Raw genomic sequence first — 56,243 nt, 5'->3', positions numbered from 1 at the left:
CAGCACCAGGGCCATCACCATGCCGACACCGGCCAGCACGGCGGCCTTATCGACCAAGCGCCACTGCAAATCGTAATAAAAGCTGCCCACAGCCAACAACAGCGCTGCCAGGGCCAGCCCTAGCAAGCGCCAGCGCCCTGTGCCAGCGGCAAATGTGGCCACCAAGGTGATGGTGCCGATCGAGGGCAGCCATGCACAGCCCACCAGCGCTGCGCCATACACCAGCCAGAGCAAGGGGTGGCGCTGCCAACGCGCTTGCAGCCACAGGGCACTGACTACCACTGCGATGGCAGCAGTGATCTGCGGGGGGGACAACGCCCACCACGACTGCGGGGACAGCCCCAGATCCGCCGCCTGCATCGGAAGCTGGCTTTGCACGAAATACTTGCCCGCCAAAGCGGCGACCAAGGCCAGCAGCAGGCCCACGGCGGCACTTTCCATGCCCTGGGCCAGTTTTTCGCCCCAGGGCTTGGTCAGAAAACGGCCTTCACAATGGGCCCATACCGCCCACAGCGCGGCCAGCCACAGGGTGTGGCGCGGCCAAGTCAGCACCCAGTGCATGGCACTGTCTATAGCAAAACTTGGCTCCACCGTGTGCAGCAACGGGGGCAGGAAGAACAGCGTCCAACTGGCCTGGAAGGCCACAATCCGCACCAGCCAGCCGGTGGGCAACCCAGCGGCCAGGGCCAGTTGAAACACCAGCAAGCTGGCCGCAATCCACCCCCAATGGGCGTTGGTAGGTGCTTGCAAAAATGCCCACAGCCACAGCATTTGCGCGGCAAACAGCAGGTTCAGCGCCATTTGTTCCACAAACAACGTGCGGCTGGACTTGGCCAGCCCGATCGCCCCGGCGGCAAACAGCACACTGCCCAGCAACGATCCGGTGACGGAATGCAGCAGGCTGTAAAACAGCGCTCCAAACAGGCCCAGCAAAGGCCACAGCACCAACTGCGCCCCAAAAAAGCCAAAGACCAGCACCACCCACGAAGGCGACGGCGCTGCGTGGGGGGGCCGGGCATCGGCGGGCACAATCCCTTGGCGCTGGGCTTGGTGCCACCAGGCGGGTGCATCTGGCTTCATACGGCCCCCTCTTTTTGCAAGCGGTACAGCCCATGGGCACTGGCCCCCACGCTGGCGGCGATGATGAGCGTCAGCAAAGAAAACGCCCCGGTCTCGGCCCAGTCCATGGTGCTAAACAGGTAATGCCCCACAGCGACCAGCCACAGCGCATTGGCCGCCATCAGCCCCAGGCCCAGCACCAGAATATTGCGTTTACGCCAGGCTGCGGCCACCACCGCCGCCACCAACACGCTGGCCAGCCCGAACACGGCCCAATCAGCATCGCGCTGCAGCACGGCCATGACCCCAAAACCGGCCCAGGCCCCCAGCGCCATGCCGGCCCCCACAGCGCGGCTGATGCGGGGCTGTGCAATGGCGCACACCTTGAGGTGGGGCAAACCGCCAGGCAGCAGCCACAGCGGCAGCCACAGCAGCAATTGCGGCCACAGCCCTGCCCAGCCGGGGGAAAAAATGCCAAACAGATTCAGCTGCACGCTCGACCAAAAACCCAGCCCTGTGGCGGCAATCACCAGCCACAGCGCCCACAGGCCATCTTTGGCAGCGACGACCGTCCAGGGCAGGGCCAGCACGGCCCAGACGGCAAACAGTTGCCAGGCATCGGCCCCGGTTTGGTAGGTTTGGCCAATAAAAGCCAGCAAAGCCCCCAAGGCCAAGGTCGCCAATAACAAGCCCGCCGTGCGCAGCCTTGGCCGCCACATGGCCACGACCAAGGGAGTGAGTACGCTGGCTTGCAACACCTGCAATTTAAAACTGCGGGTTTGTTCCGGCCATTGCGCTGCTATCCAAAAAATAAGGCCACAGCCCAGCAGCAAGGCCGCTACCACCGCCAAGCTGCGCCAAAGCCTGTGCGGCCAGTCCGCATGCGGCGGGGTGTGGGCACAAGCGGCCAGTGCCTGCGCTTGGGATGGCGACAGCGCAAAGTGCTGCGCCAGGGTGTAGAGATTGGGGGAGGACATGCGCTTGCCCTTTCTGCAACAGTCAAGTGTGAAAAAAAGCCGATGAGGAAGGGTTTGCGGCGCTCAAGCCTGCGCCGGGCGCAACGCCACCGTGAAGGTGGCGCAGTGAGAAAGAATGTTTGCGTGCGCCATGGCGGCATTGTGCAATGCACCGTGCCGCCCTGCGTCCAGGCTTACCCGTTAAAACGTTTCCCAATCGTCCTCGTTGGTGCTGGAGGCCGCTGGTGGTTTGGTTGCCGGTGATTTGGCCGCAGGCAGTGTTGGCGTTGCGGCTGGCTTCATGGCGGGGGCCATGGGCTTGGGGGCGGCCGGTTTTGGGGCCGCCGATTTTGGGGACACCGGCTGGTGGGTGGCCAATTTTTTGCTGGGTGCCGGGCTGCTGGCCTTGGTGCCAGTGGGTGTTGCCGTTGGGCGGTGCGCAGCGGCGGGTGCAGGGCGCACCGCCTGGGTGCTGGCCCCGGTGCCCACATTAAAGGCAGCAACCACTTGCGCCAAGCGCCGTGCTTGTTCGCTCATAGCGCCAGCGGCGGCCGTGGCCTCTTCGACCAGGGCGGCGTTTTGCTGGGTCATTTGGTCTAGGTTGGCCACCGCTTGATTGACCTGGCCAATGCCATCGCGTTGCTCAGAGCTGGAGGCGGTGATCTCGCCAATCAAATCGCTGACGCGGCGCACGCTGGAGACGATGTCTTGCATCGACTGGCCCGCCTGGCTCACTTGGCTGCTGCCCGCTTCCACATTGGCCACGCTGGTGCTGATCAGGCCTTTGATCTCTTTGGCCGCTTCGGCGCTGCGCCCGGCCAGGCTGCGCACTTCACCAGCCACCACGGCAAAGCCGCGCCCTTGTTCGCCGGCGCGGGCCGCTTCGACGGCGGCATTCAGCGCCAAGATGTTGGTCTGGAAGGCGATGCCATCAATCACGCCAATGATGTCGTTAATTTTGCGGCTTGAGTCGGTGATGCTTTGCATGCTGTGCACCACCTGTTCGACCACGGCCCCGCCGTGCGCAGCGGCCTCGGCCGCCTGGGCGGCCAGCTGGTTGGCTTGGCGGGCCGTGTCCGCGCTTTGCGTGACGGTGGCGGTCAGCTCCTCCATGCTGGCGGCGGTTTCTTGTAAATTGGCCGCCGTTTGTTCGGTGCGGGCCGATAAATCGTGGTTGCCCGTGGCAATTTGGTGGGCCGCCGAAGAGACTGACTCCACCCCCGAGCGCACCTCACCCACCACTTCGCGCAGCTTTGCGCCCATGGCGTTCAGGCTGCGCAGCAAGTGGCCGAGTTCATCGCGGCGGTCATCTTGAATGTTTACTGTCAAATCCCCGGCGGCAATGGCATCGGCCAAGTCCACGGCCCGCTCCAGGGGCTGGGTAATCGAGCGCACCAGCCAGGCCGACAAAAACAAAACCAGCACAATCAGCAGCGCAACCACTGCCGAACCGACCAGCAGGGCTTGTTGGGTAATGGCCGCTGACTCTTGCTTTAAGGATGTCCTGAACAACTCGGATTCGTAAGTGCTACAAGGCCGATGTTTTCAGATGCCGCAATTGCAGCCGTTTTGCTCGCGTCTTCGCGCCATTTCTCACGCCATTTCTGGTCATTCGCGCCGCTTTTGCGGCCTCTGGCCTGTTTGCAGGCGCACTCATCCCTGCACCCCCAGCAATTGGTGGCGCACCATCCACAGGTTCGATAGCGCAAACAGCGTCTTGAGCTGCAGCGTGTTCTTCTTCAAACCTCGATAGCGCACCTTCGTGTATCCAAACTGCCGCTTAATCACCCGAAAGGGATGCTCCACCTTGGCCCGGATGCTGGCCTTGATCTTCTCCACCTGGTCTATGAGTGCGTCTATGGGGTTGTTTTCCTTGTCCAGCTCTTTGCGCTTGCCTGGGCGCATCGCCACATGCCAGGTGACATCCTTCCTGGCATCCGGGCGCTTGTGTGCGCCTTGGTAGCCAGCATCCCCAAAGGCATCCGTTTCCTCACCATGGAGCAAGCTGTTGCCTTCAGTGACGTCGGCCACGTTGCCCGAGGTGCCAATGACGGTGTGCACCAGGCCTGAGTCCGCGTCCACGCCAATGTGGGCCTTCATGCCAAAGTGCCACTCGTTGCCCTTTTGGCTCGAATGCATCTCTGGATCGCGCTTTCTGTCCTTGTTCTTGGTGGAGCTGGGCGCTGCAATCAAGGTGGCATCCACCGCAGTGCCTGCCTTGAGCAGCAAGCCCTGGGCTGCCAACAGTTCGTTGACGGTGGCCAGAATCTGATCGGCCAGCTTATGTTTCTCCAGCCGGTGGCGAAACCTCAGGATGGTGCTCTCGTCAGGCACCCTCCCATGTGCATCAAGCCCGGCAAACTCCCGGTAGATCGGGGTGTCAAAGAAGGCCTCTTCCATCGCCAGATCTGACAAAGTGAACCACTGCTGCATGCAGTGGATGCGCAGCATCGTCTCCAGTGCAAAGGGTGGGCGGCCGTTCTTGCCTTCGGGGTAATACGGGGTGATGAGCTCGACCAACGCAGCCCAGGGAACCACCAGATCCATCTGGGCAAGCAGTTCCTGCTTGCGGGTCTTCTTGGTACTCAGGTTCAGATCAAGGCTGCTTTGCTTCATGGCCTGTGAGGATGCCATTGCATGCTGACATGTACCAAACATTGCGGAGGGTTTTGCAGGATTTCCTTAACTGATCGCGGTGTTTTTCTTGCAGTGCAGCGAAGTTTTGAATCTCTTGCACATAGGCATCAATTTGCGGGCGCAGGGTGGTTTTAACTATTGCACTGGCGCTTTCAATATCTTGTTGCTGACGAAAAGCGGCCGCTTTGGCCACGGTGCCCAGGGCCTGTTGCCGTGCTATAGCAATTTTTTCAAGCAATGCCCTGCCTTCGGGCGTATTGACCAAGGCCACAACCTGCTTTTGCACTTCAGTGATGGCAGCGGTGCCCATTTCTTGGTCCATCAGCTGGGACATGGCCTCGTCGGAGGTGCCCATTTGCACCACCAAGCGGGTGGCATCCAAGGACACCATGCCATGCCACTGTGTGGACAAGGTGGCACGTTTTTGCATTAGCTCCAGCTCTTGGCTGACGCTGGCGTTGAGGTTTTGTAAATAGACCAGCAAGCCGCCCAATACCACCACCAGGGCAATAATCAGCCCCAGTATCAAGGCCCACAATTTGCGCCTTACGTATCGGCATTCACACGCTTTGATTCAAAAAATAATTGTTAAATTGTGTCAAATAAAACAACTCCCGCAGCCACCCTGCCGCGTTATGGGCGTGCCGATTTGCACTGCCATTCGGTGTATTCGGATGGCGTTTTAACCCCCAGCGCTTTGGCGCAATACGCCGCAGCCCAGGGCGTGGATTTATGGGCGCTGACCGACCATGACAGCGTGGCTGGGCAACAAGAAGCACGCGAAAGCGCCCAGGCGCTGGGTCTGGCCTGGGTCAGTGGGGTGGAGGTGTCGGTGGATTTTTTGGGGCAGACGATTCACATCGTGGGCTTGGGGGTGGATAGTGAGCACCCAGGGCTGCGGGCACTGCTGCAGCACCACCGTAACAGCCGCATTCCCCGTGCCCAAGCCATGGCCGCGGGCCTGGCGGCGGTGGGCATTGCCGATGCCTACGCGGGGGCGTTGCAGTACGCAGGCCAGCCTGAGCAGCTGTCACGCACCCACTTTGCGCGGCATTTGGTGGCAATCGGGCGCTGCGCCACGGTGGCCGAGGTGTTTCGCCACTATTTGGTGCCGGGCAAACCGGGCTATGCGCCCCATGGCTGGGCCGCGTTGCACGACGGCATTGCGCAGATTGTGGCGGCCGGTGGTGTGGCCGTGCTGGCGCACCCGGGGCGCTACAAGTTAGAGCGCTTGCCGATGCAAATTTTGCTCGACCGTTTTGCCCAATCGGGTGGGCAAGCCATTGAGGTGACCACCAGCGCCCACACCCCGGCACAAACCCACAGCTACGCGGCCTTGGCCCGTGCGCGCGGCTGGGCCGCCTCGTGCGGCAGTGACTTTCACAGCCCGGCCGAATCGCGCTGTGCTTTGGGCAGTTTGCCGCCGCTGCCCAGTGGTTTAACGCCGGTGTGGCAGCTGCTGGGGCCGCGCATTGTGGCGTGAGTTGCTTGCAATGGCTGCAAGCGTGCGCCAAGTCCACGACAATTGCCGGTTTGGCACGCTCTTGGCCGTTGTGCAAAGAGGCGGTGCCGCAAGGACAGCACCATGGCCCAATATTTTGAAATTCACCCGGACAACCCCCAGCCGCGCTTGCTCAAGCAGGCGGCCGCTTTGCTGCAAAAAGGCGGCGTGCTCGCCATTCCCACCGATTCCAGCTACGCCTTGGTGTGCCAACTCGATGACCGCGATGCGGTCGAGCGCCTGCGCCGCATTCGCGGGGTAAACGACAAGCACCACCTGACGCTGCTGTGCCGCGACCTGTCGGAGCTGGCCAGCTACGCCACTGTGGACAACCGCCAGTTTCGCCTGATGAAGCTGGCCACCCCTGGCCCCTACACCTTTATCTTGGATGCCACGCGCGAAGTGCCCCGGCGCGTGAGCCACCCTTCGCGCAAAACGATTGGTTTGCGTGTGCCCGGACACAAATGCACGCAGCTGCTGCTGGAGTTGCTGGGCGCACCGCTGCTGGCCACCACCTTGATCCTGCCCGACGAGACCGAGCCGCTGAATGACCCCGACGACATCCGCGAGCAATTGCAGCACCTGGTCGATGGCATCGTCGATGCCGGAGCCTGCCCGCTGCAGCCCACCACGGTGCTGGATCTAACCGCCATGGCCAACAATGGGGCCCCGGTGGTGGTGCGTGAGGGGCAGGGCAGTTTGGCCGCCATTGGCTTGTAGCATGCATGAATCATGAAAATAGGTGCTGCCCCCGCTGGTTTGATCAGCATTTCTCTGAGCTTTCGCCTTGAAACGACCGTAAACAAAGCGGATCAAGCTCTTTTATTTATTTAATTACTTCTCTGTACCGCCTGTGGATATCGCACAAACGCTTCAAACCATTTTGATTTACGCCTTGCCGGTGCTGTTTTCCATCACCATCCACGAGGCCGCCCACGGCTATGCCGCCCGCCACTTTGGCGACCACACGGCCAGCATGCTGGGGCGCATCACGCTCAATCCGCTCAAACACATCGACCCGGTGGGCACCATCTTGGTGCCGGCGCTGCTGTATTTTTCGACCAGCGGGGCATTTTTGTTTGGTTACGCCAAGCCGGTGCCGGTCAATTTCAACAACCTGCGCAACCCCAAGCGCGACATGATCTGGGTGGCGCTGGCCGGGCCAGCCTCCAACCTGGTGCAGGCCTTGCTGTGGCTGGCGCTGTTCATCGTGCTGATCGGTGTGGGGGTGGAAGAGCGCTTTTTCCTGCAAATGGCCAAGGGCGGGGTGCTGGTCAATCTGGTCATGTGGGCGTTCAACCTGTTTCCGCTGCCCCCGCTGGATGGTGGGCGCATTCTGGTCGGGCTGTTGCCCTACCGCAGCGCAGCCACGCTGTCGCGGGTGGAGCCGTATGGCTTTTTTATCGTTCTGGCGCTGGTGCTTTCGGGCATTGTTGGCACCTACTGGCTGCGCCCGTTGATGGATGCCAGCAACCAAGTGCTGGTTTGGCTGCTGCAGCCCTTGATTCTTTTCTTTAGCTAGTTTTTTTGATCTGTTATGAGCGCACAACCCACACGTTTTCTCACCGGCATCACCCCTTCGGGGACACCCCACCTGGGCAATTACGCGGGCATGATGCGTCCGGCCATTGCCGCCACCCGCACGGCCGGGTGTGAAAATTTTTATTTTCTGGCCGACTACCACGCGCTGATCAAGACGCAAGACCCAGCCCGCATTCACCGCTGCACACTGGAGATTGCCGCCAGCTGGTTGGCCTGCGGCCTGGACCCAGAGAAAGTCACGTTCTACCGCCAATCGGACATTCCCGAGATCACCGAGCTGACCTGGTTTCTCACCTGCGTGACCGGCAAAGGCCTGCTCAACCGCGCCCACGCTTACAAAGCGGCGCAAGATAAAAACCAAGAAGCCGGGCGCGATCTGGACGATGGGGTGAACGCCGGGCTGTTCATGTACCCGGTGCTGATGGCGGCCGACATTTTGATTTTCAACGCGCACAAAGTGCCCGTGGGCCGCGACCAGATCCAGCACATCGAGATGGCGCGGGACATTGCCGCAAGCTTCAACCACCTGTACGGCGAGCACTTCACCCTGCCCGAAGCGCTGGTCGAAGAGCAGGTGGCCACCTTGGCCGGTTTGGATGGCCGCAAGATGAGCAAGAGCTATGACAACACCATCCCGCTGTTTGCCCCGCCGGCGCAACTCAAAAAGCTGATTGGCTCCATCGTTACCGACTCGCGTGCGCCGGGCGAGGCCAAAGCGGTGGAGGGCTCGGCCCTGTTCCAGCTCTACCAAGCCTTTGCCACGCCCGAGGAAGTGGCCGCCATGGCCCAAGCCTATGCCGATGGCATCGCCTGGGGCGAAGCCAAAGAGCGCTTGTTTGCCTGCATCGACCGCGAGATTGCCCCCATGCGTGCGCGTTACGAAGACTTGATGGCGCACCCGGAAAAGGTCGAGGCCATCTTGCAAGCCGGGGCGGAAAAAGCCCGCGCCTTGGCAGTGCCCTTGGTGCAGCGCCTGCGCCATGCGGTGGGCCTGCGCAGCCTGACCGAGCAAGCCGTCAGCACCGATAAAAGCAAAAGCGCCAAACTGGCCTTGCCCAGCTTTAAGCAGTACCGCGAAAAAGACGGCAAGTTTTATTTCAAGCTGGTCGATGCCCAGGGCAAACTGCTGCTGCAAAGCCTGGGCCTGGACTCCCCGCGCGATGCCGGCCACGCCATTGCCCAATTGCAGCAGCAAGGCGCTGCGGCCTTGGCAGCGTTGGCGCCCCAAATTGAAGCCTTGTCTGATGCGGCACGCGCTGAAGCGCTGCAGGCTTTGGCGCAATTACAAGCCTACGCGGCCAGCGAATAAGCGGTCATTGCTACAAAAAACATATCTATCACCTTCAGGAGAACGGCCCCATGCGCATCGCCATTTTGGAAGATGACCCCCAACAGCTGCACATGATGGAGCAAATGGTGCACAGCATGGGCCACACCTGTGTGGGCTACCCCACCGGGGCGCAGCTGACCAAAGACCTGCGCCGCGAAAGTTTTGATTTGTTGATTCTGGATTGGGAGCTGCCCGACACCAGCGGCCCTGAAGTGGCCACCTGGACGCGCCAAGAGCTGGGCCCCGATCTGCCCATCCTCATCGTCACCCTGCGCAGCGAAGAGACCGATATCGTCCACGGCCTGCACAGCGGGGCCGATGATTTCATGAGCAAACCCCTGCGCGTTGCAGAATTCAAAGCCCGTGTAGCGGCCCTGCTGCGCCGCGCCTACCCCGCCAGCACCGAAGAGGTGCAGCAATTTGGCCCTTACCGCTTGGACCGCACGACTTTGACGGTGCATTTTGGGGAGGAAGCCATCGCCCTGACCCACCGGGAGTTTTCCCTGGCGCTGCTGCTGTTCCAAAACCCAGGGCGGCTGATGTCACGCGACTACCTGCGCGAAGCCATCTGGGGGCAAAACGCCGAAGTGCTCTCGCGCACACTGGACACCCACATCTCGCGTCTGCGCCAGCAACTGCAACTGCGCCCCGGGGCGCAATACGCCATCACGGCCGTGTACGGCCTGGGCTACCGCCTGGATAGCCAAACCGAAGGAGTCACCGTTTGATGCATCTGCCCCGCCTGGCCGCGCTGCCCGTTCTTGCCTTGGCCCTGTGCAGCGCCAGCAGCTTTGCCCAAACCACCCGCCTGCCCGTTGTGCAGCACCGCGTGCAAGCGGGCGATACGCTGGAGCAATTGGCCCGCCGCTACCTGGGCGATAGCACCCAATGGCCAGCCTTGCAGCAGCACAACGGCGGCATTGACCCCTATCGTTTGCCGCCGGGGCAGCTCTTGGAAATTCCCCTGAACCTGTTGCGCGCGGCCACTGCCAGCGTGGATTACCTCCAAGGCAGCGCCAGTCTGCACCGCGAAGGCAGCACGGCACAGCCCGTGCAACGTGGCCAGCCGCTGCAAGAAGGCGATGCGCTGACCCTCGACCCCGATGCCTTTGTGACGGTGCGTTTGGCCGATGGATCGACCGTGCGCGTGCAGGCCAACAGCCAAGTCACCCTGCAACAACTGCGCCGCCGCGGCCGTGCGGGCAGCCTGCAAACCGTTTTGGAGCTAGAGCAAGGCGGCATGGACATCGCCGTGCCGGGCCGCCCGGATGCCACGCGCCAGCTTGAAATTCGCACCCCCGTGGCCGCCACCAGCGTGCGCGGCACCCGCTTTAACGTGCAGGTCACCGAGCAAGGCAGCAGCAGCGCCGTGGACCAAGGCCGTGTCGCCCTGCAGGGGAGCACCGATCGCGCCAGCACCGTCTTGCCACCTGGGTTTGGCGCCGCTGTAGATGCCAGCGGCCAGGCCAGCCCCCCTGTGCCACGCCTGCCCGCCATCGCCACCGACCGCCTGCCCAGCACGGTGACCGATGCGCAGTGGTTGGCCCTGGCACTGCCGGCCGTGGCCCAGGCCAGCGCTTACCAAGTGCAGGTCAGCCGCGACAGCGCCGCCGAGCAGGTGCTGCGCAATGGCCGTTTTGCCACGCCCCAGGTGCGCTTTGCCAGCCTGCCCGATGGCGATTACTGGTTGCACGTGCAGGCGCAAGATGCCCTGGGCATCAGCGGCCACCGCGCCCACGCCCCGCTGCGCGTCAAAGCCCACCCGGTGGCCCCCTTGGCCGCCAGCCCCGCCCCGGCCGCCGTGGTGCCCCTTGGGGCAGCCGCGTTGGCCTGCACCCCGGTCAGCCAGGCGCAGGCCTACGTTCTGCAAGTTGCCGCCTTGGATGCGGGCCAAGAAGCGACGAACGCTGCCTTTGAGCACTTGGCGGCCCAAGCCCACGACAGCGCTGAATGCGCCCTGGACATCGCCGCCCTGCCCACGGGGCACTATGCCTGGCGCACCGCCAGCGTGCGCTGGGTGGACGGCCAGCGCGACCAGGGGCCGTTTGGCGCGGTGCAAGCCTTTAGCGTGCAAGCGCCACCGGCGCAGCCTGCCGGCATCGAAACCGAAATCCGCCAAGGCCACACCACCCTTTACTGGGCGGGCAGCCCGGGCCAGCGCTACCGCGTGCAAGCCCTGGCCAGCCCTGACGCGAACGAACCGGCCCTGGACATTTGGCTCGACACCGCGCAATGGACGGTAGCGGGCCTGCCAGCGGGCACCTGGCACATTCGCCTGCAAGCGCAAGATGCCAACGGCCTGCTCAGCAGCTTTGCCCCCACGCGCCTGATTGAGGTGCTGCCCCTGGTCATGGACGGCTCCGGCCAGACCGTGGGCACGGGCAGCGGCCTGGGTTTGCGCAATTAAAAGGAGCTTTAGCCGCTTAATTTATCAATGTTTCAGGCTTTTTTAGCCTTTAAATATTGAATTTAAAAGCGCAAGCAGCTCCTTTTTTTATAATGAAATACGCCCCCCACCAAGCGCTGTGGCTGCAATGGTTGCTGCTGGCCGTGGCCCTGCTGGCCTTGGTGGGCGGCTTGAGCCAACCGGGTCAATTGCAACAAAGCAATGCCTGGCTGCAAGACCGCATCACCCGCAGCCAAGCCCGCCCCGCCGCCCCCGAGGTGGTGTTGGTGCTGGCCGACGATCGCAGCATCGCCAGCATTGGCCGCTGGCCCTGGCGGCGGGCGCTGCATGCCCAGGTGCTGCGCCACATCAGCGCCGGGCAGCCGCAATCGATTGGTTTGGATTTTTTGCTGACCGAAGAGGATCTGGACTACCCCGAGGACGACCTGCTGCTGGCCCACACCATGGCCGCCAGTGGCCGGGTGGTGTTGCCCGTGGTGCCCATCGGTGGCGCTGGGCAAGAGGCCCTGCTGCCGCTGCCCTTGCTGGCGCAAGCCGCAGCCGCCTTGGGGCACACCGCCATCGAGCCAGACAGCGATGGCAGCGTGCGCCGTTTTCATCCCTGGCAGCAAGCCACCACGGCGGCGGGCGGCATGCTTTGGCCCCATTTCACCATCGCCATGCAGTGCGTGGAGCACCCGCAGCAGGCCCCATGCCAGCGTCTGCAGCGCCACCAGCGCCCGCCCGAGGCCCAAGCCCTGCCACTGGCCTCATCGCTGATTGGCTTTGCCAGCCGCCACCCGCCGTTTACTCGCTACGCCTACATTGATGTGCTGCAAGGCCGCATCCCCTCGGGTGCGTTTCGCAACAAGCATGTGCTGATTGGCAGCAACGCCACCGGCGTGGCCACCACCGCCGCCACGCCTGGGGCACCCGAGCAGGCCATGATGAGCAATGTCGAGCTGCTTGCCCACACCCTGCATAGCCAGCTGCAGCCCCATGCTTTGCACCCGGCCAGCACCAGCAGCAATGTGGCGCTGAATCTGGCCCTGGTTGGTGCTGGCCTGCTGGCGGTGCTGCTGCTCAGTCCCTCCAGCGCCCTGGTCGCGTGCGCGGCGTTGGCCGTGCTGGCGCTGGGCATCACCTGGGCCAGCGCCAGCCTGTGGGGCAGTGTTTTGCAGCCCATGGCCGCCTTGCTGGGCTTGGCCATGGCCTACCCGCTGTGGAGTTGGCGGCGGCAAACAGCGGCGCTGGGGTTTTTTCAAGCCGAATTGCGTGCCTTGCAACAGCAAAGCAGCACCTTGCTGCCTAGCATCCCCCGGCGGCGGGGCGATTTCTTGCAACAGCACATCGTGCAAGTTCAGCACGCCCTGCAGCACCTGCAGCACTTGCAAGCCCAGCGCGAGCAGGCCATGCGCTTTATCTCGCACGACATTCGGGCACCGATCAGCACCTTGCTGACAGAAATCGATTTAGAGCGCCATGGCCTGCTGCCTGCTGATGGCCCGCCGCTAATCGATCGCATTGAGCGCCATGCCCACAGCGCCCTGCGTTTGGCCGATGATTTTGTGCACTTGGCGCGCACGCTGGAGCAGCCCTCCACCCGCCGCGAGCGGGTGGAGCTGGGCCTGCTGATGGACCAGGCCCAGGACGATATGTGGGCCAGCGCCACCCGGCGCAACATCCAACTGGTGTGGCTGGCGCAAGAGCAAGAGGCGTTGGTGCGTGGCGACCCCAGCCAACTGCGCCGGGTGCTGGTGAATGTGCTCTCCAACGCCATCAAATACAGCCCGCAGGGCAGCAGCATTGATCTTCAACTGAGCTACTGCGAGGGCCATTGGTGCATCGCCATTCTTGACCAAGGCCCCGGCATGGATGCCCAGGCCCTGCCACACCTGTTCACCCCGTTTGTTCGGCAAAAACGCCACGAAGGCGAGGGCGGGCATGATGCCGTGGCCGGCATTGGCCTGGGGCTGGCGTATGTGCAGGCGGTTGTGGCGCAGCATGGTGGCCAGGTGCAGGCGGCCAACCGCCCGGAAGGGGGCGCGGTATTTACCATCACCTTGCCAGCAGCCTAGAGACAGGAGAGGCAGGCAGAAAGAGCAAAAACAATAGAAAAAGCCCTAGAGCGTTTGCTCTAGGGCTTTGATCTGGCGCGGCTGGCAGGAATCGAACCCACGACCCCTTGGTTCGTAGCCAAGTACTCTATCCAGCTGAGCTACAGCCGCGAAGCCTGCGATTATAGGCTGAAAATTACGAGGTATTTCAAAAAATTGGTTTTTATTAGCGCACGGGCTGCACCACCACGCCGGCATCACTGGGCGGAGCCGTTTGTAGATTCGTGTCCGTGTGCACGGGGGCGGTGGTTGTCGGGGTGGCCTGGGACTGGGCGGGGGTTTGGTAGCCAGCCAGTTCTTCCTCGGTAATCACCTCAAAGACGCGCACCACTTTGTGCACGTCGTTCACGCCACGGGCAATTTCAGCGGCGCGTTGTGCTTCGCGGGCGGTCAGCAGGCCCATCAGGTACACCACCTGCTGTTCAGTGATGACCTTGATGGTGTTGGCCTGCAAATCCTTGGCATCAATCAGGCTGGCTTTGACTTTGCTGGTGATAAAGGCATCTTTGGTGCGTTGGCTCAAGGCAGAGACCATGCTCACGATTTGCAGTTCATTGACCACGCTGCGCACATGTTCCACGCTTTGCAGCAGGGCTTGGGCTTGGGCTTTGTCGGCGGCGTTGCGCACCTCGCCGGTGAGCAACACGATGCGGTTAAAGCTGGTGGCAATCAAGCGCCCCGCCTGGGGCATTTGTTCGCGCACCAAGGCGCTAAATTTTTGTTCGATGCGCTCGTCTTCCAGCTGCATGCCCGAAGTGCGCCGATCGGCCGCAACCAGCACAGCCCCGGTCGCCCCCCCGCCAATCAAGAGCGGGACGCAGCCGCTGGCCCCCAAAGTACCCACGGCCAGCACCGTGCCCAGCAGCGCCCGGCGGGTGGTTGGTGTTGCTTTCATCACAGCTCTTGCTCCCCTAGTAGTTGCACATCAATGCCATCGCACAGGCAATGAATCAATAGCGTATGCGCCTCGCGCACCCGGGCGGGCCGCTCGTGGGGTACGCACACCAGCACGTCCATCTCGCGCATTTTGGCGGCCACCGCGCCGCCGGTGTGGCCTGTCAGCGCCACGACGATCAAATCGCGCTCGTGGGCCGCTTCAATCGCGTCCAGCAAACTGGCCTCGTTGCCCGAGACCGTCATGAGCAACAGCACATCGCCCGCCTGGCCCAGGGCGTGTACTTGGCGGGCCAGGTAATGCACGCAAGCTTGCGGGGTGCTCCCAAAATAGCCAGCATCGGCCGACAGTGCGACGGCGGCCAGCTCGGGGCGATCACGCTCAAAACCGGCCACGCACAGCGCGGCAAACATTTGTGCATGTGCTTGCGAGATGCCGCTGCCATAGGCCAGGATTTTTCCGCCGCCCACAATGCTGGCGGCCAAAGCATGCACGGCTGCGACCAAAGGGCCTTCCAAGCCTTGGGCGGATTGGTACTTTAAATCGGCACTGTCAATAAAGTGCTGCTGCATTCGTTGCTCAAGCATAGGGCGCAGATGATAGCAAGGCCTTTGCACGGCACGGGGTAAACGCCTGTTTCTTCTGGTGCCAAGGGGTTTCAGGCATCGGCATCAAATGCGGCGGGCAGCCACTGCACTTGCGGGCCCTGCACCGTCACCACATCAAACCGGCTGGGTCGGTTGCCACCGTGCAGCCGCCACCAATGGCGGGCGGCAAAAACAATGCGCCGGCGTTTGGTGGCGCTGATGCTGGCCGCAGCCCCGCCAAAGGCGCTGGAGGTGCGGCTGCGCACTTCGACAAACACCACGGTGCCGTCGGGGGTCTGGCAAATCAGGTCAATCTCGCCGCCGCCGCGCCCGGGGGTTCGATAATTGCGCTGCAACAAACGCAGGCCTTGCGCTTGCAGATACGCCCAGGCGTGGTCTTCGGCCTGGCGGCCACGCTCGGTACTGGCCGGGGGCGGCCTCTTTTTTTCAAGGAATTGCATTGAGCACCTTTTCCGTTACTTTCGCTGCGGCCCTGAGCGCTGCCCAGGCCGTTGCCGGGCCGCAAACCTATCCCACAGGGGCCTTGTACGTCATTGCCACCCCGATTGGCAACCTGGCCGACATCAGCCTGCGGGCGTTGCATGTGTTGCAGCTGGTGGATGCCATCGCCTGCGAGGACACGCGCCACACGCAAGGGCTGCTGCGCAGTTATGGCTTAGAGCGCCCCAGCGCCCAGCTGTTGGCCGTACACCAACACAACGAGGCCCAGGCGGCGCAAGGCATCATCGCGCGCTTGCAGCAGGGCCAGCGCATTGCCTATGTGAGCGATGCCGGCACTCCCGGTGTCAGCGACCCCGGTGCCCGCCTGTGCGCCCAAGTGGCAGCGGCGGGGCTGCGCAGCATTCCGCTGCCGGGGGCCAGCAGCATTACCAGCGCCCTGAGTGTGGCTGGCTGTGTGCCGCCGCACGGTGAGAGCAGCGGCTTTGTGTTTTATGGCTTTTTGCCCACCAAGGCCAGCGAGCGGCACACCGCCATCGCCGCCCTGGCCCACGAGCCGCGCACTGTGGTGCTGCTGGAAGCGCCGCACCGCATTCAAGATTTGGCTGCGCAACTAAAAATTTTAGGAGCGCGTTCCGTAAGCTTGGCAAGGGAAATAACCAAACAATTTGAGCAAATCGTTACTTTGCCTGCGCAAGAAGCTAGCGATTGGCTAGCGCAGGAGCCGCAGCGCAGCAAGGGGGAGTTTGTTGTCGTGCTCCACCCCTGTGCGCAAGAAGCCGGTGACAGTGGCGAGCACGATCGGGTGCTGCAATTATTGCTGGCCGAGCTGCCCACCAAAACCGCCGTCAAGTTGTGCGCCGAGATCACCGGCGGCAGCCGCAATGCCTTGTACGAGCGGGCGTTGGAATTAAAAAACGCGGGCTAAACCCGCGTTGGCACCACTGATGGGGGGGCGCTACTTAGCCCAAGCGTGCCCGGTGGCGCTGCAACTGGCTGCGCACCTGCGCCGGGGCGGTGCCGCCCAGGGTGTTGCGGGCGTTGAGCGAGCCTTCCAGGCTGAGCACGGCAAACACATCGTCGGCCACGCTGGGGTTGAAGGCTTGCAGTTCCGCCAGGGACAGCTCGCTTAAATCCACACCTTTTTGCGCGGCCAGCTTCACGGCATGGGCCACGGTTTCGTGGGCATCGCGAAAGGGCAGGCCTTTTTTCACCAGGTAGTCGGCCAGGTCGGTGGCGGTGGCGTAGCCTTTTTGCGCCGCCGCCCGCATGGCAGCGGCATTCACGGTGATGCCACCTTCTTTGCAGCCCGTGTGGGGGTTGATTTGCCCGCCAACCATTTCGGCAAAAATGCGCAGCGTGTCTTTGAGGGTATCGACAGTGTCAAACAGCGGCTCTTTGTCCTCTTGGTTGTCTTTGTTGTAGGCCAGGGGCTGGCCCTTCATCAGGGTGATCAGGCCCATCAAATGGCCCACCACGCGGCCCGTTTTGCCCCGGGCCAGTTCGGGCACGTCGGGGTTTTTCTTCTGCGGCATGATGCTGGAGCCGGTGGTGAAGCGGTCGGCAATTTTGATAAAGCCAAAGTTCTGGCTCATCCAGATGATCAACTCTTCGGACAGGCGCGAGATGTGCACCATCACCAGACTGGCGGCAGCAGAAAACTCAATGGCAAAGTCGCGGTCCGAGACCCCGTCCAGGCTGTTTTGGCACACGCCCTCCATGCCCAGGGTGCGGGCCACGCGCTCGCGGTCTAAGGGGTAGGTGGTGCCCGCCAGGGCGGCGCTGCCCAGGGGCAGTACGTTTACGCGCTTGCGCACATCGAGCATGCGCTGGGCATCGCGCTCAAACATTTCGACATAGGCCAGCAGGTGGTGGGCAAAGCTGACGGGCTGGGCCACTTGCAGGTGGGTAAAACCGGGCAGGATGACTTCGACATTGTTTTCGGCCACTTCCACCAGGGCCCGTTGCAGCGCCTGCAGCAGCTCGACGATGAGGTCGATCTCGCCACGCAGCCACAGGCGCACGTCGGTGGCCACCTGGTCGTTGCGGCTGCGGCCGGTGTGCAGGCGCTTGCCCGCGTCGCCCACCAAGGCGGTCAAGCGCGCTTCGATGTTCAAATGCACATCTTCCAGGTCGAGTTGCCAGTCGAACTGGCCCGCTTCGATCTCCTGCGTGATCTGCGCCATGCCTTTTTGGATGGCGGCGTAATCGGCGGGGGCAATGATGGCCTGGGCGGCCAGCATTTCGGCGTGGGCCAAGCTGCCTGCAATATCGGCCTGCCACAGGCGCTTGTCAAAAAACACGCTGGAGGTGTAGCGCTTGACCAGATCGCTCATGGGTTCAGAAAACAGGGCCGACCAAGCCTGGGCCTTGGTGGCCAGTTGGTTGGAAGAGGGTTCAGAGCGCGGCAGGTCAGACATGGGGCAATAATTTCTAGATCAAGAGACAGCACACAACATCGGCGTGACCCAATGCTTTATGCCAAAACCTGAAATTCTACCCAGAGCCCCCAGTGCTGCCCCGTTGTGGATTTTTGACACCTGCCAGCTCGGTGTGGTGCTGCGTGCCGTGCTGGCCGTGCAATTGCTGCTGTGCCTGGCCGCGGCCTACACCAGCCAGAGCGTGGAGCAGTGGCTGCTGCAGGCGGCGTGGCTGACCAGTGGCGGGCTGTTTGGCAGCCTGGCCTGGCTGCTGCTGACCTGCGCGGCCAAGCGCTGGCTGCAGCACCACGCGGTGGCCGTGCAACTGGGCCTGGGTATTGCCCTGGGGGCCGGGTGCAGCCTGGCGAGCAGCGCCATCTTGGCGTTCACCAGCGATCTGCCGCCACCGCACTGGTGGGCCAACATGCTCACGGGCGGCATTTTGGCCGCTGGCATCATGGGCTGGCTGCTATTGCGCAGTCATGCACGCATGCCTGCAGCAGCAACCGCACAGCTGGCGCTGCTTCAAGCCAAAATTCGGCCGCATTTCCTTTTTAATTCATTGAACAGTGCTATTGCTTTAGTGGCCACCGAGCCGCATAAAGCCGAGCAACTGCTGCACGACTTGAGTGACCTGTTTCGCGCCACCTTGGCTGAGCCGCGCAGCACCATCCCCTTGCGCGAGGAGGTCGAGCTGGCCAAGCGCTATCTGGACATTGAGCAGCTGCGCTTTGGCCCGCGCATGCAGGTGCGCTGGAATATCGACCCCGAGGTGCTCAGCCTGCCCGTGCCGCCCTTGGTGCTGCAGCCCTTGGTGGAAAACGCCGTGAAACATGGGGTGGAGCCCTCGGAAACGCCAGCGCACATTCGCATCAGCCTGCACCGCCACGGCAAAAATTACGCCATCCTCACCGTCACCAACACCCAGGCCGGCCCCAGCGCCCCAGGGTTGGGCATGGCCTTGGCCAATGTGCGCCACCGCCTGCAGTTGCTGTACGACATGGATTTTCAAATGGAGCAACGCCACAAAGCGCACGCCTTTCAGGTGCAACTGCGCCTGCCCTTCAACCGCACCCCCGCCGTACCCACTGCCCATGCACATCCTGATCATTGACGACGAACCCCTGGCCCGCAGCCGCCTGCGCCACCTGCTGGGCGATTGCACCCCCCACGGTGAGCACTGGACGATGAGCGAAGCGGCCAGCGCCAGCCAAGCGCTGCCCCTTTTGTCCGGCCCGCTGCCGGTGGACATTGTGTTGCTGGACATCCAAATGCCCGGTGCCAATGGCATGAGCTTTGCCTTTACTTTGCAGCAATTGCCAGCGCCACCAGCGATTATTTTTGTCACCGCCCACAGCCACTATGCGGCCCAAGCTTTTGACGTGCAGGCTTGCGATTACCTGACCAAACCCGTGCGGCTGGAGCGCTTGCAGCAGGCGCTGGCCAAGGCACAAAAACAGCGCCCCCCCAGCGACCCTGGCCCGCAGCTGGCCATTGCCCCCGGCGGCCCGCGCTGGCCTTGGGCGCAGGTGGTCTATATCAAGGCCGAGCTCAAAATGCTCACCGTCCACACCACGGCGGGCTGCCATGTGCTGGAAGGCAGCTTGGTCGATCTGGAGCAGCGTTACCCCGAACACGTGCTGCGCATTCACCGCAGTTGCTTGGTCAATCCGGCCTTTTTGCAACGCCTGGAATTTGCAGAGCCAGGGGGCTGGTATCTCCGACTGCACGGTATTACCCAACCCTTGCCAGTCTCACGGCGGCAGGTGGCGGTAGTGCGGAAAACCTTAACAATCTGTAAAAAATAAAAGGTGAAAGCCAGTGCCGCCCTTACTACAATCAGCGCGTTTTATTTGTCTGGTGCTCCTGCTATGAAAAAAATTTCCCAACCTTTGCATTCGCTGCGCCGCAGGGTGACCGCTACGGTGGCGACGGCATTGCTCGTGGGGGCCAGCACGGCCTACGCCAACAACGCCGATATCACCAGCTTGCTGCAAGGCAGCCAGCCCGAGCAGGCCTTGAAGTTGATTGACCAACGCCTCACCACCACGCCCAAAGACCCCCAGCTGCGCTTTTTGCAAGGGGTGGCTTTTGCCATGGCCAATAAAAACAAAGAAGCCATCGACACCTTCACCCAGCTGACCAAAGAATTCCCGGAGCTGCCCGAACCGTACAACAACCTGGCCGTGCTCTACGCCAACCAGAACCAGCTGGACAAATCGCGCCAAGCACTGGAGCAGGCCATTCGCACCAATCCCAGCTATTCCACCGCCCATGAAAACCTGGGCGACATCTACGCCAAGCTGGCCAGCCAGGCCTACAGCAAAGCCTTGCAGCTCGATGGCAGCCACGCCCAATCGGTGCAACCCAAGCTGGCCTTGATCCACGACCTGTTCAGCACCGGCCAAGCCCAGGCGCAGGCACTGGCCAAAGCACCCAGCGCACCTGCCCCTGTGACCGCCACGGCCACCCAAGCGGTCAGCAGCAGCACGACGGCCCCGGCGCAAGCCACGGAGGTAGCGGCTGCAGCCACGGCGCAGCCTGTGGCGAGCGCACAACCGGCGACGGCAACCCCGGTGACCGAAACCGCCAGCTCCCCCGCGACCGAGCCGAAAGCAGAGACAAAAACCATCGCCAAAGTTGAGCCCAAAGCAGAAACCAAGGCAGAAACCAAGGCAGAAACCAAAGCAGAAACCAAAGCAGAAACCAAAGCAGAAACCAAGGCGGTGGCGACAGCGGACGCTGGGCAGGCCGCCAAAGCAGACACGCCACCCGCAGCAAACGTGGCCGAGGTGGAAGCTGCCGTGCGCACCTGGGCCAAAGCCTGGGCGGCCAAAGACATGGCCAACTACCTGGCCGCCTACAGCCCCAACTTCCAAACCCCGGGCAAACAAAGCCGCAAAGCCTGGGAGGCAGAGCGCCGCGCCCGCATCGTCGGCAAGCGCAGCATCAGCGTAAACTTGGCCGACCTGACGATTACCACCCAGAACGACCGCGCCACGGCCCGGTTTCGCCAACACTACCGCGCAGACACTTTGAACGTGAGCAGCCGCAAAACCTTGCAACTGGAGCTGCGCAAAGGCCAATGGTTGATCGTGAGCGAAACCACTGGAAACTAACAAGTTTCGCCCCTCCCTTTCTCTGCCGCGTTCGCTTTGGGCGCGGTTCTTTTTTTGAGTTGATTTTGTTGCGTTTGCTTTCTTTATTGCGCCGTTGTTGCTGGAGCGCCGTCTTGGCCCTGAGCCTTGTTCCCCTTTGGAGCCACAGTGCGGCCACGCCATTGCGTGACGGCCAGGCCGAACAGCGCTTAATGCAAGTGCTGGCCCTGACCAGCGCCGGCTTGACCCAACAAGCCCTGCCACTGGCCGAAGAGCTGGTGCGTGACTACCCCAACTTTCAGCTGGCCCAACTGGCCTTGGGCGATTTGCTATTGGCGCAAACTGGGCAATTAGCCACCCTGGGCAGCACCACCGCCCCGACCAGCGAAGCACGTGACACCTTGAATGCCCTGCGGGTTGAATCCCTGCGCCGTTTGGCCGCCCAGAAGCAAGGCCTGGTTCCCCCGCCGGGCACAGTGCCGGCGCAATTGCTGCAACTGCCCAAAAGCTACCGCCACGCCATCGCCATTGATGCGGCGCTGTCGCGCTTGTACTTGCTGGAAAACGGCCCCCAAGGGCTGCGCATCGTGGCCGATTACTACGCCTCGGTCGGCAAAATGGGCATCGACAAAACCACCGAAGGCGACCAGCGCACCCCCTTGGGGGTGTACTTCATCACCAGCAATCTCGACCCCAAAACCCTGGACAAGTTTTACGGCGCTGGTGCCTTGCCTTTGAACTACCCCAATCCTCTGGACGTGCGCCGGGGCAAAACCGGCCACGGCATTTGGCTGCATGGCACGCCGCCAGAGCAATTTTCCCGCGCACCGCAAGCCACCGATGGCTGTGTGGCCCTGGCCAATCCCGACTTAGAGCGCCTGCTGCGCACCGTGCAAACACGCACGACCGCGGTGGTGATTGCCCCCTCGCTCACCTGGGTGCCCGCCGACGACCTGGCCCCTTTGCGCGACAGCTTTGTGGCCACCTTGGCCGCCTGGCAAGAGGCCAAAAGCGGCAATGATTTATCGGCCTTGCTCAGCTTTTATACGGACGATTTTCAAGGCCTGAAAAAAATCACCCGGCAGGCATGGAGCCAGCAACTGGCCGCAGACATGGCCAAACAAAAAGGCCGACCGCTGGTACTCAAAGAATTGTCCTTGATGCACTGGCAAGACGAGGAAGACACCATGGTCGTCACCTTTGGCGCAGTGCCGCAAGGCGAGCGCAGCGGCAGCACCTTGCGCCAGTACTGGCGTTTTGCCAAAGGCCAAGGCTGGAAAATATTTTTTGAAGGCAAGATTGGCTAATCACAAAAACCCTGGTGGGTCCACCAGGTTTTTTTATAGCTATTACCGCTTACTGCTCGTCATATTCGATAGATATTGCTCTAAAAAAAATGAAAAATAAGCGGAAAAAACTATCATTTAATTGTTAGGCATCTATCACATTCATGTATCACACCAGCACCTGTCGCCGTGCCCGGCTCTGGGGTGCTGCCGTGCCAATAGGCTGACCGGAGGCAGGCACTGCCCGCTCTCGCCCCCATGCACGGATGCTTTCGATCTGCTCAGGGGCAGTTTTTGACAACGGCACCACGTTGTTAAAGCTGCGGCGAAACAACTCAGCGGTCACTGCGGTATCACCGTTCAGGTAAGCCTCTTTCACCACTTCGCGCACGGCGGACTCCAGATCAGAGCCGGCAAAGCCGTCAGACAGTTCGACCAATTCCTGCAGCAACGCCTCAGGAACCCCTTGTTTCAGGCCACGATGGGCGTAAATGTCAATAATTTCGCGCCGCTCAGGGGCTGTGGGTAGATCAACAAAAAATAACTCATCAAAGCGTCCTCGGCGCAACAGCTCCGGCGGCAGGCGCGATACGTCATTGGCCGTAGCCACGACGAAGACACGCGAACGCGCCTCCTGCAGCCAGTAGAGAAACTGCCCAACCAGCCGTGTCGCCGTACCGCCATCGCTGCTGCTGCCGGCACCAGCCAGCCCTTTTTCGATCTCGTCGATCCACAGCACGCAGGGCGCAACGTGGTCGGCGGTGGACAGGGCATCCTTCAGCCGCGTCTCGCTCTGACCTAGGTACTGGCCATGGATGGTGGACAAATCCAGCCGGTACAACGGCAGCCCCCAGTTGGCGGCAATCGCCTTAGCCGAAAGCGATTTACCGCAACCCGGCACGCCCACCAGCAAAACGCCACGCGGTGGGCGGATGCCTCGTTCACGCAGGTCGGCAGTCAGCAGGGGCTGCTCCTTGTCCAGCCAGGCTTTCAGCCCGCCCAGGCCGCCCACATTCAGCTCCGTGCCGCGCACGTTCACCCGCTCGATACCGGAGATGTCGGCAAAGATGCGATCCTTAGCGTGCATGACTTCGATCATGTCAGCCTTGGAAATTCGGCCATTGGCCAGTAGCGTGGCGATGATGTTTTCTGCCTCGATGCGCGAAACGCCCGCCAGGGCAGCGGCGGCGCGCCGCTCGTCGGCCGCGTCCCACTCGATAGGGATGTGGCCCCGGTAAGCGGCCAGATTCTCCTGAACGATGGCCAGCATCTCGTCTTCGCTCGGGGCCGACAGCACCAGCGACATCCCCGCCCGTTGCAACTGGCCGAACACAGGCTTAGTAGTTATGACAACGACGCAGCCGCTGTTTTCCGCTGCCAACATCACCACGTCCAACAGATGCCGAGCTGCGGGGGTGTCGTCCTCAATGTCGGAGACTTCGGTTAGCACCACACTTAAGTTCTGGCGCTGGGGAAACTGTTGGCTGGCAAAATCCACCGCCCCGGTGACGGAACGGTCATCATTCACGGTGCGATTGGAGCCCAACTCACGTGTGCCCTGGGACAGTGTGTGGACGTAGATCGGCGCTTGCAGTTCGACACTGACTTCACGCAACAACTCCAGCACCCGGCTGCGTTCTGCGCTGCGGATAGAGATAAAGGGGATACGAGCCTTCAGGTAACGGCTGAGGGTGGCTTTGAATTCAACGGTATCGCTCATGGGCGGTGTCAGAGAAGGATGTTGCGTTTACGGGAGGACGGCACTGGCGTGCAAGCCGGGGCCGACGGTGCGGGTGCCGGCGGCTGAGCCTGCGGCACCAGTGCGTCATAGCGGGTCAGCGGGTTGTTGCGCAGCAGGGTGGCCAGTTGCCCGCTGCGGTCGGTACGGGCGCTTGCTTCCAAAGATTGTTGCGAGCGCTCGGCAAACTTGCGCACTTCGCCGGCCAACTGACTGCGGGTGTCCGGCGGCAGCGTTGGCAGCAAGCACAAGCGATGGACGAAGTAAAGCTGCACACGGGCCTGGACGATGGCCCGCACCACCAGCGATTCGTGCCCGCTGCCGTGCAGGTCGCGCTGCAAGCGATCGGCGCAGACGTTCAGCCGCCGCTGCACCTCGTCGGACAGGCGCTGGACGAACAGCGGCGCCACCCCAGCCGACCAGTGCAGCGAACCGGCGTACAGGGTTTGCAGGCAGTTTTCGTCATCGTCGCCACGGGCCAGCGCATCCAGGCACTGGCTCCACTGTGCGTAGCTGGCTGGGGCAGCCTGATGGTCAGTGGTATTGCCGCCGCGTCTAAACCACTTCCACATCAGCGGCGGCGCACAAAAGGCGCGGCAGGCAGCAAGTCCCAGGCGGGCAAGGCACCAGCCAGCACGTCCCGGCTGGCTGGTTGTTCGGACAAGTTCTGCGCTGGGGCCTGTACTGTGTCGTGCGAGGCCGACGGCTGCGGCGCTGGTGGGGTGCTGGACACGGCGGTTTCTGGCACAGCGGAAAGGATTTCTCTGGGCATGGGGGAAAACTCCTGGCGAAATGAGACCATCAGGCCGCTTGTGCGGCAGTTGCGGGCATGACGCGGCGGGTGGTGTTGTGCCCGGCCAGCAGGTGCTGTTCGGGGCTGATACTTTCGAGCAGGCTGCTCACTTCGGCGGCCACTGCATCGCGCATAGCCCAATCGCGCCGCCATTCCACGGTTTCGGCCAGACAGGCCCGCAGCGCCTGGGTCGATTGCTCTTGCAGCACGGCAAAATCGCGTTCGATTTGCTTGCGCCGCTGCTGCACCTGCCGGTAGCCGATAAACGCCCAGCCCAGTGCCGCCAATCCCATGACGAAGACGATTATGCCGTTGCCAAAACTCATCAGCAGCAGCACCACACCCAGGGCGATCAGCCCCCAGTCCTTCAGTCCCAGCTTGGCCTGTTCCAGCGCTTGCTGCTTACGCTGCTCGATGTGCTGGCGCAGGCTGTCTTGCAGTTCGGCTTCGTTGTCGCCTTGCGCCGTCTGGCCTTTCCAGTCCTCAATCTCCAGATGAATGGTTTGGGGTACCTGCTGGCGGATTTGCGCCGTAACGTCGCTGTGCGCATCCACGATCCAGTCGCGGGAATGGGCCACCGCCAGCCGCTGGGTGGCGCGGGTGACGTGCGACAGCTCCGGGTGCATGGCGGCGTTGGTCAGCAGTTGCGTGAAGTCCACGCGCTCTTCCTGGGCCTTGGATTGCAGGTCGAAGCGCTGCTGGGCGGCGCGTTTGTCGCCGGCTTCCTCGATGATGAGCTGGTTGAGCTGCTCGGTGCGACGCAGCGGCAGCTCCTCGTCGTCGAAGTGGGATACGAGGCTGGTCAGCAGGTTGTCCACGGCGATAAGCACGCTGCTGGCCACCTTGATTTCGCCCTGGAAAATGTCTTGGAAGTGCTCCAGGACGATGGACTGCATGCTGGCCGCGTTCAGCGCCCCATTCAAATCGTTCCACATTGGGCTGAACCGGCTCAGGTGCGTATAGCGCTGCGCATGGTTGAAATACGGCGTTTTGGAGCGCAGCGCATCGCCCCATTGCCCGCGCTGGGTCTGGGCAAAACCGGCCTGTTGCGACAGTTCCTCAATCCAGCCACTGATGCGCTTGGTGCACAGCAGCGCCGTGTCCGTGTTGAAAACGCCGTTGGCCAGGGCATCGACCATCACCACCGTCTGCCGATCCAGGCTGTATGGATTCTGCAAACCGAAATAGCGGTCGAGCCAGATGCGGCTGACCTCAGCCCGCCCGGCGCGACGGCCAATCAGGGAGAAGAACAGCGAGGTTTTCTCGTCGTCACGGCGTGTGGCCTCGGCCAGGGCACGTTCGGCCAATTGGCGTTTGTCCGTGAGCCAAGCAGCCAATGCCACCAGCGCCGGGGCCAGCCAGTAGCGCGGAGTGGAAAGCATCAGTTCTTCGGTAGCGTTACGGATGGTTTCTTGGCGTACCAGTTGAATGTCGGCGGCCTGCAGGATGCCCGTGGCCTGGCGGCGCACGATGGCATACTGGCCGAATTTGCTCTCGATTTCCTGGCGGATTTTGACTTGGCGTGTTTCAGCAAACCCCAGCTCCTTGGCCTTGAGATCCGCTTGCACAAAGTCGTTGAAGGCCTGCTCTAGGCGCGACAGCTCAGCCCGCGTTTGTGCCAAATTGCTGCCGACCATGTCCACCTGCCCAGAGACGGTGCCAATATCGCTTTGCAGGCTGCGCAGCGAACCCAGAATCAAACTGAGGTCGGCCACTTGAATGATGCGTTCTGTGCTCATACTTCCTCTCAAGGGATTTTTTAAAGATCGATAAAGGCGGTTTGCCCGGACTCGCTGACGGCGATCAGGCGGTTGGAATACACCTCGATGAAGGCATACCCCGGATGCAGGGCCACGCTGCGGGCACGCTCCAGCAGGCTGGGCAAGGATTCAAAGGTCTTGTAGTGCTGGATGATGCTGCCCGTGCAATCGAGCGTATGCACTTGGTAGGGAGCCCCCAGGTAACAGCGTGAGACGATGCCCAGTGGCAAGGCATCGATCTGCACATCCGGTAGCTCCTGGCGGATGGCTTCGATCAGCGCCTGCACGCTGGCTAAGGAATGCACGTGCCCGCCCGCATCCAGCTGGGTCACGGCCTGGATGTACGCCGCAGAACGTTTTTTGCGCAGCCGGGCTTCCAAAGGTACTTCTGCTAGTTTGGGAGAGCTGGCGCTCTGTGTCCGGGTGGGGAGGGCAGCAGCGGGTCTGATACCCAGTAAAGAACGGGCCATGGGGGGGTGTAAAGCTTGTATTTATAAGATTGCGGTCGCAATCTTAGCGAGAAAAATCAACCGTTTGAATCAAGCTGAAGGTTTAAAAACCCCTGGTGTACCCAGCAGGGGTTTTTATTTAATAGCTATTCCCGCTTACTATTCATCGTGTTTTATTAATATATTGCCGTGAAAACAATGAAAAATAAGCGTTAAAAGCTATCATTAAATTAGTAGGTGTAAACGCCCTGGCCCGTCTTGCGGCCCAGGCGGCCAGCGGCCACGTATTCTTTGAGCAGCGGGCAGGGGCGGTATTTGCTATCGCCAAACTGCTCCAGAAAGACGTTCATCACCGCCAGGCACACATCCAGGCCCACCATGTCGGCCAGCGCCAGCGGGCCGATGGGGTGGTTGCAGCCCAGCTTCATGCCCGCGTCGATGTCTTCGGCTGTGGCCAAGCCCTCAGCCAGCACAAAAAAGGCTTCGTTGATCATGGGGATGAGCACGCGATTGACGACAAAGCCGGGGCCATTTTTCACGGTGATGGGGGTTTTGCCCAACTGCTGGGCCAGCGCCTGCACCGCCGCATGGGTGGCATCCGAGGTTTGCAGGCCGCGAATCACTTCCACCAGCGCCATCATGGGCACGGGGTTGAAGAAGTGCATGCCGATGAATTTGTCGGCACGGCCTGTCACGGCCGCCAGTTTGGTGATCGAGATGGACGAGGTGTTGGAGGCAATCAGCACCTCGGGGCCGACCAGGGCATCGACTTCTTGCAGGATCTTGATTTTCAGGGCTTCGTTTTCCGTGGCCGCCTCAATCACCAATTGGGCTGCCTTCAGAGCGCTGTAATCGGTGCTGACGGTGATTTTTGCCAGGGCGGCTTCTTTATCGGCGGCGCTGATTTTTTCTTTTTTAATCAGCCGATCCAGGCTGCCTGCCACGGTGGCCAAGCCTTTTTGCACAGCGGCTTCAGAAATATCGACCATCACCACGTTGATGCCCGAAGTGGCACACGCTTGGGCAATACCGTTGCCCATGGTGCCCGCGCCAATAATGCCGACGGTTTGAATTTGCATAAGGAATTCCTGGAAGGTTGAAGTTTGTTGGTTGAGAAAAACAAACATCCTATTCAATTTTTTTGCTTTCCTCTATCCGCTAGGCGACTAAAACTTGAGTGCCTTGCTGGGGTTGTGCAAAAGGTTTGTCGAGACTAGGGTTTATCCTGAGAATGCGCTGTTCTGCTTCATTTTGTTAATGAAGTAACCTGCGCCCATTGATTTTTTAGACCTCTCTCTTTTTATCTGATCAAGGAATATTGATGACAAGCTCCGCTGCACCTCTTTTTAGTTTGGCTGGCAAGAAAGGCCTGATCCTGGGGGTCGCCAATGACCGTTCGATTGCCTGGGGCTGTACCAAGCTGTTTCGCGAGTTGGGGGCAGATGTTGTTGCTACGTGCCTGAATGAAAAGGCCCGCAAATATGTGCAGCCGCTCACTGACGCGGTGGGCGTGGATCTGCTCAATTGCGATGTGGAAGAGCCCGGCCAGCTCGAAGCGGCTGTGGCCCATGCCGTGGACAAGTTTGGGCAGATTGATTTTCTGATTCACTCCATCGCCTGGGCACCGCTGGCAGACCTGCATGGCCAGGTGGTCGATAGCTCGCGCGATGGTTTTGCCCGCGCCATGAGCGTCTCGTGCCACAGCTTTGCCGAAGTGGCCAAGCTGTGCGCCCCGCACATGCCCGCTGGTGGCAGCATGCTGTCGATGACCTACCTGGGCTCGGGTGAAGTGGTGCCCAACTACGGTGTCATGGGCCCGGTCAAAGCCGCGCTGGAGTCGCTGGTGCGCTACATGGCCATGGAGTTGGGCCCGCAAAACATCCGCGTGCACGCTGTCTCCCCCGGCCCCATCCTGACCCGCGCTGCTTCGGGCATTGCTGAGTTTGACCAGCTGCTGTCCATCAACCGCGACAAGGCCCCGCTCAAGCGCCTGGTCACCCTGGAAGAAATCGCCCAACTGAGCGCCTTTTTGTGCATGGATGCAGCCTGCGGCATGAGCGGCCAGACCATTTATGTGGACGGCGGTGTGCACGCCATGGATTAAGCCTGGTGCCTGAGCTCCACTCCTATTTCAGCGGGGCTGCGGTTGTGCGCCCCCTTTGTCCCCCTTAAGGAAGCTTTCTCATGACTATTGAAGCCACCACCACCGATGGCCTGTGGATGGAAAACATCACCTACGACGAACTGGCCGTTGGCCACAGTGCCCGTCTGGTGCGCACCGTGACCTTGCAGGACATCCAGGCGTTTGCTGCGGTCTCGGGCGATATCAACCCCGCCCACCTGAACCCAGAGTACGCCGATGCCACCATGTTCCACGGCGTGATTGCCCACGGCATGCTGGGTGCGGCGCTGATTTCGGCACTGTTTGGCACGCAATTTCCGGGCCCCGGCACGATTTATTTGGGCCAAGAGCTCAAATTCACCAAACCGGTGCGCATTGGTGACACTCTCACTGTGCTGGCCACCGTCTCGGAGAAAAACGACGAGAAAAAGCGCATCAAGATGGACTGCTTGGTGACCAACCAAAGCGGCGAGACGGTGCTCAAAGGCGAGGCTAACCTGATGCCGCCGACGAAAAAAGTGCGCGTGCAGCGCATTGATGCGCCGCAAATTCAGCTCTACGACCCTGAGGCCCGCTTCAACACCCTGCTGGACCAAGTTCAGGGGCTGGACATTGTGCGCTGCGCGGTGGTGCACCCTTGCGATGCCGGCTCGCTGTCTGGCGCGATGGATGCCGCCAACCACGGCTTGATCAAGCCGGTGCTGATTGGCCCAGAGGGCCGCATTCGCCACGTGGCCGAAGAAGCGGGCATCAGCTTGCAAGGGGTGGAAATTATCTCGGTGGAGCACAGCCACGCAGCTGCTGAAATGGCCGCTGAAATGGCTGCCAACAAAGAGGTCGAGATTTTGATGAAGGGCAGCTTGCACACCGATGAGCTGCTCAAGGCCGTGCTCTCGCACAAAGCGCTGCGCACGGGCCGTCGCCTCTCGCACGTGTTTCGCTTCGATGTGCCGCTGTACCCCAAGCCATTGATCATCACCGATGCGGCCATCAACATCGAGCCCACGCTGCAAGAGAAGGTCGATATCGTGCAAAACGCTATCGACTTTGCCCGCGTGATGGGCATTGAAACGCCCAAAGTGGCGATTTTGTCTGCGGTGGAAACCGTCACTGCCTCCATTCCCTCGACGCTGGATGCGGCCGCCCTGTGCAAAATGGCCGACCGGGGGCAGATCACCGGTGGCCTGCTCGATGGCCCGCTGGCGTTTGACAACGCCGTCTCGCCCGATGCGGTGCAGATCAAAGGCATCGTTTCTGAAGTGGCTGGGCAGGCTGACATTTTGGCCGTGCCCGATCTGGAAAGCGGCAACATGATTGCCAAGCAGCTTGAATACTTGGCCGGTGCCAGTGGCTCGGGCCTGGTGCTGGGAGCGCGTGTGCCCATCGCCCTGACCAGCCGTGCCGATGGCCCCATGGCCCGCGTCGCCTCGACCGTGCTGGCCGTACTGGCCGCGCACGACAACCGCCGTAAAAACCAGGCCAACGCCTGGAAGCAAGGTTAAGGAGCACAGCCATGGCCATTTTGGCGGTCAATGCAGGCTCGTCCTCGCTGAAGTTTTCCCTGCATCCCTACGAAGGCGGGCAGGTGCTGCCGCACACGGTGTCGGGCAATTTTGAAGGCCTAGAACCGGGCGGGCAGCCTATTCTGGGATGGAAGCATCAAGGTAAAAAACACAAGGAAACCATTGTGGTTCCTGCCAATGGCGCTCCATTTCAAGTAGCGCTGGCCCGTTTGCGCAGCCTGGTGCAGGAGCTGACGCAGGCACAGGGCCTGGATGCCGTGGCCCACCGGGTGGTGCATGGTGGCGGGGTTTTTAGTGCCAGTGTGCGTGTGACCGATGCGGTGCTGGAGCAGCTGGCGCGCTTTAATTCGCTGGCACCGCTGCACCAGCCGCACAACTTGGAGGGCATTCGCCAGTTTCGCCAAGCCTTTGCGCAGGTGCCGCAAATCGCTTGCTTTGATACGGCCTTCCACGCCCAAATGCCGGAAGTGGATTACGCCTTTGCCTTGCCCAAAGCGCTGCAGGCCCAGGGTGTGCGCCGCTACGGTTTTCACGGCCTGTCCTACCAGTACATCATGTCCGTGCTGGAGCAGGAGACCATCCGAGGCCGGGGCCGGGTGGTGATGGCTCACCTGGGCAACGGGGCCAGCCTGTGCGCCGCCGTTGGTGGTGTCAGTGTGGCCACCACCATGGGCTTTTCTGCCCTTGATGGCCTGATGATGGGTACGCGCAGCGGTAGCCTGGATGCAGGGGTGCTGCTCTATTTGCTGGAGCAGGGCTGGGATGCCAAGCGCATTGAAAAGCTGCTTTACAAAGAGTCGGGCCTGTTGGGGGTGTCGGGCATTTCGGCCGATATGCGCACCCTGCGCGGCGAGGCGGCGCAGGGCAATGCCGATGCCACGCGGGCCATTGACCAGTTTACCCACCGGGTGATTCGTGAAACTGGGGCGCTCACGGCCTGCTTGGGTGGGCTGGATTTGATCGCCTTTAGCGGCGGCATTGGTGAAAACGATGCCGTCTTGCGCGAGCAAGTGTGCGAGCGCTTGGCGTGGACGGGGCTGCGCATTGACCCGCAGCGCAACCGCCAGGCCGATGGCAAGCACGCTTGGGCGGTGCATGCGCCGGACAGCCGCATCGAAATTTGGGTGATTCCCACCGACGAAGGCCGAGTGGCCGCCCGTGAAGCGGCTGCCTTGCTGCGCGAGGACTGCGCTGTGGCCGCGTAAGCAGCAGCCTTGCTATCCAGCTTGCTGGGGTGCCTTGGTGGGCACCCTTTTTTTGTTCCTTGGCAATGGCATGGACGTATTGTTCTGACCGCCCGCCTTGGGCACTTAGATCATGAACACGTTCTTAGAACGTGTTCAAAGTCTCCTGAGCAGAAGGCCCAAGAATGCCAAGTGGACGAACTGCAGGCTGGTGTTGAGCCAGCGCTCGCAGTTCTTCCACAGCCGCCGATTCTTCTCCAGCCAGGCAAAGCTGCGCTCGACGATCCAGCGCTTGGGCATGACCTTGAAGGTGTGCAACTCGCTTCTCTTGGCAATCTGTACCGTGACGTGCCCACCCACAATCTCCTGCACACCCTGCGCAAAGGGCTTGCCTCTGTAGCCGCTGTCGCACAACAGGCTTTGCACCCTGCCCAAGGAGAGCTTGCAGCGCTTGAGTGCCTGCAGCGCGCCCTTGCGGTCCGTCACCTCGGCCGTGGTCACGGCTACTGCGTGCGGCAGCCCCTGGGTGTCCACCGCAATGTGACGCTTGATGCCCGAGACCTTCTTGCCCGCGTCATAGCCCTTCAGGCCCGCCGTGTCCGTGTTCTTCACGCTCTGCGCATCGATGATCAAGAACGCGCTGCAGGCGTTGCGCCCCCGTCTGGCGCGGGCCGCGCCAACCTGATTTTTTTAAAGCCTGCTCCAGCAGGCTGCCACCCTCGCGTGGCTCGCTCCAGATCGCAAAGTACGAGTGCACGGTGCGCCACTTGGGAAAGTCGCTGGGCAGTGCGCGCCACTGGCAGCCTGTGCGTAGCAGATACAGCACCGCACAGAACACCTCGTACAACTCCACCTTTCGGGGCGCCGTCTTTCTGCGCGCACTCTCCAGCAATGGACGGATCGCTTCGAACTGCTCGCGCTTGATATCGCTCGGGTAACCTTTTCTCATCTCGCAAGCTTCTCACATCAGACGAGACTTTGAACACGTTCTTAGAACGTGTTCATGATCTCCTCGCGGGTGTGCAGTCGCGGCCTCGGGCGGTCTGCGGCGTTGCAAATCCTCGCCATAGCTACGGCTATGGCTGTGGTTTGCGCCTTGCAGCCCATCCCGATCCGCATCCCGCACCCCTTCGCGCGCAGATCGTGAACACGTTCTTAGGCAAACAAGGGCTGTGTGCCCCAGCGGTGCCACCAGCTGGGCACTTGGTGGGCTGGCAAAGGCCGGGACAAGCCAAAGCCCTGCACCAGATCGCAGCCCAAATGGGTGAGCAGTGCCTGCTGCTCGGCGGTTTCCACCCCTTCGGCCAAGACTTTGAGCTGCAAGCTGCGCCCCATTTGAATAATGGCGGTGACGATGGCCACGTCGTCCACGCTGTGGGGGGTGTCGGTGATAAACGAGCGGTCGATTTTCAGCTTGTCGATCGGGTAGCGTTTTAAGTACGCCAGCGAGGAATAGCCGGTACCAAAGTCATCAATGGAAATGCCGACCCCCAAGGCTTGCAAGGCCCGCAAGATATTGTGCTGCGCTGGGTTGGATTGCTGCATCAGCACCGATTCGGTAATTTCCACTTCCAGGTACTGCGCTGCCAAGCCGGTGGTGGCGAGGGCTTTTTGAATATCGGCCAAAACATCGCGCTGGCGCAACTCAAGGGGCGAGAGATTGACGGCCACGGGCACTTTGGGCAAACCGGCATCGTGCCAGGCTTTGAGCTGGCGGCAGGCCTCAAACAAAACCCAGCGGCCAATGCTGGCGATCAGGCCACGCTTTTCTGCAAAAGGAATGAACTGCAGCGGCCCCAAGATGCCGCGCTGTGGGTGGTGCCAGCGCACCAGGGCCTCAAAGCCAGCCAAAGCCCCTGTTTTTAAACAAATTTGTGGCTGGTAGTGCAGCTGCAGTTGGTGGTTTTCCAAGGCCTCGCGCAGCTCCCGTTCCAGCAGCAGCTCTTCGTAGGGGGTGCTGCCCGTCATGAAGGGAGCATAAATTTGGTAATTGGCCCGGCCGTATTCTTTGGCAGCCGTCATGGCCTGGTTGGCGTGGCGCAGCAGCTCTTCGGCACGCAGGCCATGGTTGGGGTAAAGGCTGATACCGATGGAGGGCGATAAAGAGATCGGCATGCCCGCCAGCGTGTGGGGGGCGGCAATCGTCAGGAGCAGTTTTTCGGCCACGGCTTTGACTTGGTTTTCGTCCTGAACGCTGCTGAGCAAAATGACAAATTCATCGCCGCTTAAACGGGCGACGAAATCCTCGGGCCGCATGCTGGCCTTGAGCCGTTGGGCCATGGTTTGCAACACTTCATCGCCCATGAAGTGGCCCAGCGAGTCGTTAATGGTTTTGAAGTGGTCCAGATTGATAAAAAACAGTGCCGTGCTGATTTTTTGGCTGGCCAGTTGTTGCAGCATTTTTTCGGCGTAGTGCAGCAAATGCTGGCGGTTGGGCAACCCGGTGAGCAGGTCGTGCTGGGTCATGAAAACCGTTTGGGCTTGCGCTTGTTTGCGGCTGCTGATGTCACGGCCCACCACAATGCGTTGCACCGACCCATCGGGCTGGGGCAGGTTTTTGCCGGTGATTTCCAAATCAATGCAGCGCCCATCGCGGCGCAGAACCATGGCCTCGTAGGGCTCTTCATACAGTTGGCGTGACAGCCCGATGACCCGCACCCGATCCTGGGGGTGGACTAAATCAAAAATACTGCGCCCGCGCAAACTCTCAATGCTGTAGCCGGTAATGCGTTCGGTGGCCTGGTTGGCATCCAAAATCACGCCGCCTTGGTGAAAGATGATGAGCTCTTGCGAAGCGTCATTGAATTTGCGCAGGCGCTGGGCATGGTCTTGGGCCGCGTTTTCGGCGGCCCAGCGGTGCGTGGTGTCCAGTATCAGGGCCACCAGGCCCACCACGCTGCCCGCCACGCCGCTGGCTGGGGTGTCGGCGGCGGTAGGTTGCTCGCAATGGGGCACCAAGTGCACCTCCAGGTGGCGGGTGTCGCCGCGCAGGCCTTCGGCGGTGCAGGTGTAGTGCTGCGCCTGCCCGGCCAAACATGCCAGCACTTGCGTGCTGTGGGTTTGCCAGGTGCTAGGCGACACAATGTCTTGCAAAGGCTGCCCCAGGATGGACTGCAACGTGTGGCCGCAGGCTTGGGCGTAGCGTTGATTGGCAAACAGGCAGCGCAAATCAGGGGCCGAGAAATACGCGATTTGACCCGGTGTGGCCGTGCCCAGCGCCTGCAGCAGCGACGCTTGTGCAGGCGTGAGGCCGGGAGAAGATTCAGAAGAGGGGGCTTGCCAGTCAGCGGGCCGATTTTGCATGGGGCGTTTTATAGCGGAAATTATTTGTCCAAACTTGATATAAACCTAGTGTTTGCCTTACTTGTGGTTACGAAGGAGTTGGAAATTTATGTACGCCCTCTTGCAACGGGTGCGCAGCGCACGGGTTGAAGTGCATGGTGCCGTGGTTGGGCAGATTGCCCAAGGTCTTTTGGTTTTACTGTGTGCCGAGCAGGGGGATACCGAGCAGCAGGCCGATAAGTTGCTGGCTAAACTGCTAAAAATACGTATTTTTTCGGATGCTGAGGGCAAGATGAACCGCAGCGTGCAAGACGTGCAAGGGGGGCTGCTGCTGGTCAGTCAATTCACCTTGGCGGCTGATACCTCGGGCGGCAACCGGCCCAGCTTTACCCAGGCGGCCCCTGCCGCAGAAGGCCAGCGTTTGTACGACTATGTGGTTGAGCAGGCACAAAAAATGCATCCAAATGTTGCCACTGGGGTGTTTGCCGCGGATATGCAGGTGCACCTGATTAACGATGGGCCGGTGACCATTCCCCTGCGCATCGCACCCCCTGGCGCGGCCTCCAGTCCTTGAGCAGCGTCGGGGTTTTTGAGCGCTCGCATACAATTGCGGGCTTATCTTTTCGAGGAGCGTTGCAGCGCAGCCAAGCCAGGGTGCGTGAGGCTCGAAAAGACAACAGGGGCTGCTGGCCCGCTGCTTGTCTGGCAACGACGCTCACCCACGCTGCGGTGCGGTGAGGCCAGAACCCCATCTTTTGCCGTCAGTGTGGTTGTTATCCCAAACTTTGCTTGGAGCAACCATGAGCAACCATCCTGCCTTTAACGCCGCTGATAGCGCCATTGCCGATATTTCCCTGGCCGATTGGGGCCGCAAGGAAATCCGCATTGCCGAAACCGAAATGCCCGGTTTGATGGCGGTGCGCGAAGAATTTGCCGCGCAGCAGCCCCTGAAAGGTGCCCGCATCACCGGCAGCCTGCACATGACGATTCAGACGGCCGTGCTGATCGAAACCCTGCAAGCCCTGGGTGCCCAGGTGCGCTGGGCCTCGTGCAACATCTTCTCCACCCAAGACCATGCCGCCGCCGCGATTGCCGCCACGGGCACGCCGGTGTTTGCCATCAAGGGCGAGTCGCTGAAAGACTACTGGGACTACACGCACCAGATTTTTGAGTTTGGCCCCAAGGGCAGTGACGGCGAAGGTCCGAACATGATCCTGGACGATGGCGGCGATGCCACCATGCTGATGCACCTGGGAAAACGCGCTGAAAAAGACCTGTCCGTGCTGGCCAATCCGGGCAGCGAAGAAGAAAAAATCGTCTTCGCCGCCATCCGCGCCAAGCTGGCCGAGGATGCCACCTGGTACAGCCGCAAGAGCGCCCAGATTTTGGGTGTGACCGAAGAGACCACCACCGGCGTACACCGCCTGAACGAAATGTCGGCCAAGGGCACGCTGCTGTTCCGCGCCATTAACGTGAACGATTCCGTCACCAAATCCAAGTTCGACAACCTGTACGGCTGCCGCGAATCGCTGGTGGACGGCATCAAGCGTGCCACCGACGTGATGATTGCCGGCAAGGTGGCCTGCGTGGCCGGCTATGGCGATGTGGGCAAGGGCTCGGCCCAGGCGCTGCGCGCCCTGTCGGCCCAGGTGTGGGTGACCGAAATTGACCCGATCAACGCCCTGCAAGCCGCGATGGAAGGCTACCGTGTTGTCACCATGGAATACGCCGCCGACAAGGCCGACATCTTCGTGACCACCACCGGCAACCGCGACGTGATCACCTTTGAGCACATGCAGGCCATGAAAAACGAGGCCATCGTTTGCAATATTGGCCACTTTGACAACGAAATCCAGGTCGCTCAGCTGGAAGAGCGTTGCCAGTGGGAGGAGATCAAGCCCCAGGTTGATCACGTGATCTTCCCCGACGGCAAGCGCATCATCCTGCTGGCCAAGGGCCGTTTGGTGAACCTGGGCTGCGCCACGGGCCACCCCAGCTTTGTGATGAGCAACTCGTTTGCCAACCAGACGCTGGCGCAGATTGAGCTGTTCACCCGCCCGGATGCCTACGAGGTTGGCAAGGTCTATGTGCTGCCGAAAATCCTGGACGAAAAAGTCGCGCGCCTGCACCTGAAAAAAGTCGGGGCGCAACTGACCGAGCTGACCGATGCCCAGGCCGACTACATCGGCGTGGCCAAAACCGGCCCGTTCAAGCCGGATACTTACCGTTATTAAAAAATAGCTGTTTGCGCTCGTAAATAAACAAATATAGATATTTTTATATAAAATTGTATTTATTCACCTGCGCAAGCAGCTATCAAAAAAATAACAATTTTTCTTCTTTTTCCTTCCCCCTTTATGCGTGCAGATGTTTTTCTGGTCGATCACGGCCATGCCAGTACCCGTTCCCAAGCACAGCGGCTGATTGCCTCGGGCGTGCAATGGCGCAATTCGCCCTTGCTGCCCTGGAAAAAAGTGCAGAAAAACGGCGACGACATCCCCGTCGGGGCCGAGCTGCAACTGCTGAACCTGGACGAGGCCAAATACATCTCGCGCGGCGGCTTGAAGCTGGAGGGCGCATTGGCCGCCACTGGCCTGCAGGTCGCCGGCCTGCGCTGCTTGGATGTGGGCCAGAGCACCGGCGGTTTTACCGACTGCCTGCTGCAAGCCGGTGCGGCGCAAGTCATTGGCGTGGATGTGGGCCAGGGCCAGCTGCACGAACGCCTGCGCAGCGATGCGCGGGTGGTGTGTGTGGAGGGCCTGAACGCCCGCCACATGAGCGCCCAAGACCTGCAGGATGCGTGCGAAGAAGTGCTCTCTGAACGCTGGGAGGAAGAAGAGGACAACGACACCCAGCCCCAGGCCCCCTACGCCTGGATGCGCAATGGTGGCGCAATCGACGAAGATTACGACGACAGCAACGATGCCAAAGAGACGGACATCGAAGCCTTCAAGGCCGAACGCGCCGCCCGCGCCAAGGCCCTGCAGGCCGGGGTGCTGCCCACGCAACTGCGCCGCAAGGCCGAGTTTGCCGATGTGGACATCACGCCGCAGTTTGACTTTGTCACCGGCGACTTGTCGTTTATCTCGCTCACCTTGGTGCTGCCGGCCGTGGTGCGCCTCTTGAAGCCCCATGGCCACCTGCTCATGCTGGTCAAACCCCAGTTTGAGCTGCAGCCTGGCCAAGTGGGCAAAGGCGGCATCGTGCGCGAGCCGGCGCTGTACGCCGAGATCGAGCAGCGCATTCGCCGCTGTTTGGGCGATTTGGGCCTAGAGGTCAAAGCGTGGCTGGATTCACCCATCACCGGCGGCGACGGCAACCACGAGTTTTTTGTGCATGCCCAGCAAGGGGCGCAGGTGCAGCATCTGGATGTTGCACTGCCAGAGCAGGCCCCGGCCACCAAACCGGCCCGCGTCTCGCGCACCGTCTTGCGCGAGCAAAAGCGTGCCGATGTGATCAACGGCGACGAAGAGGGGTACTACAACGTCCCCGGCCCGGCCCGCCCCAAGCGCAAAAAGTAAGCTGCCTAAACCATCACCAATCACCATTACCACCCCGGTCACAGCGCTGGGGTGCCCAGGAGACGTTGCATGGCCCAGAACGCCAGTTTTCCCATCAGCTTTGAATTTTTCCCGACCAAAACCGCCGAAGGTGCGGCCAAGCATGTGCAGGTGCGCCAGGCGCTGTACGCACGCCAGCCCGAGTTTTGTTCGGTCACCTACGGCGCAGGCGGCTCGACCCAGTCGGGCACCTTTGCCATGGTGCAGGCCATCCAGCAAGAAGGCGTGGCCGCCGCCTCGCATTTTTCCTGCATTGGTGCCACGCGCCAATCCGTGCGCAGCCAGTTGCAGCAGCTTAAAGACATGGGCGTGCGCCGCCTGGTGGCCCTGCGTGGCGATCTGCCCAGCGGCTACGGCTTGGGTGGGGAGTTTCAGTACGCCAGCGATCTGGTGGCCTTTATCCGTGCTGAGTTTGGGGATTTTTTCCACATTGAAGTGGCCGCCTACCCCGAGGTGCATCCCCAGGCCCGCAGCCCCGAGGCCGACCTGCGCGCCCTTGCGGCCAAGGCCCAGGCCGGGGCCAACTCGGCCATCACCCAATACTTTTTTAATGCCGATGCCTACGCCCGCTTTGTGGACGATGCGCAACGGCTGGGGGTGGGTATTCCCGTGGTTCCGGGTATCATGCCGATCCTCAACGCAACCCAGCTCATGCGCTTTTCCGATGCGACCGGCGCAGAAATCCCCCGCTGGATACGCCTCAGGCTCCAGGCCTTTGGCGACGATACGGCCTCGATCCGCGCCTTCGGCCTGGATGTGGTCACTCGGTTGTGTGAACAGCTGCGCTCTTTAGGGGCCCCCGGTTTGCACTTCTACACGATGAACCAAAGTACAGCCACCTTGGCGCTGTGCGACCGCTTGGGCTTGTAAACAGCCCCTTTTTCCTCAGCGGTGGCCGCCAGGCTGTGCTGCCACCGTAAAGGAATCGTATGGATGGACACCAATCCACCCGCCCCATTGTGGGCGTGCCTGCAGTCCCCACCCGCCGCTGCATGCAGCGGTCACAACCCTGGCCATGGGCAGCCCTGGTCAGCGTGGCCACAGCGGTTGTGCTTGTTGGCTGCGCGCCAGCGCCCCTCACCCCCGTGGACAGGGGGGCGCATCTGCAAGCGCCCACGGCCCTGACCCCGCTGCAGCAGCTGCGCCGCATGGCCCCCGCGCCAGGCCTGCAGCTGCCCGACCCTTTGCGGGCCGCGCGCCAGGCGCTGCGCGATGAAATGGTCGATGAGCAGGGCATTGCCTCCTGGTACGGGCCCGGCCTGCACGGGCGGCGCACTGCCAGCGGCGAGCGCTTTAATACCCATGACTTCACGGCGGCCCATCCGCACTATGCGTTTGGAACGCGGCTGTGCGTCCTCAGCCGCGATGGCAAGGCCGTAGAGGTGCGGGTGAATGACCGTGGGCCGTATGCGAAAAACCGCATCATCGACCTCAGCCGCGCAGCGGCCGAGGCGCTGGACATGGTCGATAGCGGCGTGCGCCGCGTGCAATTGTGGAAACTCGATGCCGAGGAAACCTGCGACGACCGCCTGGATGTGCTGGCCGCAGCAGCCGAAGCGGGCTAATCAACAAGAGCTGCTAACAAAAAGAGCTGTTACCGCTGGTGTTTCAAGGGTTTTAGACGGCAATCTATCTAAAAGCCCATGAAATCAAGCGGTAGCAGCTCTTTTTTTAGAGGTGTGAGCGCGGTTTTAGCGCCCCGTGCTCTCCAGGGTAAAACCGGCATTTTTATCTTGCCCCATCAGCGCCACCATCTGCGGCAAAGCTGCTTCAAGTGCTGCATGCAAGGTAAACGGCGGGTTGATGATGCACATGCCGCTGGCCGGCAGCCCCGGGCGTTTGACGCTGCCATCGGCCAGGGTTTGCAGCTTGCCCGATTTGACGGTGAGCGTGGCGTGCAGCCAGTTTTTGCCCGCCTTGGCGGCCAAGGATTTCAGGCGCTTGGGCAGGTCGTGCGCCTCTTGGCGGCCAATGATGGGGTACCACACGGCATAGCAGCCGGTGGCAAAGCGGCGCAGGCTGTCGTCGATGAAGGTCGCCACCTTGGCGTAATCGGTCTTCATTTCATAGCTGGGATCGCACAGCAGCAGGCCCCGGCGGTCGGGTGGAGGCAGAAATTTTTTGGCATTGGCAAAGCCGTCTTCCATCAAGACCTGGGCTTGCCGGCCTTCCAGCAGCTGCTCGGCATTGCCCAGCAAGGCGCGGGCATCTTGCGGCATCAGCTCAAACAAGCGCAGCTTGTCTTGCGGGCGCAGCACCTGCAGCAGCAGCGCCGGTGAGCCGGGGTAGGTGCGCAGGTGTGCGCCGGGGTTAAAGCTTTGCACCATGGCCAAATACGTCTGCAGTGCCGGGGCCAAGGTGGCGGGGTCGGCGCTCAGCATGCGGGCAATGCCCTCCATGGCTTCGCCACTGGTTTGGGCAAAGTCGCCATCCAGGCGGTACAGCCCGGCCCCGGCGTGGGTGTCGATGACGGACAGCGGCGTGTCCTTTTGCACCAAATATTGGGCAATGGCGATCAAGGTGGTGTGTTTGAGCACATCGGCATGGTTGCCGGCGTGAAAGGCGTGGCGGTAGCTAAACATAGAACAATCGGTTATCTGTGCGGGTATCTGGCGCAAGCCAGTAGGTTTTTGTATAATTGCGGGCTTCGTAGCGATTTTATGAACCCCGCGACGAAGGCAGACCCCAAGGCGCGAATGCCCTTGGGTTTTGTTTTACTGCCTAAGAGGCTTCCACTACAGGACGTGCTTTGCGCAAGCCCTGTACCAGAAGAAGCACCGACCGCAGAAAAGGGTTCTTTTTCAACTTTTTTAAAAGAGAAAACCTCATGTCTACATTCAGCGCAAAACCCGCTGAGGTGCAACACGAGTGGTTTGTGATTGATGCCACCGATAAGGTGCTCGGCCGGGTCGCCAGCGAAGTGGCCCTGCGTCTGCGCGGCAAACACAAAGCCATTTACACGCCTCACGTCGATACCGGTGACTTCATTGTTGTGATCAACGCTGCCAAACTCAAGGTCACTGGCACCAAGAACACCGACAAGATTTACTACCGCCACTCGGGCTACCCTGGCGGCATCACAGCCACCAACTTCCGCGACCTGCAAGCCAAATTCCCTGGCCGCGCTTTGGAAAAAGCTGTCAAAGGCATGCTGCCCAAAGGCCCCCTGGGTTACGCCATGGTCAAAAAACTCAAGGTCTACGGCGGTGCTGAGCATCCCCATAGCGCCCAACAGCCCAAAGTGCTGGATATCTAAGGAGTCTTGAGATGATTGGTGAATGGAACAACGGCACAGGCCGTCGCAAGTCCAGCGTCGCTCGCGTCTTCCTGAAAAAAGGCAGCGGCAAAATTACCGTGAACGGCAAAGACATTCAAGAATACTTTGGCCGTGAAACTTCGATCATGATCGCCAAGCAGCCCCTGGTGCTGACGAACAATGCCGAAGCTTTCGACATTCAAATCAACGTGCACGGTGGTGGTGAATCGGGTCAAGCCGGTGCTGCCCGTCACGGCATCACCCGCGCCCTGATCGACTATGACGCAGGCCTCAAGCCCGTGCTGAGCCAAGCTGGCTTTGTCACCCGCGATGCCCGTGAAGTGGAGCGTAAAAAGGTCGGTCTGCGTTCTGCACGCCGCGCCAAGCAGTTCTCCAAGCGTTAATCCTGCGGACCTGGTTCCTGGATTTTTCGCGCAGTTTCTGCTGCCCAAAGACCGTCTCCTTGCGAGGCGGTTTTTTTATGCCCACCCCCTGCAAACGGGGGCTGCGCTACCATTTGCGCTTGTTTGCATTCTTTCTTTTTTGGGAGCATCCCGTATGAGCACCGAGGCCACTCTGCCCGAGCCGATTATTTTTACCGACAGCGCTGCCGCCAAAGTGGCCGATTTGATTACCGAGGAAGGCAACCCTGATTTGAAGCTGCGCGTGTTCGTCCAAGGGGGCGGCTGCTCGGGCTTTCAGTATGGGTTTACTTTTGAAGAAGAAACCAACGAGGACGACACCGTGATGACCAAAAATGGTGTCTCCCTGCTCATCGACGCCATGAGCTACCAGTACCTGGTGGGCGCGGAGATTGATTACAAGGAAGACCTGCAAGGGGCGCAGTTTGTGATTCGCAACCCCAATGCCGAAACTTCGTGCGGCTGCGGCTCAAGCTTCTCGGTGTAAGAACGTGTTCACGTTCTAAGCGGTAGGCTAGGCTTTCTTGACTTAAGGAGCTGTTTGCGCTGTATTGATAAGGTTTTTAGAGTGTTTTACACCTGAAAACCTTTGAAAATAAGCGCAAACAGCTCCTTTTTTATGCTTGGTAAATGGCCCCAAGAATGCGGGGCCCTTGGGCTCCGGTGACGGCAGGCAAATTGCCCGCCTGGCCCAGCCAGCACTGGCGGGCAAGCCAGGCAAAGGCTGCGGCCTCGACCTGCAGGGGGGGCAAACCACGCGCAGCCGTGGAGGTCACCTGCAGCTGCGGCAGGCGTTGCTGCAGCTGGGCCATCAAATACGCATTCAAGGCCCCGCCGCCGCACACCAGCAGGGTGTGCGCACCATCGCTGAACGGGCGCACGCTGTCGGCGCAGGCCTGGGCGGTAAAGGCGGTGAGGGTGGCTTGCACATCGGCAGCGGCCGCATCGCCAAAAGCACAGAGTTGCTGCTCCAGCCACGCCCAATGAAACAGATCGCGCCCCGTGCTTTTGGGTGGCGCTTGCTGCAAAAATGGCTCGCGCAGCAATTGCGCCAGCAGCGCGGGCAGAACGTGGCCGCTGGCGGCCCAGCGCCCATCTTGGTCAAAGGGCTGGCCTGTATGGCGCTGGCACCAGGCATCCATCAAGGCATTGCCGGGGCCGCAATCCCAGCCGCGTACCGGCGCTGGCTGGTCGGGCGGGGGCAGCACACTGACATTGGCAATGCCGCCGATATTGAGCACTAGGCCCCAATCCCCCGCAGGTGGGGCAAAGACCTGCTGGTGAAAGGCCGGCACCAAGGGAGCCCCTTGCCCGCCGGCGGCCACATCGCGACTGCGCAGGTCGGCCACCACCGTGATGCCGGTGCGCTCTGCCAGCAGGGCCGGATTGAGCAATTGCAGGGTGTAACCCACGCCGTCATGCGCCCCCGGCTGGTGGCGCACCGTTTGGCCATGGGCCCCGATGGCGGTGATGGCGTGCGGCGCCAATCCTGTGGCCTGCAACAGTTGCTGCACCACCTGGGCATACAGCAGTGCCATGGCATTGCCCGCCAAAGCGGCGCGGTGCAGTTCGTCTTGGCCTTGGCGGCTGTTCAGGCGCAGCAGTTCATCGCGCACGTTGGGGGGCATGGGGCTGCTGGCGTGGGCCAGGACCTGCAGCGCCCCGTCCTGGGAGAACTGCACCACCACCCCATCCACCCCGTCCAGGGAGGTGCCCGACATCAGGCCGATCAACAAAGCAGGGGCAGGGCGGGCAGTCAAAAGCACGTTTTAGAAGGCAGCACGAGCCTCCAAAGAGGCTCGTGCGCAGGCAGGTGAAGGAGGAGAAAGGGTTTATTGCGCCGTGGTGTTGTAAATCAGGTCGGCAGAGGCCAGTTGATCGCGCATCTGGTCTGCTTGCACCTTGAAGGCGGCTTTGACTTTTTCTGAAATCGGATTGTTCACGTTCTCCGCCACGATGCTTTGCGGGTCTTGGTGCGCACCATTCACGCGAAATTCAAAGTGCAGATGCGGCCCGGTGGACCAGCCGGTGGAGCCGACGGCGCCAATGCCATCACCTTGCTCAACGCGTTGGCCTTTTTGCACGTCGATGCGGCTCAAGTGGCCATAGACGGTGACGTGGCTGGCATTGGTGTGCTTGACGTACACCACATTGCCAAAGCCGTTTTGCCACCCGGCAAACTCCACCACGCCATCGCCCACGGTGCGCACCTTGGTGCCGGTGGGGGCTGCGTAGTCGGTGCCCAGGTGCTTGCGCCAGGTTTTAAGGATGGGGTGAAAGCGGTTGCTGAAGTTGCTGCTGATGCGGGTGAACTCCAGCGGGGCATTCAAATACGCGCGGCGCAGGCTGGAGCCATCCATGGCGTAGTAGGAGCCACGCTGGCCGGGCTCTTGGAACCACATGGCTTCGTAGGTTTTGCCGCGATTGACAAATTGCGCCGACAGGACGCGATTGGAGCGCAGCAGCTCGCCGTCGGCTTCCAGGGTTTCATAGACAAAGGTGAAGCGATCGCCTTTGAACAGGCGGCGAAAGTTGATCTCGGGGAAGATGTCGGCCACCTGGGTGGCAATGTGGTCGGGGATGCCAGCGGCATCGGTGGCGGCAAACAAGGTGCTTTGAATCGTGCCACCGGCCATGCGCGTGCGCACTTCCAGCGGGGCGCTGTCGATCACTACATCAAAAGACCCTGCCGCATTGCGTTGCAGGGTCAGTCGTTGGAAATCGGTGTTGTTGCCTTCTACCACCCAGCGCACGATGAGCTTTTCTAGTTGGTGGTCATTGCTGGCTTGCGCTGTCACCAGACGGCCGGTGCGCCCCAGGATGTTTTCGCTGGCCTGGGGGTTGTTGCGCAGAAAGCTGACCGCTTGCGGATCGGCAATGCCCAGGCGCTGCAGCAGCGAAGCGGCCGTGTCCGTGTTGCGTGTGTATTCGCTGCGGTAGAGTGAAAAACGGGTGTCGCTGGTCAGCTGGGCCAGCGTGTTGCCCTGCACCAGTGAATCCACCGGGGTAATCACGGTGTGGATGGGCAGATTCTCAGTTTCCTGATCGAGCGAAGCCACGGCAAAAGCGCCACCGCCCGCCGTCAGTAACAGACTGGCGATGGCGGCCACGATGCGTTTGGGGTGGTGTTTGGCAGATTGCGCCAGGCGTGCGAGCAAAGAATGGCTGGCAGAAACAATGCGGGTATTCAAAACGGCTTCCAGTCGGTGGGGGAAAACAGGAAAAACGCGAAAGCGTTTGAAAGTTATTCGACCAAAGCATTGTGCAGATTGGGAAAACCTGCAGTTTGCACTATGTCAAAAGAATGGCTGACTAAAATCAGCCCTGACGGTCGATAAAAAAACCCGCTAATTATATCTTTCCCCTTACTGATTTCGCTAGAAAAAACCCTTATGAATCAAGTTGCTGTTACCAATTCTGACATCTCCATGACACCGGCGGTGCAAAGCGCCCTGGCCGTCACCTTGCGTGGGGTGGATGAGCTGCTGCCCCAGGGCGAATGGGCCAAAAAACTGGCCCGCTCCGAGGCCACCGGAACGCCCTTGCGCATCAAACTGGGGTTGGATCCTACGGCCCCGGACATCCATTTGGGTCACACCGTGGTGCTCAGCAAACTGCGCCAGTTGCAGGATTTGGGGCATACGGTCATTTTCTTGATTGGTGACTTCACCACGCTGATTGGCGACCCGTCGGGGCGCGACAGCACGCGCCCACCGCTGACAGCCGCGCAAATCCAGGCCAACGCCGAAACCTATTACACCCAGGCGGCCAAGGTGCTCGATCCGGCAAAAACCGAGGTGCGCTACAACAGCGAATGGTGCGACGCGCTGGGGTCTCGCGGCATGATTGAATTGGCGGCCAAGTACACCGTGGCCCGCATGATGGAGCGCAACGATTTTCATACGCGCTTTACCGAGGGCAACTCCATCAGCCTGCACGAGTTTTTGTATCCGCTGCTGCAGGGGTATGACTCGGTGGCCCTCAAGGCCGACCTGGAGTTGGGCGGTACCGACCAAAAATTCAACCTGATGATGGGTCGCCACTTGCAGCAAGAGTATGGGCAAGAGCCGCAGTGCGTGCTCACCATGCCGTTGCTGGTGGGTTTGGATGGCGTGCAAAAAATGTCCAAATCCAAGAACAACTACGTGGGCATTACGGACGAGGCCAACACCATGTTCGCCAAAATCCTCTCCATTTCTGACGACCTGATGTGGGACTGGTACACCTTGCTGTCGTTTCAAAGCCTGCAAGACATTGCTGCGCTGAAGGCCGAAATTGCTGCGGGCCGCAACCCCAAAGATGCCAAGGTGCTCTTGGCCAAGGAAATCACCACGCGCTTTCACAGTGCGGCAGCAGCGGATGCGGCGGAGCAAGACTTCATCAACCGCAGCAAGGGGGGCATCCCTGAGAACATTCCCGAGATCACCCTCAGCGGTGCCCCGCTGGGCATTGGTGCTCTTCTCAAGCAAGCCAACTTGGCCCCCTCCACCAGCGAAGCAAACCGCCTGATTGACGGTGGCGGCGTGCGCATTGATGGCAGCGTGGTGAGTGACAAAGGCTTGAAGCTGGAGGCAGGCAGCTTTGTGCTGCAAGTGGGCAAGCGCAAGTTCGCCCGGGTGGTGCTGGGGTAAAACGGTTCAAGCGGCTAAAGCGCAGGGGCTGGCGCTTGGCCTGCCCAAGCCCGCTCAAGCGGCCATGGCTTCTTTGGCCAGGGCCGCACGCATGAAGGGCAGGTAGGCCCGGTCCTCTTCGCAGATGTGGTGTACCAGCCAGTCTTTTAAAAAGTCCAGCACCTCTAAATTAACGTCTTCACCGTCTTCAAAACGGGTCAGCCAGTTCATCATTTTTCCGGTGAAGCCACTGTGCTCGGACAGGTGCTTGTCCGCATCGGGGTAACCGTGCTTTTGAAACAGCACTTCTTCAACAATGAAGTGGTTGTGCGTGTAGTCCAGCAGCCCTTCCAAAATATCGGCAATGGCATCGCGCGCACCGGCAGCGTCCGAGATGGCGGCATGCAGTGCGTTGATCAAGTCCACCAGGACCCGGTGCTGTTCATCAATGATGGGTACGCCCAGCTTCAGCGCTGCGGTCCAAGGGATAAACGTCATGGCGAGCAACTCCTATGCAAAGCCATAAGCATAGAGATGAATTCCCTTGATAAATTTAAGGGTATTACCGTATACCCATGGCTTTTTGATGCGGGTCAATGTTTTCTACCCACACAGCAAGACCTCTGGTCGCATCGCCTGCGGCAGATAATGCAGGCCCCATGGCCGCCCAGGCAATCGCTGCAACCCGCACCGGGGCACAGGCGGTTGCGTTTACATATTTTTTGAATTGGTATGACCACATTGCTCCCCCTGGATATCGTCATCATGGCCGCTGGCAAAGGCACGCGCATGAAAAGCCGCACCCCCAAAGTGCTGCAAAAACTGGCGGGCCGCCCGCTGCTGGGCCATGTGCTGGCCACGGCGGGGCAATTGCAGGCGCGTTCAGTGGTTGTGATTACGGGGCATGGTGCTCCTGAAGTAGAAGCTGCTAGCGCAAGCATGGCAAGTGTTTTAGGCCAATTTGACTTAAATTTTGCCCGGCAAGAACCCCAGTTGGGTACGGGCCATGCCGTGCAGCAAGCCTTGCCCGTGCTGGCCGATGATGGGGTGGTGGTGGTGCTCTCGGGCGATGTGCCATTGACCGAGGCGGCCACTTTGCAAGCCTTGGTCGCGGCCGCTGGCCATGACCAATTGGCTTTGCTTACGGTGCGTTTGCAGGACCCCACGGGCTATGGTCGCATTGTGCGCGGCAGCGATGGCCGGGTGCAGCGCATCGTCGAGCACAAAGATGCAACACCAGCCCAGCGTGGTATTGACGAGATCTACAGCGGCATCATGGCCGTGCCTGCCCGCCTGCTGCGCCCTTGGCTGGCAGCGCTGACCAATCACAACGCCCAGGGCGAGTACTACCTCACGGACGTGGTCGCCATGGCCGTGGCCCAAGGCGTGGCGGTGGTGGGGCACTGCATTGCCGATGCGGTGCAGGTAGCCGGTGTGAACAGCCCTGTGCAACTGGCCGCGTTGGAGCGTGCCCACCAGCAGCGCCAAGCGCATGGGCTGATGGAGCAAGGCGTGCGTCTGGCCGATCCGGCCCGTTTTGACCTGCGTGACCATGCCCATGGCACGCCTGCGCACTTGGTGTGTGGGCAGGATGTTGAGATTGATGTGGGTTGCATCTTCACCGGCCAGGTGGAGATTGGCGCAGGCGCTCGCATTGGGGCGCATTGCCACATTAGCAACGCCGTGATTGCGGCCGATGCGGTGCTTCACCCCTTCACCCATATTGATGGGGAAGCCGCCGGTGCCAGCGTGGGCGCTGGGGCGTTGATTGGCCCCTTTGCCCGTTTGCGCCCGGGGGCGCAATTGGGGGCCCAGGTGCATATTGGCAATTTTGTCGAGGTGAAAAACTCCACCCTCGCGGCTGGGGCCAAGGCCAACCATTTGGCCTATCTGGGCGATGCCACGGTGGGCGAGCGCGTGAATTACGGCGCAGGCAGCATCACGGCCAACTACGACGGTGCGAACAAGCACCGCACGGTGATTGAGGCCGATGCGCACATTGGCAGCAACTGCGTGCTGGTGGCACCGGTCACGATTGGCGCGGGCGCTACGGTGGGCGGCGGCTCCACCATTACCAAAAGCACGCCTGCCCAGGCGTTGGCGGTGGCCCGGGGCAAACAAATGGTCAAAGAAAACTGGCACCGCCCCGCCAAACAGTCCAAGGGCTAGCCCATGACGGCCCTGCCTCCGGAACAAGAGCTGCACTTGCTGCGCCAGCAGCAAGAGGCTTTGCTGCGGGCCATTGCGCACGACCTGCCCGCGCCGCTGCGCCATATTCAATCCTTTGCCCCCTTGTTGGTCGAGGCCGTGCAGACCTTGGCCGCAGCCGCACCGCACGCCGCCGAGGCCGCTGCCGATGCCTTGGAATGTGCCCAATTCATGCAGCAAGGGGCCCAGCGCATGGGGCAGATGCTGCAGGCGCTGGCCGAGCTCTCGCGTGCGGCGCGGATGTCGCTGCATCTGCAAGCGGTGGAGGTGGTGGCCACGTGCCAAGCATTGCTGCCTGCGCTGCAGCAGCAGTACCCGCAAGCGCAGTTTTCGCTGCCCGCTGCGCCCGTGTGGGTGCAGGCCGATGCCCAGGCGCTCACACAGGTGCTGCAGCAGCTCTTGGCCAATGCCTGCAAATTTGCGGCCCCCACGCCGCAGGTGCAGCTGCAGGCCGTGGCAGACGGTGCCACATGGCACTGCGCGGTGCGCGACAACGGCGTGGGGTTTGAGCCTGGGCAGGCCGCCCAGCTGTTTCAGCCCTTTGCCCGCTTGCACCGCGAAAGCCAATTTGCGGGCTTGGGCTGTGGCCTGGCCTTGGTGCAGACCCTGGCTGTGCGCCACGGGGCGCAGGCGCGTATTGCGGCCCAGCCGGGGCAGGGATGTACGGTGCAATTGGCCTGGCCTGCGGCACATCCGGCGGCACATCAGCCAAACCAGACTGGTCCAGTCTGACTTGCCAAGGCCGCCTGACTTAGGCGCTACAGTGTGCTTTGTTATTAGTTGCTCAAAACGCCGTATGGACAAGCATTACCTGACCCCCCTGTTCGCCCCGCAATCGATCGTTGTTTTGGCCGGTGATCCTGAAACGCCGGATGCGCAAACTCCCTATGCCCAGGCCTTGCACGGCCTGCTCAAGGCCCAGCGGTTTACCGGCACCCTCACCTTTGTGAATACCAAGATGATGGGCACCTTGAGCGATCTGGCCCAGGTCAAGGCCGATCTGGTGGTCATTGCCCTGCCGCAAGAAGAGCAATTGGCCGCGCTGGAGTTGGTCGGGCGCATCCGCTGCGATGCCGCTCTCATTTTGTCCAGCGGGGTCGATGCCGAGCACGCCCGTGCGCTGCGCGAATCTGCGCACGACAACCATATCCATCTGCTGGGGCCCAACTCCTTGGGCATCCAGCGCCCGCATTTGCAGCTCAACGCCGGGGTGATGGGGCCCCTGGCCAAAGAAGGGCCGCTGGCCCTGGTCAGCCAGTCCGGCGCATTGACCGCGTCGATCCTGGACTGGGCCGCCAGCAATGGCGTGGGCTTTTCTTCGGTCATTTCGCTGGGGCCGCACACCAGCCTGGGCCTGCCCGAGGCGCTGGACTTTCTGGCCAGCGATGGGCGCACGCAAAGCATCGTGGTGTACATGGAAGGTATCCAAGATGCTCGTAAATTTATGAGCGCTTTACGCAGTGCTGCCATAGCAAAACCAGTCGTAGTGCTGAAATCTGGCCGCAAAGCTGCGGGCAGTGCTGCAGCTTTAACGCACAGCGCCGCCATTGTGGGCAGCGATGACGTGTTTGATGCGGTGCTGCGCCGCGCCGGTGCCGTGCGCGTGCATTCGTTTACCGAATTGTTCTCTGCCGCCAAATGCCTGGCAGCACGCTACCGCCCGGTGAGCAAGCGCCTGGCCATCATCGCCAACGGCGGTGGCCCCGGTGTGCTGGCGGCCGACTGGGTCAATGAAATCCACCTGGAGCTGGGCCGCCTCAGTCCCGAGGTGGCGGCCCAGCTGGCCCCCCAACTGCCCCCACTGGCGGCTTTGAGCGATTTGGTGGATGTCTCAGAATTTGCCCAGCCGGAGCATTTTCGGCTGGCCATTGAAGCGGCCTTGAACGATGCGCAGGTTGGCGGGGTGTTGGTCATCTTCTCGCCGCGTATTGGCATTGATAGCACCGCCGTGGCCGAGGCGGTGGCCGAAGCCAAACGCCGCGCCGCCAAACCGTTGCTGACCTGCTGGATGGGGGACACCACCGTGGGCGCGGCCCGCGAGGTGCTGCACAAGGCGCAAATCCCCACCTTCCGCACCCCCGAGGCGGCCGTCGGTGCTTTTGGCAATATCGCCAATTTCACCCAGAACCAGCAGCTGCTGCAGCAAACCCCGCCGCCCTTGAGTAATCTGGCCAAACCTGACATTGCCGGGGCCCGCTTGGTGATTGAAAGCGTGCTGGCGGAGCGGCGCAACGTGCTCACCGAGATGGAGTCCAAAACGCTGCTGGCGGCCTTTCACATTCCGGTCACGCGCACCTTGCTGGCCCGCAATGCCCACGAGGCGATGATGATTGCCACCCAGCAAGGCTTTCCGGTGGCGCTGAAGATTGATTCGCCCGACATTACGCACAAGTCCGATGTGGGGGGCGTGGCGCTGAACTTGCACAACGGCGAAGCCGTGCGCAATGCCTTTAACGACATCATGCAGCGCGTCAAGCGCATCAAGCCCGAGGCCCGCATCAACGGCATCACGGTGCAAAACATGGCGCGTTCGCGCCGAGGGCGTGAGATTTGTATTGGCCTGGTCAGCGATGACCCCTTTGGCCCGGTCATCACCTTTGGCGCAGGCGGCACCATGATTGAGCTGATCGATGACCGCGCCATGGAGCTGCCGCCGCTCAATCAATTCTTGGCCCGCCGCCTCATGGAGCGCTCGCGCGTTTTTGAAACCCTGGGCGAATGGCGCGGGGCCACCCCGGTGAAGATCGAGGCGTTAGAGCAGGTGCTGCTGCGCATCTCAGAAATGGTGTGCGCGCTGCCCCAGTTGCGTGAGATGGACATCAACCCGCTGATCGTCGATGAAACCGGTGCGGTCGCCGTCGATGCCCGCATGGTGGTAGCCCAGCAAGGGCAGTCCCTGAGCATGGGCAAATACGGGCACTTGGCCATCCTGCCCTATCCGGCCAAGTACGAACAAATCTGGCCGCTGCGCGATGGGGGCGAATACCTGGTGCGCCCCATCCGGCCGGACGATGCGCACATGCTGCAGCAGTTGGTCAAGGGCCTTTCTCCGCAAAGTCGCTACTTCCGCTTTGTCTCGCAGCTGGCGGAGTTGCCGCCCTCCATGTTGGCGAAATTTACCTTGATCGACTACGACCGCGAAATGGCCCTGGTGGCCGTCAAGCAAGAGCGCACCGTCGATGAGGAGGGCGAGGTGCAGGTCACCGAGCGCTTGCTGGGCGTTTCGCGCTATGTGACCAATCCCGATCGCACCACCTGCGAGTTCGCCTTGGTCGTGGCCGATGACATGGCCGGGCAGGGCTTGGGCGCACGCTTGATGCTCAGCATCATGGAAGTGGCGCGCGACAAGGGCTTAGAACATATCGAAGGGCTGGTGCTGACCAACAACCCCAATATGCTCAAACTCATGCGCCGCCTGGATTTTGAAATTCGCAGCTTCCCGGAAGACCCGGAATTTCGCCTGGTGGTGCACAAGCTGTAACCACGGCAGCACCCCCAGGCCGATGGCAGCTGGCGATGGTCTGTTTTTTAATACTTTATAAAAAAGCTAAATGATTGCCCTTATGATTGGCCTGACCCGCTTGGGGGTTGCGCAAGGGCAGACCAGCATCGCCTGTGCCGCCCTTTGTTTATGCTTTTTATGGACTGATTGAAGTATCTCTTATGGCACTTTCCACCGTTACCGTCAGCGCTGTCATGAAAGACAGCTTTCGCACTGAAATCCAGTGCTCCAACCCGTTTGTGATTGACCAGCCCGTTGGCGCTGGCGGCAAGAACGAGGGGCCCAATCCGTTGGAGGTGTTTGTCTCCAGCCTGCCTGCCTGTATTTGCGCGATTGCCCGCATTGTGGCCATGCAGCGCGGCATAGCATTGCGCGGTGTGGAGGCCCACGCGGAGGCCGATATCGACAAAAACTTCTTGCTGGGTAAAACCACCGAAGGCCGTGCCGGCTTTGTGGCGATCCGCGTGAAGGTCAAGATCGATGCGGACATGACCGAAGCCGAGAAAGTGGCCTTTTTGCATGAGGTGGAAAAGCGCTGCCCGATCGCCGACAACATGGCCGGCACCACCAGCATCACGGCGCACGTGGTGGCCTGACAAGGGCCGCTACAATCGCAGCCCTTGCCCTCTGTAGTTCAATGGATAGAACGGGCCCCTCCTAAGGGTCAAATGCAGGTTCGATTCCTGCCGGAGGGGCCAAGCGGCAGATTTTCTCACCCTCCCACTTCCCACCCTCTACCTGCCATCACATAGGCTGCCAGCCCGCCGCCTGTCTTTTGTCTGCCTGCCAAACAGGCTCAATCCTTGCGGCGGGTGTAGATCAAATCCATGCCGGTGTTTTCGCCGGTTTGGCCGCGCAGGGTCAGGCGCTTGTTCAGGTCGTAAAAGATAAACAGTGTGCCCATGGCACCGCTCAGGCTTTGCTCGTAGGCCAGGTACAGCTCTTGCGAGATGCGTTTGCCCAGGGTGAGGGCAGCGCCTTCGGCCCCGTTGGCGCCCTTGAAGCCCAATTCATCCAGCCCAATGGTGCCGGCAATGTTGCCCCCGCTATTGCTGCCACTGAGCAGGGCCAGCGCTGCTTGCTGCAGCAGGGCCGATTCGGCACCGCCTTCGGTGGGGTCGCGGCCCATGACGACCCAGGAGAGGGCTTCCCCATCGGGCATGACAGGATCGGAATACAGCTGCACCCGGGGCTGGGTGGCGCTGCCGGCGACTTTGACACCGGCCTTGACGGCGATGTTGGGGCGCAGGGCAATGATGTCCAGGCTGGGGTCGTTGTAGGGGCCGTTGAAGCGGATGGTGCCTTGCCCAATGTCCAACGACTGGCCCCAGGCGCGGTAGCGGCCTTGGTCGGTGTGAATTTCGCCAGTGATGCGCGGGCCGCCTTCAATGGTGAGTTGTCCATTCAGGCGCGTTGTCAGGCCATAGCCCTGCAGGGCAAAGTCTGGGCCTAAATCGAGGGTGAGGTGGATGTCGGGCTGGAGTGCAGCCCGAATGGAGCCCTCCGGGGCGGGGTCGCGGGCTGCTTTGCGGGCTGCTTTGGCTTGGCGTTCGGCCTCTTGCTGGCGCAGCGCGGCGGAGGTGATGTGTACATCCTCATCCAAGCTGGGGGCCGAGTCATCGGCCAGCAGCAAGGCGGCGCGATTGACTTTTAGCCCGCCGCGCAGGCGCAGTTGCTCTTGCTGGATGCTGGCGTGGATGGTTCCGCTTACGCCCATTTGCCGGTCGGCCCGGGTGAGTACTTGCAAGTCGTCCAGCTGCAGCTGTACGTCCATTTGCAGGCCAGCGGCATTGCTGTGCGGGTCTTTGGGCGGGGCGTAAACGATGAACCCCTGGCCGCTCAAGTGCCCGCCGCTTTGTGGGGGGGCGGTGCGGTTGCCGCTTTGGCCCAGGATGCGGGCCTGGCCGCTGCGACTGCCCTCCAAGGTGAGCTGTTCAATGTCCAGGCGGTTGCCGGCAAAGCGGGCTTTGAGTTGGCCATTTTTTAAGTTCACCCCCTCCAGCAGGGACGATAGGGCCAGGTCTTGGGCCTCGATGGAGCCTTCCCACTCGGGGGCGCTGCGGGTGCCGCTGATGGCCACTGCGCCGCTAAAACCGCCCTCCACCCGCCAGCCCGGCGGGGCAAACGAGGCCCAGACACCAATGTTGGGCAGCAGCAGCTGCACGGTGCCGGACAAGGGGGCGTTGTCTGGCCAGCGCATGCCTTGGCGGGGATGGTGCTGCACGGGGCTTTGCAGGGTGGCCAAAATTGTGCCCGCGCGTTCGGAGGCCCAGAGCACTTGGCTGCGCAAGGTGCTGCCTTCGAGGTCGAGCGTGGCTTGCAGGGCTTGCAGCCGGATGGACTGGCCCCGGTTGGGTTGGCGCAGGCGGATGCTTGCTTCGTCGGTGCCCTGGCTGCGGATGATGGTGACCGGGGCGGCTTCTTCAATATTGGCGGCAATGCGCATGTCGCCATCGGCCCGCTCCAAGGTGGCGTGCAGCTTGGGCTGGGCGCTGCGGGTGTCGATGTCCCAGCGGCCTTGCAAGCGCAGGTCGCCGCTGATGCCGGCCCGCTCCAAAATGGGGTCGTCCGGGGTGAAGTGGTTGGCCCAGGCCAGGGGCAGGCCGCTGAGTTCGCCCGTGCTCACCACGCCCCAGGTGGTGGTGTTCAGTGCCAGGGTGGCCCAGCGCACCTGGGCCTGCTCGGTTTGGTTTTTGGTGGCGGGGGGGGTCAGCTGCAAGGCCCCGGCGCTGGCCTGGATGTCTGGCCCGGTTTGCCCGATGGTGACGGGGGCGGCAAGGGCCAAGCGCCAATCGCCGCTTTTTGCGCTGGGGCGGGCCAGCAGCGTGAGGGTTTGCGCTTGCAGTTGCCAGCGGCTTGGGGTGTGCCATTCGGCTTGCCATTGGGTGTCGATGTGCGCTTGCTGGCTGCCTTGTTGGAGTTGGCCCTGTAAATGGGCGGTCAGCTTTTCTAAGGGGCCTTGCACCGCCAGGGTGAGGTCTTTTATTTTTGTAGCTTCTTGCGCTGGTAATTTATAAGAAATATTAGGTATTTTTGCTAATAACTTGATAGATAAAGCGGGTAGTGCTTCTGTTTTATCTGTTTTGTTTGTTTTATCTGTTTGTGCTTCTGCTTCTGCTGGTGGGCTGGTGGGCCGTAAACGCCCCCAGCCGCCTTGCCAGGCCAGGTCAAACTGGGCTTGCCCGGCCAGGGGGGTGGTGAGGTCGGTCAGGTGGGGCAGATCGTCCATGCCCGGCAGGCGGCCCAGCCACTGCATGGTGGCAGCGGCATCGCGCAGCTGGGTGCGCAACTGGCCTTGGCCGGTGTGCTCGGTCAGGGTGCCGGTGAGTTCGGCAGCCAGCCCCGGCACTTGCAGGCGGGTGGTTTGGGGGCTGCTGGCTTGGTGCTGCAGGCTGTCCCAGCTTAGGCTGGGGCTGGACAACTCGGCCCCCCAGGCGCGAATGGCGACTTCTTGCAGGGTCAGTACGCCAGCGGCCCAGCGGCCTTGGGCGCGGGCATGGGCCAGGCTGGTGGGGGGGGCTTGCGGGTCGGCGATGGCCACACGAAAGTCGATGGCTGGAC

The 56,243-nt window shown here is 61.3% G+C and carries 49 protein-coding genes, 2 tRNA genes, 1 pseudogene and 1 riboswitch (1 of these 53 running past the window's edge); of the genes and pseudogenes, 29 read left to right on the top strand and 23 right to left on the bottom strand.

The features are described 5' to 3' along the window. From J1777_RS10285 to J1777_RS10265, 5 genes and pseudogenes are all read right to left on the bottom strand, one after another. A protein-coding gene (locus tag J1777_RS10285) for a GDYXXLXY domain-containing protein (protein ID WP_207575604.1) crosses the window boundary here: on the bottom strand, positions 1–1,080 show its 5' portion. It extends 600 nt beyond the left edge of the window; 1,080 of the gene's 1,680 nt are visible here — the first part of the coding sequence; its start codon is at positions 1,078–1,080; its stop codon lies off the left edge, out of view. Beyond that, entirely contained in the window at positions 1,077–2,036 is a 960-nt protein-coding gene (locus J1777_RS10280) for a DUF2157 domain-containing protein (protein ID WP_207575603.1), read from the bottom strand. Before J1777_RS10280 ends, J1777_RS10285 begins: the two co-directional genes overlap by 4 nt. A gap of 180 nt (positions 2,037–2,216) precedes the next feature. Then, positions 2,217–3,521, bottom strand: a pseudogene (locus tag J1777_RS10275) (methyl-accepting chemotaxis protein); the annotation flags it as partial. A 147-nt stretch (positions 3,522–3,668) separates the two neighbouring features. Then, the gene (locus tag J1777_RS10270) at positions 3,669–4,631 is read right to left on the bottom strand and encodes an IS5 family transposase (RefSeq protein WP_207575601.1); all 963 of its coding nucleotides are present in this window, start codon (positions 4,629–4,631) and stop codon (positions 3,669–3,671) included. After that, positions 4,612–5,190 (bottom strand): MCP four helix bundle domain-containing protein, encoded by a 579-nt coding sequence (locus tag J1777_RS10265; protein ID WP_207575600.1) that lies wholly within the window; start codon positions 5,188–5,190, stop codon positions 4,612–4,614. Before J1777_RS10265 ends, J1777_RS10270 begins: the two co-directional genes overlap by 20 nt. A 57-nt stretch (positions 5,191–5,247) precedes the next feature. On the opposite strand from J1777_RS10265, the gene J1777_RS10260 reads away from it, so the two are divergent. The 7 genes from J1777_RS10260 to J1777_RS10230 all read left to right on the top strand — a co-directional run bounded on the left by J1777_RS10260 (position 5,248) and on the right by J1777_RS10230 (position 13,489). Next, complete coding sequence (locus tag J1777_RS10260) at positions 5,248–6,135, top strand: PHP domain-containing protein (protein WP_341352956.1); 888 nt, start codon at positions 5,248–5,250, stop codon at positions 6,133–6,135. A 102-nt stretch (positions 6,136–6,237) separates the two neighbouring features. After that, positions 6,238–6,873 carry an L-threonylcarbamoyladenylate synthase gene (locus J1777_RS10255; RefSeq protein WP_207575599.1) on the top strand — a complete coding sequence of 212 codons (636 nt, stop codon included), beginning with the start codon at positions 6,238–6,240 and terminating at the stop codon, positions 6,871–6,873. 133 nt (positions 6,874–7,006) lie between these two features. After that, a complete protein-coding gene (locus tag J1777_RS10250) occupies positions 7,007–7,675 on the top strand; it encodes a site-2 protease family protein (RefSeq protein WP_207575598.1) in 669 nt (222 codons plus the stop codon). A gap of 15 nt (positions 7,676–7,690) precedes the next feature. After that, positions 7,691–9,004: a tryptophan--tRNA ligase gene (locus J1777_RS10245; protein ID WP_207575597.1), complete on the top strand. Its 1,314-nt coding sequence runs from the start codon at positions 7,691–7,693 to the stop codon at positions 9,002–9,004. A gap of 50 nt (positions 9,005–9,054) precedes the next feature. Beyond that, entirely contained in the window at positions 9,055–9,753 is a 699-nt protein-coding gene (locus J1777_RS10240; protein WP_207575596.1) for a response regulator transcription factor, read from the top strand. Next, entirely contained in the window at positions 9,753–11,432 is a 1,680-nt protein-coding gene (locus tag J1777_RS10235; protein ID WP_242700492.1) for a FecR family protein, read from the top strand. The genes J1777_RS10240 and J1777_RS10235 overlap by 1 nt, the downstream gene beginning before the upstream one ends. A gap of 92 nt (positions 11,433–11,524) precedes the next feature. Further along, the gene (locus J1777_RS10230) at positions 11,525–13,489 is read left to right on the top strand and encodes a CHASE2 domain-containing protein (RefSeq protein WP_207575594.1); all 1,965 of its coding nucleotides are present in this window, start codon (positions 11,525–11,527) and stop codon (positions 13,487–13,489) included. 73 nt (positions 13,490–13,562) lie between these two features. Here the strand turns inward: J1777_RS10230 and J1777_RS10225 are convergent. The 4 genes from J1777_RS10225 to J1777_RS10210 all read right to left on the bottom strand — a co-directional run bounded on the left by J1777_RS10225 (position 13,563) and on the right by J1777_RS10210 (position 15,471). Next, positions 13,563–13,639: transfer RNA gene (locus tag J1777_RS10225), tRNA-Arg, on the bottom strand. A 55-nt stretch (positions 13,640–13,694) separates the two neighbouring features. Continuing rightward, positions 13,695–14,423: a BON domain-containing protein gene (locus J1777_RS10220; protein WP_207575593.1), complete on the bottom strand. Its 729-nt coding sequence runs from the start codon at positions 14,421–14,423 to the stop codon at positions 13,695–13,697. Beyond that, complete coding sequence (locus J1777_RS10215; protein WP_207575592.1) at positions 14,423–15,010, bottom strand: SIS domain-containing protein; 588 nt, start codon at positions 15,008–15,010, stop codon at positions 14,423–14,425. The genes J1777_RS10220 and J1777_RS10215 overlap by 1 nt, the downstream gene beginning before the upstream one ends. A gap of 71 nt (positions 15,011–15,081) precedes the next feature. Beyond that, positions 15,082–15,471, bottom strand: coding sequence for a YraN family protein (locus J1777_RS10210; protein ID WP_207575591.1), 390 nt, complete (start codon positions 15,469–15,471; stop codon positions 15,082–15,084). On the opposite strand from J1777_RS10210, the gene rsmI reads away from it, so the two are divergent. Further along, positions 15,471–16,397: a 16S rRNA (cytidine(1402)-2'-O)-methyltransferase gene (gene rsmI, locus J1777_RS10205; protein ID WP_242700491.1), complete on the top strand. Its 927-nt coding sequence runs from the start codon at positions 15,471–15,473 to the stop codon at positions 16,395–16,397. The genes J1777_RS10210 and rsmI overlap by 1 nt on opposite strands. A 34-nt stretch (positions 16,398–16,431) precedes the next feature. Here the strand turns inward: rsmI and argH are convergent, their stop codons facing one another. Then, positions 16,432–17,889 (bottom strand): argininosuccinate lyase, encoded by a 1,458-nt coding sequence (argH, locus tag J1777_RS10200; RefSeq protein WP_207575590.1) that lies wholly within the window; start codon positions 17,887–17,889, stop codon positions 16,432–16,434. 58 nt (positions 17,890–17,947) lie between these two features. On the opposite strand from argH, the gene J1777_RS10195 reads away from it, so the two are divergent. The 4 genes from J1777_RS10195 to J1777_RS10180 all read left to right on the top strand — a co-directional run bounded on the left by J1777_RS10195 (position 17,948) and on the right by J1777_RS10180 (position 22,294). Then, complete coding sequence (locus tag J1777_RS10195) at positions 17,948–19,003, top strand: histidine kinase (protein ID WP_207575589.1); 1,056 nt, start codon at positions 17,948–17,950, stop codon at positions 19,001–19,003. After that, positions 18,984–19,697 (top strand): LytR/AlgR family response regulator transcription factor, encoded by a 714-nt coding sequence (locus J1777_RS10190; RefSeq protein ID WP_207575588.1) that lies wholly within the window; start codon positions 18,984–18,986, stop codon positions 19,695–19,697. The genes J1777_RS10195 and J1777_RS10190 overlap by 20 nt, the downstream gene beginning before the upstream one ends. A 63-nt stretch (positions 19,698–19,760) precedes the next feature. Next, positions 19,761–21,008, top strand: coding sequence for a L,D-transpeptidase Cds6 family protein (locus tag J1777_RS10185; RefSeq protein ID WP_207575587.1), 1,248 nt, complete (start codon positions 19,761–19,763; stop codon positions 21,006–21,008). Between the two features lie 113 nt (positions 21,009–21,121). Next, on the top strand, positions 21,122–22,294 hold the full coding sequence (locus tag J1777_RS10180; RefSeq protein ID WP_242700490.1) for a L,D-transpeptidase family protein: 1,173 nt from the start codon (positions 21,122–21,124) through the stop codon (positions 22,292–22,294). Positions 22,295–22,442: 148 nt separating this feature from the next. Here J1777_RS10180 and J1777_RS10175 read toward each other — a convergent pair whose 3' ends face one another. From J1777_RS10175 to J1777_RS10150, 6 genes are all read right to left on the bottom strand, one after another. Continuing rightward, a complete protein-coding gene (locus J1777_RS10175) occupies positions 22,443–23,993 on the bottom strand; it encodes an AAA family ATPase (RefSeq protein ID WP_207575585.1) in 1,551 nt (516 codons plus the stop codon). An 8-nt stretch (positions 23,994–24,001) separates the two neighbouring features. Beyond that, complete coding sequence (locus J1777_RS10170; RefSeq protein ID WP_207575584.1) at positions 24,002–24,583, bottom strand: hypothetical protein; 582 nt, start codon at positions 24,581–24,583, stop codon at positions 24,002–24,004. Further along, positions 24,583–24,783: a hypothetical protein gene (locus J1777_RS10165; RefSeq protein WP_207575583.1), complete on the bottom strand. Its 201-nt coding sequence runs from the start codon at positions 24,781–24,783 to the stop codon at positions 24,583–24,585. The genes J1777_RS10170 and J1777_RS10165 overlap by 1 nt, the downstream gene beginning before the upstream one ends. 29 nt (positions 24,784–24,812) lie before the next feature. Continuing rightward, positions 24,813–26,543, bottom strand: a complete 1,731-nt coding sequence (locus tag J1777_RS10160) for a hypothetical protein (protein WP_207575582.1) — start codon at positions 26,541–26,543, stop codon at positions 24,813–24,815. Between the two features lie 20 nt (positions 26,544–26,563). After that, positions 26,564–26,944, bottom strand: coding sequence for a hypothetical protein (locus J1777_RS10155; protein ID WP_207575581.1), 381 nt, complete (start codon positions 26,942–26,944; stop codon positions 26,564–26,566). Positions 26,945–27,243: 299 nt separating this feature from the next. Beyond that, positions 27,244–28,092, bottom strand: a complete 849-nt coding sequence (locus tag J1777_RS10150; RefSeq protein WP_207575580.1) for a 3-hydroxybutyryl-CoA dehydrogenase — start codon at positions 28,090–28,092, stop codon at positions 27,244–27,246. Positions 28,093–28,334: 242 nt separating this feature from the next. Between J1777_RS10150 and fabI the strand changes: the two genes are divergently transcribed. From fabI to J1777_RS10135, 3 genes are all read left to right on the top strand, one after another. Then, complete coding sequence (gene fabI / locus J1777_RS10145; protein WP_207575579.1) at positions 28,335–29,117, top strand: enoyl-ACP reductase FabI; 783 nt, start codon at positions 28,335–28,337, stop codon at positions 29,115–29,117. A gap of 80 nt (positions 29,118–29,197) precedes the next feature. Beyond that, positions 29,198–30,637, top strand: a complete 1,440-nt coding sequence (locus J1777_RS10140; RefSeq protein ID WP_207575578.1) for a bifunctional enoyl-CoA hydratase/phosphate acetyltransferase — start codon at positions 29,198–29,200, stop codon at positions 30,635–30,637. A gap of 11 nt (positions 30,638–30,648) precedes the next feature. Next, complete coding sequence (locus J1777_RS10135) at positions 30,649–31,863, top strand: acetate/propionate family kinase (protein ID WP_207575577.1); 1,215 nt, start codon at positions 30,649–30,651, stop codon at positions 31,861–31,863. Positions 31,864–31,998: 135 nt separating this feature from the next. Here J1777_RS10135 and J1777_RS10130 read toward each other — a convergent pair. After that, positions 31,999–32,791, bottom strand: a protein-coding gene (locus tag J1777_RS10130; RefSeq protein WP_207575576.1) for an IS5 family transposase whose coding sequence is annotated in 2 segments (ribosomal slippage) — positions 31,999–32,533 and positions 32,532–32,791 — 795 coding nt in all. Because the reading frame shifts where the segments join, the coding sequence is not laid out codon by codon here. 206 nt (positions 32,792–32,997) lie between these two features. Further along, the gene (locus J1777_RS10125; RefSeq protein ID WP_207575575.1) at positions 32,998–35,145 is read right to left on the bottom strand and encodes a sensor domain-containing protein; all 2,148 of its coding nucleotides are present in this window, start codon (positions 35,143–35,145) and stop codon (positions 32,998–33,000) included. A gap of 88 nt (positions 35,146–35,233) precedes the next feature. Here J1777_RS10125 and dtd point away from each other — a divergent pair, with 88 nt between their 5' ends. The 5 genes from dtd (at position 35,234) to J1777_RS10100 (ending at position 40,249) form a co-directional block, all read left to right on the top strand. Continuing rightward, the gene (dtd, locus tag J1777_RS10120) at positions 35,234–35,698 is read left to right on the top strand and encodes a D-aminoacyl-tRNA deacylase (RefSeq protein WP_207575574.1); all 465 of its coding nucleotides are present in this window, start codon (positions 35,234–35,236) and stop codon (positions 35,696–35,698) included. 45 nt (positions 35,699–35,743) lie between these two features. Beyond that, positions 35,744–35,848: riboswitch (S-adenosyl-L-homocysteine riboswitch) on the top strand. A 76-nt stretch (positions 35,849–35,924) separates the two neighbouring features. Next, complete coding sequence (ahcY, locus tag J1777_RS10115) at positions 35,925–37,358, top strand: adenosylhomocysteinase (protein WP_207575573.1); 1,434 nt, start codon at positions 35,925–35,927, stop codon at positions 37,356–37,358. A gap of 123 nt (positions 37,359–37,481) precedes the next feature. After that, on the top strand, positions 37,482–38,645 hold the full coding sequence (locus J1777_RS10110) for a TlyA family RNA methyltransferase (protein ID WP_207575572.1): 1,164 nt from the start codon (positions 37,482–37,484) through the stop codon (positions 38,643–38,645). A 69-nt stretch (positions 38,646–38,714) separates the two neighbouring features. After that, positions 38,715–39,554: a methylenetetrahydrofolate reductase [NAD(P)H] gene (gene metF, locus J1777_RS10105; protein ID WP_207575571.1), complete on the top strand. Its 840-nt coding sequence runs from the start codon at positions 38,715–38,717 to the stop codon at positions 39,552–39,554. A gap of 59 nt (positions 39,555–39,613) precedes the next feature. After that, positions 39,614–40,249, top strand: coding sequence for a septal ring lytic transglycosylase RlpA family protein (locus J1777_RS10100; protein ID WP_242700489.1), 636 nt, complete (start codon positions 39,614–39,616; stop codon positions 40,247–40,249). Between the two features lie 126 nt (positions 40,250–40,375). Here the strand turns inward: J1777_RS10100 and J1777_RS10095 are convergent, their stop codons facing one another. Then, entirely contained in the window at positions 40,376–41,266 is an 891-nt protein-coding gene (locus J1777_RS10095) for a 23S rRNA (adenine(2030)-N(6))-methyltransferase RlmJ (protein WP_207575570.1), read from the bottom strand. A 245-nt stretch (positions 41,267–41,511) separates the two neighbouring features. Between J1777_RS10095 and rplM the strand changes: the two genes are divergently transcribed. The 3 genes from rplM (at position 41,512) to erpA (ending at position 42,849) form a co-directional block, all read left to right on the top strand. Then, positions 41,512–41,940: a 50S ribosomal protein L13 gene (gene rplM / locus J1777_RS10090; protein WP_207575569.1), complete on the top strand. Its 429-nt coding sequence runs from the start codon at positions 41,512–41,514 to the stop codon at positions 41,938–41,940. 11 nt (positions 41,941–41,951) lie between these two features. After that, positions 41,952–42,344 (top strand): 30S ribosomal protein S9, encoded by a 393-nt coding sequence (gene rpsI / locus J1777_RS10085; protein ID WP_207575568.1) that lies wholly within the window; start codon positions 41,952–41,954, stop codon positions 42,342–42,344. A gap of 154 nt (positions 42,345–42,498) precedes the next feature. Then, a complete protein-coding gene (gene erpA, locus J1777_RS10080) occupies positions 42,499–42,849 on the top strand; it encodes an iron-sulfur cluster insertion protein ErpA (RefSeq protein ID WP_207575567.1) in 351 nt (116 codons plus the stop codon). Between the two features lie 130 nt (positions 42,850–42,979). On the opposite strand, the gene J1777_RS10075 is transcribed toward erpA, so the two are convergent. Continuing rightward, complete coding sequence (locus tag J1777_RS10075) at positions 42,980–44,122, bottom strand: anhydro-N-acetylmuramic acid kinase (protein ID WP_278253534.1); 1,143 nt, start codon at positions 44,120–44,122, stop codon at positions 42,980–42,982. A gap of 72 nt (positions 44,123–44,194) precedes the next feature. Next, positions 44,195–45,553: a M23 family metallopeptidase gene (locus J1777_RS10070; protein ID WP_242700488.1), complete on the bottom strand. Its 1,359-nt coding sequence runs from the start codon at positions 45,551–45,553 to the stop codon at positions 44,195–44,197. 201 nt (positions 45,554–45,754) lie between these two features. Here J1777_RS10070 and tyrS point away from each other — a divergent pair, with 201 nt between their 5' ends. After that, complete coding sequence (gene tyrS, locus J1777_RS10065; RefSeq protein WP_207575566.1) at positions 45,755–46,993, top strand: tyrosine--tRNA ligase; 1,239 nt, start codon at positions 45,755–45,757, stop codon at positions 46,991–46,993. Between the two features lie 54 nt (positions 46,994–47,047). Here the strand turns inward: tyrS and J1777_RS10060 are convergent, their stop codons facing one another. Beyond that, positions 47,048–47,470: a bacteriohemerythrin gene (locus tag J1777_RS10060; protein WP_207575565.1), complete on the bottom strand. Its 423-nt coding sequence runs from the start codon at positions 47,468–47,470 to the stop codon at positions 47,048–47,050. A gap of 243 nt (positions 47,471–47,713) precedes the next feature. On the opposite strand from J1777_RS10060, the gene glmU reads away from it, so the two are divergent. The 5 genes from glmU to J1777_RS10035 all read left to right on the top strand — a co-directional run bounded on the left by glmU (position 47,714) and on the right by J1777_RS10035 (position 53,380). Continuing rightward, a complete protein-coding gene (gene glmU, locus J1777_RS10055; protein WP_207575606.1) occupies positions 47,714–49,141 on the top strand; it encodes a bifunctional UDP-N-acetylglucosamine diphosphorylase/glucosamine-1-phosphate N-acetyltransferase GlmU in 1,428 nt (475 codons plus the stop codon). Between the two features lie 3 nt (positions 49,142–49,144). Then, a complete protein-coding gene (locus J1777_RS10050; protein WP_207575564.1) occupies positions 49,145–49,912 on the top strand; it encodes a sensor histidine kinase in 768 nt (255 codons plus the stop codon). A gap of 64 nt (positions 49,913–49,976) precedes the next feature. Next, complete coding sequence (locus tag J1777_RS10045) at positions 49,977–52,661, top strand: bifunctional acetate--CoA ligase family protein/GNAT family N-acetyltransferase (RefSeq protein WP_207575563.1); 2,685 nt, start codon at positions 49,977–49,979, stop codon at positions 52,659–52,661. Between the two features lie 182 nt (positions 52,662–52,843). After that, the gene (locus J1777_RS10040; RefSeq protein ID WP_207575562.1) at positions 52,844–53,278 is read left to right on the top strand and encodes an OsmC family protein; all 435 of its coding nucleotides are present in this window, start codon (positions 52,844–52,846) and stop codon (positions 53,276–53,278) included. Between the two features lie 27 nt (positions 53,279–53,305). Then, positions 53,306–53,380, top strand: a tRNA-Arg gene (locus J1777_RS10035). A gap of 98 nt (positions 53,381–53,478) precedes the next feature. Here the strand turns inward: J1777_RS10035 and J1777_RS10030 are convergent. After that, positions 53,479–56,243 (bottom strand): translocation/assembly module TamB domain-containing protein (locus tag J1777_RS10030; protein WP_207575561.1); only part of this gene is annotated, 2,765 nt, incomplete at its 5' end.

It is taken from the genome of Comamonas denitrificans (assembly GCF_017368815.1).
Taxonomy (GTDB): Bacteria; Pseudomonadota; Gammaproteobacteria; order Burkholderiales; family Burkholderiaceae_C; genus Comamonas; species Comamonas denitrificans.
Note: the sequence above shows the minus strand (reverse complement) of the source record. Positions and strands in the feature narration are given on the sequence as shown.

What these genes read in the sequence shown, in the direction of transcription:
- J1777_RS10135 (WP_207575577.1), top strand. Translation starts at nt 30,649, where the DNA reads ATGGCCATTTTGGCGGTCAATGCAGGCTCGTCCTCGCTGAAGTTTTCC.
- tyrS (WP_207575566.1), top strand. Translation starts at nt 45,755, where the DNA reads ATGAATCAAGTTGCTGTTACCAATTCTGACATCTCCATGACACCGGCG.
- J1777_RS10165 (WP_207575583.1), bottom strand. Translation starts at nt 24,783, where the DNA reads ATGCCCAGAGAAATCCTTTCCGCTGTGCCAGAAACCGCCGTGTCCAGC.
- rplM (WP_207575569.1), top strand. Translation starts at nt 41,512, where the DNA reads ATGTCTACATTCAGCGCAAAACCCGCTGAGGTGCAACACGAGTGGTTT.
- J1777_RS10280 (WP_207575603.1), bottom strand. Translation starts at nt 2,036, where the DNA reads ATGTCCTCCCCCAATCTCTACACCCTGGCGCAGCACTTTGCGCTGTCG.
- J1777_RS10195 (WP_207575589.1), top strand. Translation starts at nt 17,948, where the DNA reads ATGCCAAAACCTGAAATTCTACCCAGAGCCCCCAGTGCTGCCCCGTTG.
- erpA (WP_207575567.1), top strand. Translation starts at nt 42,499, where the DNA reads ATGAGCACCGAGGCCACTCTGCCCGAGCCGATTATTTTTACCGACAGC.
- J1777_RS10060 (WP_207575565.1), bottom strand. Translation starts at nt 47,470, where the DNA reads ATGACGTTTATCCCTTGGACCGCAGCGCTGAAGCTGGGCGTACCCATC.
- J1777_RS10230 (WP_207575594.1), top strand. Translation starts at nt 11,525, where the DNA reads ATGAAATACGCCCCCCACCAAGCGCTGTGGCTGCAATGGTTGCTGCTG.
- J1777_RS10215 (WP_207575592.1), bottom strand. Translation starts at nt 15,010, where the DNA reads ATGCTTGAGCAACGAATGCAGCAGCACTTTATTGACAGTGCCGATTTA.
- J1777_RS10110 (WP_207575572.1), top strand. Translation starts at nt 37,482, where the DNA reads ATGCGTGCAGATGTTTTTCTGGTCGATCACGGCCATGCCAGTACCCGT.
- J1777_RS10245 (WP_207575597.1), top strand. Translation starts at nt 7,691, where the DNA reads ATGAGCGCACAACCCACACGTTTTCTCACCGGCATCACCCCTTCGGGG.
- J1777_RS10050 (WP_207575564.1), top strand. Translation starts at nt 49,145, where the DNA reads ATGACGGCCCTGCCTCCGGAACAAGAGCTGCACTTGCTGCGCCAGCAG.
- J1777_RS10255 (WP_207575599.1), top strand. Translation starts at nt 6,238, where the DNA reads ATGGCCCAATATTTTGAAATTCACCCGGACAACCCCCAGCCGCGCTTG.
- J1777_RS10150 (WP_207575580.1), bottom strand. Translation starts at nt 28,092, where the DNA reads ATGCAAATTCAAACCGTCGGCATTATTGGCGCGGGCACCATGGGCAAC.
- J1777_RS10175 (WP_207575585.1), bottom strand. Translation starts at nt 23,993, where the DNA reads ATGAGCGATACCGTTGAATTCAAAGCCACCCTCAGCCGTTACCTGAAG.
- J1777_RS10125 (WP_207575575.1), bottom strand. Translation starts at nt 35,145, where the DNA reads ATGCAAAATCGGCCCGCTGACTGGCAAGCCCCCTCTTCTGAATCTTCT.
- J1777_RS10190 (WP_207575588.1), top strand. Translation starts at nt 18,984, where the DNA reads ATGCACATCCTGATCATTGACGACGAACCCCTGGCCCGCAGCCGCCTG.
- J1777_RS10160 (WP_207575582.1), bottom strand. Translation starts at nt 26,543, where the DNA reads ATGAGCACAGAACGCATCATTCAAGTGGCCGACCTCAGTTTGATTCTG.
- dtd (WP_207575574.1), top strand. Translation starts at nt 35,234, where the DNA reads ATGTACGCCCTCTTGCAACGGGTGCGCAGCGCACGGGTTGAAGTGCAT.
- metF (WP_207575571.1), top strand. Translation starts at nt 38,715, where the DNA reads ATGGCCCAGAACGCCAGTTTTCCCATCAGCTTTGAATTTTTCCCGACC.
- argH (WP_207575590.1), bottom strand. Translation starts at nt 17,889, where the DNA reads ATGTCTGACCTGCCGCGCTCTGAACCCTCTTCCAACCAACTGGCCACC.
- J1777_RS10045 (WP_207575563.1), top strand. Translation starts at nt 49,977, where the DNA reads ATGGACAAGCATTACCTGACCCCCCTGTTCGCCCCGCAATCGATCGTT.
- fabI (WP_207575579.1), top strand. Translation starts at nt 28,335, where the DNA reads ATGACAAGCTCCGCTGCACCTCTTTTTAGTTTGGCTGGCAAGAAAGGC.
- J1777_RS10185 (WP_207575587.1), top strand. Translation starts at nt 19,761, where the DNA reads ATGAAAAAAATTTCCCAACCTTTGCATTCGCTGCGCCGCAGGGTGACC.
- J1777_RS10140 (WP_207575578.1), top strand. Translation starts at nt 29,198, where the DNA reads ATGACTATTGAAGCCACCACCACCGATGGCCTGTGGATGGAAAACATC.
- rpsI (WP_207575568.1), top strand. Translation starts at nt 41,952, where the DNA reads ATGATTGGTGAATGGAACAACGGCACAGGCCGTCGCAAGTCCAGCGTC.
- J1777_RS10095 (WP_207575570.1), bottom strand. Translation starts at nt 41,266, where the DNA reads ATGTTTAGCTACCGCCACGCCTTTCACGCCGGCAACCATGCCGATGTG.
- J1777_RS10170 (WP_207575584.1), bottom strand. Translation starts at nt 24,583, where the DNA reads ATGTGGAAGTGGTTTAGACGCGGCGGCAATACCACTGACCATCAGGCT.
- J1777_RS10270 (WP_207575601.1), bottom strand. Translation starts at nt 4,631, where the DNA reads ATGAAGCAAAGCAGCCTTGATCTGAACCTGAGTACCAAGAAGACCCGC.
- ahcY (WP_207575573.1), top strand. Translation starts at nt 35,925, where the DNA reads ATGAGCAACCATCCTGCCTTTAACGCCGCTGATAGCGCCATTGCCGAT.
- J1777_RS10220 (WP_207575593.1), bottom strand. Translation starts at nt 14,423, where the DNA reads ATGAAAGCAACACCAACCACCCGCCGGGCGCTGCTGGGCACGGTGCTG.
- J1777_RS10040 (WP_207575562.1), top strand. Translation starts at nt 52,844, where the DNA reads ATGGCACTTTCCACCGTTACCGTCAGCGCTGTCATGAAAGACAGCTTT.
- J1777_RS10100 (WP_242700489.1), top strand. Translation starts at nt 39,614, where the DNA reads ATGGATGGACACCAATCCACCCGCCCCATTGTGGGCGTGCCTGCAGTC.
- J1777_RS10240 (WP_207575596.1), top strand. Translation starts at nt 9,055, where the DNA reads ATGCGCATCGCCATTTTGGAAGATGACCCCCAACAGCTGCACATGATG.
- J1777_RS10235 (WP_242700492.1), top strand. Translation starts at nt 9,753, where the DNA reads ATGCATCTGCCCCGCCTGGCCGCGCTGCCCGTTCTTGCCTTGGCCCTG.
- J1777_RS10210 (WP_207575591.1), bottom strand. Translation starts at nt 15,471, where the DNA reads ATGCAATTCCTTGAAAAAAAGAGGCCGCCCCCGGCCAGTACCGAGCGT.